Genomic DNA, 56367 nt, shown 5'->3' on the forward strand with positions numbered 1-56367 from the left:
GTTTGCCGCTCATTTGCGACTTCCTTATGTTAACATCTTCATTTTTCAATGTCAACTAAGTTTTTTAATTTCTTTTTTTCGCTTTCTGCTCTTTCGCATCAGCGACGGTTATTAATTTACCATAGATTTAATCCCATAGTCAACACCTTTTAATAAAAAATTCTTTTTCTTACATAACGGGTGCATTCTTCTGCATTTGCTACTCTTCGAAACAAACAAAAAATAATTTTATATCGTTCTTCCATTGTCTTTTTTACAACATCATGTATTCGCTCATCTGCAAAATCAAATAAAAGTTCATCTAACTCTCTCTTCAATACATATTCTATTTCTTTCTGTTCTTCTTTTGTAATCATAATCCCAAGCAAACTATCACCTCAACAATTACTCATATTTCTATATAACTGCAAATTGATAAACCGACATAAGCCATTTCCTTTTAGACAGGAGAGGGCATCCGATTATAAACAGAAGCGGTCAGATCCTTTTTCTGCCTCACGCTGAGTAAAAACAAAGAGAAAAAACAAATGGGATTTCTTTTTATTTTCATGGCAGCGACTTATATATTTAAAAATCCGAATTGAGTGTATGTATACGAAGTAACGTGATATATTCATCAACTCTAAGGACGAATGCATCACCACTAAAATTAAAAACCACACTATATCGTCCATTATATCCATTTCCTACGATATTAATCGTTCAGTTCTCTTTTCAACTTTTTGAGCATATAAGTAACTGAAAAGGATTGGACAAAGGGGCGGAGTATTATGTTTTTCTTTTTTATAACAAGTAAACGTAAATTTAAGCACATTAGTTTAATTATTGTACTATCCTTATTTACAGCATGGCTTCTCTTTTTAAAGACATATTCTCATCAATCTGCTTTTTCAACTGCAACTGGTCCAAAAGTCATTTACAAAGGCGATACCGCAAAAAAACAAGTTGCGTTAACATTCGATATTAGTTGGGGAGATAAAAAGGCGCTTCCAATTCTGGACACTTTAAAAGAAAGAGAAATTAAAAATGCGACTTTCTTCCTCTCTGCAGCATGGGCAGAGAGACACCCTGACATTGTGGAACGGATTATACAGGATGGCCACGAAATTGGCAGTATGGGATATAACTATACCTCCTATACTTCTTTGGAAGCGAACGAAATGCGCAGGGATCTTTTACGTTCGCAAGATGTATTTACAAAGCTTGGCATAAAACAAGTCAAGCTATTGCGCCCTCCTAGCGGGGAATTTAATAAAACTGTCCTTAAAGTAGCAGAATCTCTTGGATATACTGTTGTACACTGGAGTAATAATTCAAACGACTGGAAAAATCCTGGTGTAAATAAAATTGTATCAACCGTTGCTAACAATTTACGAGGGGGAGACATTGTTTTATTACACGCTTCCGATTCGGCACTTCAAACAAATAAATCTTTACCGCTGCTCCTGCAGAAATTAAAAAGTGATGGCTATGAGCAAGTATCGGTATCACAACTTATTTCTAACACTAATGCAAAAAGTAATGATATAAAGTGAAACTTTAATCAATGGGGAATTCTTCATTCCCCACCTATCTTCCGCATTTCTCTCTGAACCTTGGGGTGAGATATTACCTCAAACCAATAGCGGGTAAACATCAATCCATACTAAAAAGGGTACAACACCTCATACAAAAGGCGTTGTACCCTTTTTCACTCTCATATCCTTAACTAGCTGACTTACTCCTCCTTTGTTTCCCTATTAAACGATGTAATATAAGTAACTGATATGCATTACATAAAAGAAGCGGGATAACCATTAAATATAACCAATCGGTATCATTAATTCGGAGCGCTGGTACCCATTCAAGAATTGTTACGACGACCATAAAGAACAAAGCAGGTATAAATGCTTTCTTATTCGTCTCTTTACTCTTTATATAGGCTACAATTACTCCAAATAAAAATAATATTCCAGCCACAAGAATATTATTTCCAAACGAAACTTCTCCATTTGCAACGAGTACCGATCTTAAATAAACAAAATCAAACAGTACAAATGCAATGAAAAAGAGCTGAACTGCGTTCCAAAGAGAAGATGACCGAAACATTCCTAGTCCAAAACGATGAACTGTTAAATACGCAAAAAAGCCCATTTGACTAATTACACTAAAAATAAATCCAACTCCAAGTAACCAAAAAGAAATCATTAAAATCTCTTTTCCGTCAAAATTTTGAAAAAATTTAGCGTACTTGTCCCATCCTAGAATAAAACCAATAAGGATTGTACTCATTCCCCCAAGCAGCAACGTCGTTAAAAATAGTCGTACCCATTTTCGGCTATTCACAACCCATCCCCCATTATTGATATATTTCTACTTAAATTGTATCAATGACAATTTCAAAAAGCTAGCCATGAACATGTATAAATTCCTCTAAGATATTTATATTAAAAAAGAGAACTGTGTTGAAAGGAGCTCCAACTAATGAAACGGATGCTGCTCATTTTAGTTTCTTCACTTCTTTTCATTATCCTTACCGCATGTGCGCAAGGAAAAGAAGCGAAATCTGAATTAGATTACGATCAAACAAAAAAAATGATTGTTGATATTTTAAAAACGGATCAAGGGAAAAAAGCAATCCAAGATGTATTAACAGATGAGAAAGTGAAACAAGCACTTATATTAGATGAAGCCGTAGTCAAAAAAACGATTGAAGATGCAATGGTATCTGAAAAGGGGCAGCAGCTTTGGGAAAAACTATTTAAGGACCCTGAGTTTTCAACGAAATTTGCTAAAGGTATCGAAAAAGAACAAACAGCCTTAATGAAGACCCTATTAAAAGATCCTGAATACCAAGCAGGCGTTATAGAAATTATGAAAAATCCCGAAGTGGAAAAAATGATGCTACAAACAATGAAAAGCAAAGAGTATCGTCAATATTTGCAACAAGTATTAACAGAGACTGCCGAAAGCCCACTCTTCCAAACTAAGATGATTGATATCATTAGTAAAGGTATTGAAAAAGCTGAAAAAGGTGGCGGAGAAGGCGGATCACAAGACGAAAAACAAGAACAAAAATAAAACCAACCTCTACACATACGAATTTCCCCACCTCTACATATATAAGGCGGGGAAATTTTCTACTCGTAGAAGTTTATTTTTGTTTAACTGATGTTCTATCAATAACTTGCTCAGCTATCGTCCGGTAGATGACACCTGTTTTATGTGTATCCTCGTATACTGATGGTGCAAAATCCTCTTTATTCCAATCTGGTTGCTGAAGCGGAATTCGCCCTAATACATCTGTTTGTAATTCTGCAGCTAATTTATCTCCTCCGCCTTTGCCAAACACATACTCTTTCTCACCGGTTACTTTACTTTCGAAGTAAGCCATATTTTCAACAACCCCAAGAATACTATGTTCAGTACGAAGTGCCATAGCACCTGCACGAGCTGCTACAAATGCCGCTGTTGGATGAGGCGTTGTTACAATAATTTCCTTACAAGATGGCAGCATTGAATGCACATCTAGGGCCACATCCCCTGTACCTGGTGGTAAGTCTAATACTAAATAGTCTAAATCGCCCCATTCCACCTCTGTGAAAAAGTGATTTAACATTTTACCAAGCATTGGTCCTCTCCAAATAACAGGAGCATTGTCTTCTACAAAGAAGCCCATCGAAATTACTTTTACCCCTAAACGCTCTACAGGAATAATTCTATCGCCCCTTACAATTGGACGTTTTTCGATTCCCATCATATCCGGCACACTAAAGCCATATATATCAGCGTCAATAATACCAACTTTCTTTCCTAAACGAGCTAATGAAATTGCGAGGTTTACAGAAACCGTTGATTTACCAACCCCACCTTTTCCACTTGCAACTGCTAAAAAGGTTGTTTTAGAATGTGGTGATAGTAACGATTCGCTTCCTTGTCCTTGTTCTTCCTGAGGTGGCGTAAATTGAGCTAGCTCGCCCTCTGTAAATTCAGCAAAACGCAAACCAACCGTTGCCGCTCCAAGTTCTTTCACAAGCTTCACAATAGCTGACTGCAATTGCATTTGTTCAGCAGTCCCTGTTTTTACAATTGCAATTTTAACACTGACATGCTCTTTCTCAGGCTTTACAGTTATCTCTTTAATTGCATTTGTTTCTTTCAATGTTTTATGTAGAAATGGATCAGTAATCCCTTCAAGTGCTTTCACTACTTGCTCTTTCGTTACCATAATTAGCCCAGCCCCCTGTATGAAAAGTAAAGTAATGTTAAATGAATTGGGTTTGTATATTTACATTCCAAAAATAAATGCGTTTTCATTTCCAGTATAACATATTTTCCGAAAACTTCGTTAACGAGAGGAATTCAAAAAAACCCCCCTTATTCAGGAGGATTCCCTTTTTCCGTAAAATAGCGTAGTATTCCACGGTATATCGCAGCTGCCACCTTTTGCTGGTATTTCTCTGAATTCAACATATATCGTTCATTTACATTGGATAAAAAACCAGCTTCAATTAAAGCTCCAGGTGTTTTTGCATACTTAAGTAAATAAACATGAGAAATCGTTTTAGCCGAGCGGTTTGTATTTTCTAAACTCGTTCGTAATTCCGCCTGTATAAACTTCGCTGCTCGTTCATTTTCAATTAAAGAGCGATAGTAAAATGTTTGTGCCCCTTTAGATCCACTACTCGTCAGGGCATTTAAATGAATGCTCGCAAAAAAGTCTACATCGGGCTTATTAATAATTTCTACACGTTTTTTTAAATCTTCTGCTTTACGTCTACTATATGATTTCGTGCTTTTGTCAGCTAAATCATAATCTCCCTCTCTCGTCAAAATAACTAAAGCTCCTTGCTCCTGCAAATAGTCTTGTACCATTTTTGTAATTTCAAGCGTAATATTTTTTTCCACTATGTCCTGACCACCAACCGCTCCTCCATCTGGTCCGCCATGCCCAGCGTCTAATACAATTACTTTCCCAGATAAGGGTAAGTTCCAAGCTCGCCACGACTTTGTAATTTGAAATTCTTGTTTTACCAAGAAAAACAGTACAACTGCAGCAAGCATAAAAGAGATAATTCGAATTCTCTTCATACCTTTCCTCCTCCAGCTAGTCCCTCTAATTACTTATATGGGACAAGAGGAAAGTTTATGCTTTTCTTAATGCAGCTTTAAACGATATCTTCTTTCACCCTTTTCATATCCCTCACGCCACCATGAACTAATAAATTGCGCACAGGATTCATAAAGCAATTCCTCATCGTTTGCTTCTATCTCCCGCATAGTCGTGCTTGTTAAAAATTGAAACAACATCTCCGTTAATTGCTGTTCCTCTTCTAACGCTCTATATTTCACATCAAAAAAAGATTCACCGTAATAGCCAAATTTGCTATATCTTGCTCCTAATAAGTACGATTCAATTCCCAGTTCAATACAATAGTCCTCATACTGCCTGTGCAATTCCTTCATATCGAAAGCATCACGAATATTGGACCTTAACGTTTTTAATGATAATTCGCGAAGCATCTTCCGCTCATATTTCAACTGCTTTTCTTTTTGTTTTTCTTGTAAGGTAATAATGACATTCATAGTACTTCTAAACCTCCCTAATACGTATTAGTCTAAACTTCTAAAGATGAAGCATACGTAAGAAGGCAGCACTAAAATATTCCAAGATATAATAAAAAACTGATATAAGACCTTCCTTTTTAGGTAGAAGAGAGCATCCAGCTATGCATAGAAGCGGTCAGTTCCTTTTTTTGCCCCATGCCAAGTTAAAACAAATAGATCATACGAGTACAGGTTACCTTTTATTCTTCATAGCAATAATTTATTCCGCAAACTCCCGACGAATGATAAAAGTTTTACTTTATATAGTTCCATTAAACATAATAAAAAACCCCAGCCACATGGCTGGGGTTTGAAGTTCGCAAAAATTAACGTTTTGAGAACTGAGGTGCACGACGTGCGCCTTTAAGACCGTATTTTTTACGCTCTTTCATACGTGCGTCACGAGTTAATAGACCTGCACGTTTTAATGTTAGACGGTATTCTGGGTCAGCTTTTAATAAAGCGCGAGAGATACCGTGACGAATAGCACCAGCTTGACCAGTGTATCCACCACCATTTACGTTTACAAGTACATCGTAGTTACCTAAAGTTTCTGTTGCAACTAGAGGTTGTTTCACTACTTCACGTAATGCAGCAAATGGGATATAGTTTTCAAAATCACGACCGTTAATGATAACGCGTCCTTCGCCTGGAACTAGGCGTACGCGCGCTACTGAACTCTTACGACGTCCAGTACCATAGTATTGAACCTGTGCCAAAGTAAGCCCTCCTTTAATTAATTATCCGCGAAGTTCGTAAACTTCTGGTTTTTGTGCTTGGTGTGGATGCTCTGCTCCAGCATACACATTTAATTTTTTAGACACTTGACGTCCTAAACGTCCTTTTGGAAGCATGCCTTTAATTGCAAGCTCTAACATTTGTACAGGGTAGTTTGTACGCATTTCTAGAGCTGTTCTTTGTTTAAGACCACCTGGGTGGTTAGTGTGACGGTAGTAAATTTTATCGTTTAATTTATTACCTGTTAAATGAATTTTCTCAGCGTTAATAATAATTACATGATCACCCGTGTCAACGTGTGGTGTAAATGTTGGTTTGTTTTTACCACGTAAAATGGATGCTACTTCACTAGCAAGGCGACCTAAAGTTTGACCTTCAGCGTCAACCACATACCATTTACGCTCAACTTCGTTAGCTTTTGCCATAAAAGTCGTACGCATGTGTTTCCCTCCTCGTTATCTTTTCCATAGAAAAAATCTATTGTTTATCTTAAACACGATTTCCTTCCGGGGCTAATCGTGGTTTTAGAAACAATACCATATGTTATGATATCCTTTTGAGTTTCTAATGTCAAGCAAATGTTACACCAGGATTAGTTGTTATAGTTTACCTGCCATAAATAAAGCCCATGACCTGGCACCATCTTCCCAGCAAAACGACGATCTTGTTTTTTTAAAATCTCTGGAATGCTGTTAGGATCAAGCTTTCCTTGTCCTACGCTAAGTAACGTACCGACAATAATTCGCACCATATTATATAAAAATCCATTGCCTACAAAACGAAAAATTAATTCATCATCTTGTTCAATTAAATCTATTTCATAAATTGTTCGCACTTTATCTTTTTTGTCAGTTTTTGCCGAACAAAATGAAGTAAAATCATGCGTCCCAATAAAATAAGGAATTGCCTTCCGAATAGATTCTATCTCTAGTGGATATGGATACTGATATACATAATTTCTACGGAATACATCAGCTGTTTTAGATAATAATACTCGGTAACGATACTCTTTTCTTTCCACACCATATCGTGCGTGAAAATCTTCTGTTTTTTTCTCTACTTGCAGGACTACAATATCATCTGGCAACATTGTATTTAAAGCATTCATCCATTGCCATTCTTCAAGGGACAATAATGTATCAAAATGAATCACTTGTCCTCTTGCATGAACAGTAGAATCTGTCCGTCCCGATGCTTGGACACGAACATTCTCTCCTTTATGCAATTTTTGCAGTGCTTTCTCTATTTCTTGTTGCACAGTACGATGCTGCGGTTGAATTTGATAACCACAAAAATTGATGCCATCATATGCAACTGTACATTTTATTCTTTCCATTTCTCTATTCTCCATTACGATCGCACCCATGCTAAAACACACGCTAGACAAAGTAAACTCACTATTGTTAACGTATCACTTGTTTTCCAGCGTAGTTGCCTGAATTTAGTACGTCCTTCACCGCTTTGATACCCACGTGCTTCCATTGCAATTGCTAAATCCTCAGCACGCTTAAAAGCACTAATAAAAAGCGGTACAAGCAAAGAAATAACCGCCTTTAATCGATCTTTTATCGGCCCGCCAGCAAAATCAATACCACGGGATGCTTGTGCTTTCATAATTTTGCTCGTCTCATCCATTAATGTAGGGATAAAACGAAGGGAAATAGACATCATTAATGCGATTTCATGTACAGGAACCTTTATACGCTTTAAAGGCTTTAATAACGTCTCCATACCATCAGTAATTTCAATTGGTGTTGTTGTTAACGTTAATAATGTCGTCATTAAAATAATGACAAAGAAGCGTATAGAAATATATATCCCTTGCTCTAATCCTTTTTCATGTATTGAAAACCAACCAAGCTGAAATAGTATATCCCCTTCTTTATTTGTAAAAATATGCAGAAAAAATGTAAAAAGAAAAATCCATAAGATTGGTTTTAAGCCCGAAAGTACATAACGAATCGGCACTTTTGCAAAAAATAAAGCAATGAGTGCATATAAAAATAAAAATCCATATGAAATCGCATTATTTGCTAAAAAGACCACAAATACATATAAAAAGACAATCAACAGCTTCGTACGTGGATCAAGTTGATGAATGAGCGACCTACCTGGAATATATCTCCCAATAATCAACTGCTGCATGATTTATGACCACCTTTTCGTAACACCTGTACAACTTCATGAGTAAGATCCTCTAAAGATAAGGTAGCCTTTGGAATGGAAATACCAAACTTCTCTTCAATTGCACGTTTATACTTTAAAGACATTGGAAGATCGACACCGATTTGTTCTAATTCATCTGCATGTAAAAATACTTCCTCTGCTGTTCCTTGCAAAAAGACCGTTCCTTTATGCATAACCACAATTTGATCTGCATACTTGGCGGCATCCTCCATATTATGGGTAACTAAGATTACTGTCAATCCCTGTTCCTTATGAAGCTTATAAAACATCTCCATAAGCTCTTGCTGTCCCTTAGGATCAAGCCCTGCTGTCGGTTCATCTAATACGAGAACCTCAGGTTCCATTGCAAGTACGCCTGCTATTGCAACACGTCTCATCTGTCCGCCACTTAACTCAAATGGAGAACGCGCTAATAGCTCTGGATCCAATCCCACAAGCTCTATTGCATCCCTTGCCTTTTGTCTTGCCTCTTCTTCCGATACCCCGAAATTTGAGGGTCCAAAGCAAATATCTTTCTCAACGGTTTCTTCAAATAACTGATGCTCTGGAAACTGAAAGACAACCCCTACTTTTTTTCGCAGTGGCTTTAATTTCTTTTCTTTCTTTTGGGAGGAAATCAAATGTTCCCCGATTTGAACCGTACCATTTGTCGGCTGCAATAAACCATTTAAATGTTGAATCATCGTTGATTTGCCCGAACCAGTATGGCCGATAATGGCATAATATCCCCCACTTGGAAACGACACGTTTACATCATAAAGCGCGCGTCTTTCAAATGGAGTTTTATATTGATAACGATGCTCTACTGTTTGGAATGTAATCTCCAAAGTTCGTTCACCAAGCTTTCCATTGTAAGATGCGTATTTTGAAGTGGGATTTCATTTCTTTTTAATAATTCTGCTATTTTCACTGAAAATGGTACATCTAATCCGATTTCCATCAACATATGAGAGGACTTAAAAATTTGCTCAGGTGTACCCGCCTCTAATATTTCTCCTTGATTCAAAATAATAACGCGGTCTGATTGCGCAGCTTCTTCCAAGTCGTGCGTAATCGATAACACAGTAATGCCTTTTGTATCCACAAGCTTCCGAACTGTTTCAATTACTTCACTTCGTCCCTGTGGATCTAACATCGATGTTGCTTCATCCAATATTAAAATAGACGGTTGCAAAGCTAACACACCTGCAATCGCAACACGTTGCTTTTGTCCACCAGATAATGAATGAGGTTCCTCATTAAGAAACTCTTCCATTCGGACCATCTTAAGCGCTTGATTCAGCCGTTCTACCATCTGTTCCCGAGGCATCCCGATATTCTCAAGACCAAATACAACGTCATCTTGCACTGTTGTCCCAACAAATTGATTATCCGGATTTTGAAATACCATACCAATTTGTTTTCGAATATCCCATACCGTTTCCTCAGATAACACCATTGTATCATTTACAACGATTGTTCCTGATTCCGGTAGAAATAAACCACTTAATAACTTTGCAAGCGTAGACTTTCCTGAACCGTTTTGCCCAATTACAGAAACCCATTCTCCCTCATACAAAGAGAATGAAACATCTTTTAATGCATAAGAAGTTGCCCCGGGATATTGAAATGATATATTTTGTGTGCGAAGTCTCTCTTTTTTCAATGCAAGGCACCCTCTCTCGTTACTTTACCAAGTTAGCCCATTTTCTATATTTAAAAAAAAAGGGCCATGACCAGTTACTTGAAAAGAACTGTCCTGCCCTTTTAATTATCATTATACTAACTCGATAATTACCATTGGTGCTGCGTCTCCGCGACGTGGACCAATTTTTGCAATACGAGTGTATCCGCCTTGACGCTCAGCATAGCGTGGAGCTACATCAGCGAATAATTTTTGAAGTGCATCTTGACCAGTCTCAGCATTAGCAACTTCATTGCGGATGAAAGATGCAGCTTGACGGCGAGCATGAAGATCTCCGCGTTTACCTAAAGTGATCATTTTTTCCACTACAGAACGAAGTTCTTTTGCACGAGTTTCTGTCGTTTGGATGCGCTCGTTGATAATTAAATCAGTAGCTAAGTCACGTAACATAGCTTTACGTTGCGCACTTGTACGGCCTAATTTTCTGTATGCCATTCGTAGTTCCCTCCTTTGTTGATGAGATTAAATCCTCAGTCGTCTTTACGTAAGCCTAAACCTAATTCCTCAAGCTTATGCTTAACTTCTTCTAAAGATTTACGTCCTAAGTTACGAACTTTCATCATATCTTCTTCTGTTTTGTTCGCAAGCTCTTGTACAGTATTAATTCCTGCACGTTTTAAGCAATTATAAGAACGAACAGAAAGATCAAGTTCTTCAATAGTCATTTCTAGAACTTTTTCTTTTTGATCTTCTTCCTTCTCGACCATAATCTCAGCATTTTGTGCTTCGTCAGTTAAACCAACGAAGATGTTTAAATGCTCAGTTAAGATTTTGGCACCTAAAGAGATAGCTTCTTTTGGCCCGATGCTTCCATCCGTCCATACATCAAGCGTAAGCTTATCATAATTTGCCACTTGTCCGACACGTGTCTTTTCCACTTGGTAAGTCACACGTGATACTGGAGTATAAATAGAATCAATAGGAATAACTCCTATTGGTTGATCTTCGCTTTTATTTGCATCAGCTGGCGTATACCCACGGCCACGCTTTGCAGTTAAACGCACGCGGAAATGCGCATCTTTTGCTAACGTCGCAATGTATAAATCCGGATTTAAGATTTCAACATCACTATCGTGAGTAATATCAGCAGCTGTGACAATACCTTCGCCCTGTACATCGATTTCCAACGTCTTCTCTTCTTCAGAGTAGATTTTAAGAGCTAACTTTTTCAAGTTTAAGATGATCGTTGTTACGTCTTCTACTACGCCCTCAACTGTTGAAAATTCGTGTAATACGCCATCGATTTGGATAGCAGTTACAGCGGCACCAGGGAGTGAGGATAAAAGAATACGACGTAGGGAGTTACCCAAAGTAGTACCATATCCACGCTCAAGCGGTTCAATCACGAATTTGCCATACTTAGCATCTTCGTTAAGTTCAACCGTTTCGATTTTCGGTTTTTCGATTTCAATCATTAACTAAACCCTCCTTCAAAACGTCGAAACCCCGGCTAAACAAAGGAAAAACCTCTGTCTAACCGAAAGTCCCCCTTAGGCAGTTCCCGATTGTGCACAACAAGCGATGTTTCTGTACGAAATTTCTCGATAATGCATCATATCCATTATAGACAAAAGGGAAAATTCTATACAGAAAAATTAAACACGACGACGTTTTGGCGGACGACATCCATTATGAGGAACTGGAGTAACATCTCTGATTGCTGTTACTTCTAGACCTGCAGCTTGAAGAGCACGAATTGCAGCTTCACGACCAGCACCAGGACCTTTTACAGTAACCTCTAAAGTTTTTAAACCGTGTTCCATTGCAACTTTAGCAGCAGTTTCAGCAGCCATTTGCGCAGCGAATGGAGTAGATTTACGAGATCCACGGAAACCAAGTGCACCAGCACTAGACCAAGAAAGCGCGTTACCGTGAGTATCTGTAAGTGTTACGATTGTGTTGTTGAAAGTAGAACGAATATGAGCTACACCAGCTTCAATATTCTTTTTCACACGTTTTTTACGAGTGTTTGTTTTACGTGCCATTGTTAGTTCAACCTCCTTTACTTATTATTTCTTTTTATTTGCTACTGTACGACGTGGACCTTTACGTGTACGAGCATTGTTTTTAGAGTTTTGACCACGAACTGGTAAGCCACGACGGTGACGAAGACCACGGTAAGAACCGATCTCCATTAGACGTTTAATGTTAAGAGATACTTCACGACGAAGGTCTCCCTCAACTTTAATACGATCGATGATATCACGGATACGTCCTAATTCGTCTTCCGTTAAATCACGAACTCGTGTTTCTTCAGAAACACCAGCTTCAGCAAGAATTTTTTCAGCAGTTGTGCGACCAATGCCGAATACGTAAGTTAAAGAAATAACAACGCGCTTGTCACGAGGAATATCTACACCTGCGATACGTGCCATTCCGAATGCACCTCCTTCTGATTAACCTTGTTTTTGTTTATGTTTAGGGTTTTCACAAATAACCATTACTTTTCCACGTCTACGAATAACTTTACATTTTTCGCAGATTGGTTTAACTGACGGTCTTACTTTCATGTCTCGAACCTCCTTAAAGATTACGGAGTGCTATATTATTTAAAACGGTACGTAATACGACCACGATTTAAATCGTACGGAGATAATTCTACCGTAACTTTGTCTCCTGGTAAAATACGAATGAAGTTCATACGGATTTTACCAGAAACGTGAGCCAATACGACATGCCCATTCTCTAATTCTACTTTGAACATAGCATTTGGCAACGTTTCAAGAACGGTACCTTCGACTTCAATTACATCATCTTTAGCCATTCAATAGTTCTCCCTTCTTCAGTAACATTTTACACTGCTCTGAAATCCCGGAGAGCCAGCTACTTATAAAGTGGTAAGGATTTCGTATCCTGCTTCTGTAAGAGCAATCGTGTGCTCGAAGTGGGCACACCATTTACCATCTACCGTTACCACTGTCCAGTCATCAGATAGTGTTTTTACATATCGTCTTCCTTGGTTCACCATCGGCTCAACACAGATGACCATTCCCGGCTTTAATCTAGGACCTTTATTTGGTGGACCATAGTGCGGAATTTGAGGGTCTTCATGTAAGTCTTGCCCGATTCCGTGACCAACATACTCCCTAACGATCGAGAATCCATTATCTTCAGCATACGTTTGAACCGCATGTGAGATATTCGATAATCTTTCGCCTGGTTTTATTTGTTCTAGACCAAGATACAACGATTTTTCTGTGACATCAAGTAGCTTTTGAACAGATTCAGAAATGTTTCCTACTGGATACGTCCATGCAGAATCTCCATGGTACCCATTGTATTTCGCACCAATATCGATACTGATGATATCGCCTTCTTGGAGCTTGCGCTTTCCTGGAATCCCATGTACAAGCTCTTCATTTACAGAAGCACAGATGCTTCCCGGAAATCCGTTGTATCCTTTAAAAGATGGCGTAGCACCATATTTTCGAATCGTCTTTTCCGCTATTTGATCGAGCTCTTTCGTTGTAATTCCTGGAGTAATATGCTTTTTCAACTCTTGATGAGTTAAAGCAACGATCTTGCCCGCTTCTCGCATGATCTCTATCTCGCGAGGAGTTTTGCAAATGATCATTACGCTAAGCCTCCGATGAGAACATCGATATCAGCAAATACTTTATTGATATCTTGCTCACCATTAATGCTTTGTAAGTAACCAAGCTCTTCATAGAAATCAAGCAAAGGTTTTGTTTGCTTAATATTTACATCTAAACGATTCGCTACAGTTTCTTCATTGTCATCAGAGCGTTGATATAATTCGCCACCACATTTATCGCACACATCAGCTTTTGCTGGCGGATTGAATTCTAAGTGGTAAGTCGCACCGCACTCTTTACAAATGCGACGGCCTGTAAGACGTTTTAATAGCAATCCTGAATCCACATTAATGTTTAAAACATAGTCGATTTTTTTGCCAAGATCTTTCATTATCTCTTCAAGAGCAGATGCTTGTGCAACTGTTCGTGGAAAACCGTCTAATAAGAAGCCTTTTACACAGTCTTCTTGGCTTAAACGTTCACGAACGATTCCGATTGTAACTTCATCTGGAACAAGGGCACCTTTATCAATGAAAGATTTCGCTTGTAAACCAAGTTCTGTTTCAGCCTTCATAGCTGCACGGAACATATCTCCTGTTGAGATGTGAGGGATGTTATACTTGGCAACAATCTGTTCGGCTTGTGTACCTTTACCAGCACCAGGAAGCCCCATTAAAATTAAGTTCATCTTTGTTCCCCCTCAGTACATGAGCATGTAGGGAAGACACATCTTCCCACTTACTCACTGCTTGATAAACCCTTTGTAATGGCGTTTTACCAGTTGGCTTTCTAGCTGCTTCATTGTTTCTAAAGCAACGCCGACAACGATTAACATACTCGTTCCACCAATCTGTGCAGATGGAGGAAGATTCCCCAGCTTCGTAAAGATAACTGGAAGAATTGCAATCGCTGCTAGGAAAATAGATCCTACAAAGGTCAAACGATACAAGATTTTTGTTAGATATTGTTCTGTATTCTTACCCGGACGAATACCTGGAACATACCCACCTTGCTTGTTTAAGTTCTCTGACATTTGCTCTGGATTAACCTGAACAAATGCATAGAAATATGTGAAGGCTACAATGAGCGCTACATATATTATCATTCCCACTGGATGAGAATAGTTAAAGTTTGCAATGATCCACTGCGATACATCGTGTTTCGGGAAGAACTGTGCAATAGTTGGAGGTGTAATTAAGAATGAAACAGCAAAAATTACTGGAATAACACCCGCACTATTTACCTTAAGCGGTAAATGTGTGTTTTGTGCTCCAGTATAACTACCATTTCCTCCTGTTACACGCTTCGCATATTGAATTGGGATCTTTCTAACAGCTTGTTGAATGAAGATAACTCCAACAACAACTGCTAGCACAGCTAGTAAAATCAATACAACTTTAACGATACTCATGAACAGTTGATCTCCGATATTTTGAAACTGTTGTTGATACACTTGAGATATTACACTTGGGATCGCTGCAGCAATACCAGCAAAGATAAGAATGGAAATACCATTACCTACACCTTTAGCTGTAATCTGTTCACCTAACCACATTAAAAATGCAGTACCAGCAGTCAGTACCGTAGCAATGTATAAATAAGTGCTCCAACCTGGATTCAAAATTAACTGCCCACCTACCATACCGTTAAAACCGATTGACATACCAAACCCCTGAATAAACGCAAGAACAATTGTAAAGTAACGCGTGAATTGCGTTAATTTACGACGGCCCATTTCGCCTTGCTTCGACCATTCCGAAAATTTAGGAACAACATCCATCTGCAATAATTGCACGATGATGGATGCTGTAATATACGGCATGATTCCCATCGCAAAGATGGAGAAGTTTTTCAACGCGCCACCGCCAAATGTATTTAGGATTCCTAATGCATTTAACTGATCTTGTGCTTTCAGTACGTCTCCATTTGTAAATGGCACTGGGATAAACGTGCCAATCCTGAATACGATTAACATCGCTAAAGTGAATAATATTTTACGTCTTATCTCAGCAACGCGCATAAAGTTGGAGATTGTACGAAACATTAGATCACCTCAACTGTTCCGCCAGCTGCTTCAATTGCTTCTTTAGCACTTGAAGAGAACTTGTGCGCTTTAACAGTTAGTTTTTTCTCAACTGCTCCGCTTGCAAGAACTTTAACACCATCGTTTAATTTGCTGATAACGCCAGTTTCCAGCAATAATTCAGGTGTTACTTCTGTACCATCTTCAAAACGGTTTAACGTCGCTAAGTTTACAATAGCAAACTCTTTGCGGTTAATGTTTGTGAAGCCGCGTTTTGGTAAACGACGGAATAATGGAGTTTGACCACCTTCGAAGCCAAGACGAACACCACCGCCAGAACGCGCGTTTTGTCCTTTATGACCTTTACCAGCAGTTTTACCGTTACCAGAACCGATACCGCGACCGACACGGTTACGTACTTTACGAGAACCTTCTGCAGGTTTTAATTCATGAAGTTTCATTCCCAGGCACCTCCTTATATTAATGAGTTATCCTTAAGCTTCTTTTACAGTTACAAGGTGAGAAACTTTGTTGATCATACCAAGAATAGCAGGAGTTTCTTCCTTAACTACAGTTGAATTCAACTTTTTAAGACCTAAAGCTTCTACAGTCGCACGTTGATCTTGTGGACGACCAATTACACTACGAGTGAGGGTAATTTCTAACTTTTTCGCCATTTGTTTTCCCTCCTTCTTAACCTAGTAGCTCTTCTACAGATTTACCGCGTAATTTTGCAACATCTTCAGCACGCTTAAGTTCGCTTAATCCGTTCACAGTAGCGCGAATCATGTTAATTGGTGTGTTAGAACCAAGAGATTTCGAAAGAATATCTTGTACACCAGCTAATTCAAGAACCGCACGAACTGGTCCACCAGCGATTACTCCAGTACCTTCAGCAGCAGGTTTTAAGAATACTTCACCAGCACCGAAATGTCCGATGATTTCGTGTGGAATTGATGTACCAACTAATGGTACTTCGATTAAGTTTTTCTTAGCATCTTCGATAGCTTTGCGAATAGCATCTGGTACCTCTTGAGCTTTACCAGTACCGAATCCAACATGACCGTTTTTATCGCCAACTACAACTAGTGCAGCAAAGCGGAAACGACGACCACCCTTAACAACTTTCGCAACACGGTTTATCGTAACTACACGTTCTTCAAGTTCTAATTTACTTGGGTCAATGCGACGCATCAATTTTCCCTCCTTTGACCATTAAAATTGTAATCCAGCCTCACGAGCAGCTTCAGCTAGAGCTTTAACACGGCCATGGTATAAGTAACCACCGCGATCAAATACTACTTCTTTAACACCCTTCTCTACAGCACGCTTAGCAACTAATTCGCCAACTTTCGTAGCAGCTTCAGTGTTGCCTGTACCGTTAAGAGCAAGGTCTTTATCAAGAGTAGATGCACTTACTAATGTTACACCATTCACATCATCAATAACTTGAGCGTAAATGTGTTGATTAGAACGGAACACGTTTAAACGTGGACGCTCTGCAGTACCAGTAAGTTTTGCACGTACACGTGCATGTCTTTTCTTACGAGTCGCATTTTTATCAGCTTTAGTGATCATTCTTGTCACTCCTTTCTTTCACCTAACGGGCTTACTTAGCAGTTTTACCTTCTTTACGACGTACAACTTCACCTTCGTAACGAATTCCTTTACCTTTGTAAGGTTCTGGAGCACGTACAGCACGAACGTTAGCAGCGAATTCGCCAACACGTTGCTTGTCGATACCTTTAATCACGATCTTAGTTGGAGCAGGAACTTCAACTTCAAGACCCGCTTCAGGAGTCATTTCAACTGGGTGAGAGTAACCTACGTTTAATACAAGTTTGTCACCTTGCTTTTGAGCACGGTAACCAACCCCGATTAATTCAAGTCCGCGAGCGAAACCTGTAGTTACACCTTCAACCATGTTACCTAGTAAAGCACGAGTTGTACCGTGTAATGCACGGTGTTCCTTCTGTTCAGATGGACGCTCTACTGTTAGGATGTTTTCTTCAATTTTGATAGACATATCAGCATTGAATGTACGAGTTAATTCACCTTTAGGTCCTTTTACTGTTACAGTATTGTTTTCTGCTACTGTGATAGTAACACCTGCAGGGATTTCAAGAATCTTTTTACCAATACGAGACATGTTGTCACACCTCCGTTCGTTTAAATATTAATTACCAAACGTATGCTACTACTTCTCCACCAGTTTGTAATTGACGAGCGTCTTTGTCCGTCATTACTCCCTTAGATGTAGAAACAAGAGCGATACCTAATCCGTTAAGTACACGTGGTACTTCGTCAGCTTTAGCGTAAACGCGTAAGCCAGGCTTACTGATACGTTTTAATCCAGTGATTACACGTTCATTGTTTGCACCATATTTCAGGAAAATACGAAGGATACCTTGTTTGTTATCCTCGATGTATTCTACATCACGAATGAAACCTTCACGTTTTAAAAGTTCAGCGATCTCTTTTTTGATTTTAGAAGCAGGAACCTCTAATTTCTCATGACGTACCATGTTCGCATTACGGATGCGAGTAAGCATATCTGCAATTGGATCTGTCATCACCATGTGTTTTACCTCCTTCCCATTTGTGGGTTTTACCAACTAGCTTTTTTAACACCAGGAATTTGACCTTTATATGCAAGTTCACGGAAACAAATACGGCAAAGTTTAAATTTGCGGTATACAGAATGCGGACGACCGCAGCGCTCGCAACGTGTATACTCTTGTACTTTAAACTTAGGAGTACGCTTTTGTTTCGCAATCATAGATTTTTTAGCCACGTTTTCGCCTCCTCTACTTAGCGTTGGCTTCCATTATTTTTGGAATGGCATACCGAATTGTGTTAAAAGTTCACGAGCTTCTTCATCAGTGTTCGCTGTAGTAACGATTACGATGTCCATACCGCGGACTTTGCTTACTTTATCATAATCGATCTCAGGGAAGATAAGTTGCTCTTTAACACCTAATGTATAGTTACCACGACCATCGAAAGATTTCTTAGATACACCACGGAAATCACGTACACGTGGTAAAGAAACAGATACTAATTTGTCGAAGAACTCATACATTTGCTCACCGCGTAAAGTAACTTTCGCTCCGATTGGCATACCTTCACGTAGACGGAAACCAGCGATAGATTTTTTAGCACGAGTGATAACAGGCTTTTGACCTGCGATTTGAGTTAATTCTTCTACAGCATTGTCTAATGCTTTAGAGTTTGCTACCGCATCACCAACACCAGTGTTGATAACGATCTTTTCGATCTTCGGTACTTGCATTACAGATTTATAGTTAAACTTGCTCATTAGAGCAGGAGTAATTTCCTTTTGGAACTTCTCTTTAAGGCGATTCAATGAAGTGACCTCCTTTCTTAAGAAAATTATTTATCTAATAATTCACCAGATTTTTTTGCAATACGAACTTTTTTACCATCTTCCACTTTGAAGCCTACGCGAGTAGGTTCACCAGTTTTCGGATCTAATGGCATAACATTAGAAACGTGGATAGGTGCTTCTTTCGTGATAATTCCACCTTGTGGATTTAATTGAGATGGCTTAGAGTGCTTCTTAACGATGTTAACACCCTCAACGATAACACGGTTTTGTTTTGGGAAAGCAACTAGGATAACACCTTGTTTTCCTTTGTCTTTACCAGTAATTACCTGTACTTTATCACCTTTTTTTACATGCATCTTAATTCTGCACCTCCTTAGCAAGGCAATACCTTAAATTATAGAACTTCTGGAGCTAAAGAAACGATCTTCATGAAGTTGCTATCACGTAGTTCACGAGCTACTGGTCCGAAGATACGAGTACCGCGTGGGCTCTTGTCATCTTTAATGATAACAGCTGCGTTTTCATCAAAACGGATATAAGAACCATCTGGACGACGAGCACCGCTCTTCGTACGTACTACTACTGCTTTAACAACGTCACCTTTTTTAACAACGCCACCTGGTGTTGCTTGTTTTACCGTAGCAACGATAATATCACCGATGTTAGCATATTTACGACCAGAGCCGCCTAATACCTTAATTGTTAAAAGTTCACGTGCACCAGAGTTGTCAGCAACTTTCAAACGAGATTCTTGTTGGATCATGTTATGAAACCTCCCTTCGGACTTAAAATTCCGATTCGTCTATTTAGATAATAACCGCTTCTTCAACGATTTCAACTAAACGGAAACGCTTAGTAGCAGAAAGCGGGCGAGTTTCCATGATTTTTACGATATCGCCAACTTTTGCTTGGTTTTGCTCATCATGCGCTTTGTACTTCTTAGAATACTTAACGCGCTTTCCGTACAAGGAATGAGTTTTGTAAGTTTCAACTAAAACTGTAATCGTTTTGTCCATTTTGTCAGATACAACACGACCAGTATAAACTTTGCGTTGGTTACGTTCGCTCACTTTGCAAACCTCCCCTCAATTTATCGATTAATTCCGATCTCTCTTTCACGAACTACAGTTTTCATACGAGCGATCGCTTTACGCACTTCACGGATGCGTGTTGGATTCTCTAATTGTCCTGTAGCAAGCTGGAAGCGAAGGTTAAACAACTCTTCCTTTAACGCTTTAACTTTTGTTTCGATTTCGGCAGTGGTTAATTCACGAATATCATTAGTTTTCATTAGATTCACCACCATTTTCTTCACGTTTTACGAATTTACATTTCACAGGTAACTTGTGAGCTGCAAGACGTAATGCTTCGCGTGCTACCTCTTCAGATACACCCGCGATTTCAAACATAACTTTCCCAGGTTTTACTACTGCTACCCAGCCTTCTGGTGCCCCTTTACCGGAACCCATACGTACTTCTAGAGGTTTTGCAGTGTAAGGTTTAGAAGGGAAAATTTTAATCCAAACTTTACCGCCACGTTTCATGTAACGAGTCATTGCACGACGAGCTGCTTCGATTTGACGGTTAGTGATCCATGAAGCTGCTTGAGCTTGAAGACCAAATTCACCAAATGCTACTTCAGCGCCACCTTTTGCACGACCACGCATTTTACCACGATGCTCTCTACGATATTTTACGCGTTTAGGCATTAACATATTATTTTCCTCCTTCCTCAGAAGCTTTCTTTTTTGTAGGAAGGACTTCTCCACGGTAGATCCATACTTTTACGCCTAATTTACCGTATGTTGTATCAGCTTCAGCTGTTGCATAGTCAATATCAGCGCGAAGTGTATGAAGTGGAACAGTTCCTTCACTGTAAGATTCTGCACGAGCGATATCTGCTCCGCCAAGACGACCAGAAACCTGTGTTTTAATACCTTTAGCACCTGCGCGCATAGCACGTTGAATAACTTGCTTTTGTGCACGACGGAAAGATACACGGTTTTCTAATTGACGAGCGATATTTTCCGCTACTAATTTAGCGTCAAGATCAGCTCTCTTAACTTCTAAGATGTTGATGTGTACACGCTTGCCTGTTAATTGGTTAAGAGCTTTACGAAGTGCTTCAACTTCTGTACCACCTTTACCAATTACCATACCAGGTTTTGCAGTGTGAATTGTAACATTTACACGATTTGCCGCACGCTCGATTTCTACTTTAGAAACAGAAGAATCTTTTAAGCGAGCTGCGATGTATTCACGAATTTTGATGTCTTCATGAAGAAGTGTAGCGTAATCTTTCTCAGCGAACCAGCGAGATTCCCAATCACGAATAACACCGACACGAAGACCGACTGGATTAACCTTTTGACCCATCGATTATCCCTCCTTCTTTTCTGATACCACAACTGTGATGTGGCTTGTGCGCTTGTTAATTTGGCTTGCACGACCCATTGCACGTGGACGGAAACGTTTTAACGTTGGACCTTCGTCAACGAAAACTTTCTCAACAACTAAGTTGTTTACATCCATTTCGTAGTTATGCTCTGCGTTTGCGATTGCAGATTTTAAAACTTTCTCTACAACTGGAGAAGCAGTTTTTGGTGTGTGGTTAAGGATAGCAATCGCTTCACCCACTTGCTTACCTCGGATTAAGTCTACTACTAGGCGAACTTTACGAGGAGCAATACGAACTGTTCTCGCTACTGCTTTAGCTTGCATTGAAGTGCCTCCTCTCATTATCTTCTAGTTTTCTTATCGTCAGCATCATGACCTTTATACGTACGAGTTGGTGCGAATTCACCTAACTTGTGGCCAACCATATCTTCAGTGATGTATACAGGTACGTGTTTACGTCCGTCATATACAGCAATAGTATGACCGATGAACTGAGGGAAGATTGTTGAACGGCGAGACCAAGTTTTAACAACTTGTTTTTGCTCAGATGCAACTAATTTTTCCATTTTACTCATTAAATGCTCATCGACAAATGGTCCTTTTTTTAAGCTACGAGCCATTTTGGTGCCTCCCTTCGTGATTGGCGTACGGTTCTAGAAATGAACCGTACTACAATCCCATTATTTTTTACGACGACGAACGATGAATTTATCAGACGCTTTGTTTTTCTTACGAGTCTTGAATCCAAGAGTTGGTTTACCCCATGGAGACATTGGCGACTTACGTCCGATTGGTGAACGACCTTCACCACCACCGTGTGGGTGATCAACTGGGTTCATTACAGAACCACGAACTGTTGGGCGTTTACCTAACCAACGAGAACGACCTGCTTTACCGATTTTGATAAGTTCGTGTGATTCGTTACCAACTTGACCTACAGTAGCACGACAAGCAGATAATACTAAGCGAACTTCACCAGAAGTTAAACGTACAAGTACGTATTTACCTTCTTTACCAAGTACTTGAGCAGATGTACCAGCAGAACGAACTAATTGTCCACCACGACCTGGTTTAAGTTCGATGTTATGAACAACAGTACCTACTGGAATGTTGATTAATGGTAATGCGTTACCGATTTTAATGTCAGCATCAGCGCCAGACATAATTTCCATGCCTACTTCTAAGTTTTTAGGAGCAAGAATGTAACGTTTTTCACCGTCAACGTAGTTAATTAATGCGATATTCGCAGAGCGGTTTGGATCGTATTCGATCGTAGCAACGCGTCCTGGAATTCCATCTTTGTTACGTTTAAAGTCGATGATACGGTATTGACGCTTGTGTCCGCCACCTTGGTGACGTACAGTGATTTTACCTTGGTTATTACGACCAGCCTTCTTGCTTAAAGGTGCAAGTAAAGACTTTTCCGGTCTGTCAGTCGTAATTTCAGCGAAATCATTCGTAGTCATGTTACGACGACCATTAGTAGTTGGATTATACTTTTTAATTGCCATCTCAATTTCCCTCCTTCTTTAGTAAGAATTAAACACCTTGGAAGATTTCGATTTCTTTGCTGTCAGCAGTTAGCTTAACGATCGCTTTACGACGACGGCTAGTAAAACCAGCGTGACGACCAACGCGTTTTGCTTTCGGCTTGTAGTTCATGATGTTTACTTTCTCTACTTTAACATCAAAGATCGCTTCTACAGCATCTTTAACTTCTGTTTTATTAGATTTAACGTCCACATCGAACGTGTATTTTTTTTCAGCCATCATTTCCATAGAACGTTCAGTGATAACTGGGCGCTTAATGATATCACGAGGATCTCTCATTATGCAAGCACCTCCTCTACTTTTTCCACTGCCGCTTTTGTCATGATTAGCTTATCATGATGAAGCACGTCTAAAACGTTTACGCCATCAGCAGTGATTACTGTTACTCCAGGAATGTTGCGAGCAGATAACTCTACAGACTCGTTTGCATCAGCAGTTACGATAAGAGCTTTCTTCTCAACAGCTAATCCTTTAAGTACTGCTACCATGTCTTTTGTTTTTGGTGCATTTAACACTAGGTCTTCAAGAACTACAACGTTGTTCTCAACTACTTTAGTAGCTAATGCAGATTTAATAGCTAAGCGACGAACTTTTTTAGGAAGTTTGTAAGCATAGCTTCTTGGTGTAGGTCCGAATACCGTACCACCACCACGCCATTGAGGAGAGCGGATAGAACCTTGACGAGCACGTCCAGTTCCTTTTTGACGCCATGGTTTACGACCACCACCGCGCACTTCAGAGCGAGTTTTTACTTTATGTGTACCTTGACGTAAAGATGCACGTTGCATCATTACAGCTTCAAAAAGTACAGCTTCATTAGGTTCGATACCGAAAACAGCTTCAGCTAATTCGATTTCACCAACCTGTGAACCAGTTTGATTATATACAGTAACTTTTGGCATTGGAATTCCTCCTTCCTATTGTGAATTATTTGCTAGCCTTCACAGCGCCTTGAACAACTACAAGAGATTTCTTAGCACCTGGAACGTTACCTTTTACTAACAATAAGTTGCGCTCAGCGTCAACTTGAACGATTTCTAAGTTTTGAACCGTAACTTGGTCTCCACCCATACGTCCAGCAAGCTTTTTGCCTTTGAATACACGGTTCGGAGCAACTGGGCCCATTGAACCAGGACGACGGTGATAACGAGAACCATGAGACATAGGTCCGCGAGATTGTCCGTGGCGTTTAATAGCACCTTGGAAACCTTTACCTTTAGAAATTCCTGTTACGTCTACGATTTCACCTGCAGTGAAAACTTCAACTTTTACCTCTTGACCAACCTCTAATCCGTCCACGTCTGCATCGCGGATTTCGCGAATGAAGCGCTTAGGAGCAGTAGTTGCTTTAGCAACGTGACCTTGTTCAGGTTTGTTAGCTAATTTTTCACGTTTGTCGTCGAATCCTAACTGAATTGCATTGTAGCCATCAGTTTCAATTGTTTTCTTTTGAAGAACAACGTTTGGAGTCGCAGCGATTACTGTTACAGGGATTAGCTCACCGTTTTCAGCAAATACTTGAGTCATACCGATCTTTCTTCCTAAGATTCCTTTGGTCATGAGTTACACCTCCTACATTTTTTAAGTTATATGAATTATAGTTTGATTTCGATATCTACACCAGATGGTAAATCTAAACGCATTAATGAGTCTACTGTTTGTGGAGTAGGGCTCACGATGTCGATTAGACGTTTGTGCGTGCGCATTTCGAATTGCTCACGAGAATCTTTGTACTTATGAACAGCACGAAGAATTGTGTAAACAGTTTTTTCAGTTGGTAATGGGATCGGACCAGAAACTGTTGCCCCAGAACGCTTAGCTGTTTCTACAATTTTCTCAGCTGACTGATCAAGAATACGGTGATCGTAAGCTTTTAAACGGATACGAATTTTTTCTTTTGCCATTATTTTCCCTCCTTCGTTCGCCTATTTCTAAAATAGACCTTCTCCATGGAAATTTCCCCACACCATGCCATGGCAAAGCGGCCGGGTGTGTCAGCAACCTTCCACTTCATCGCAGTCAAAGACCAACATTGTCTATTATACAATGTTATTCGTCTAGATGCAAGCATCTTTTTGTTTGCATCTGCTTTTCTCTACTTTTGCTATTATACATGGCACTTTAAAGAATTTCAAGTTTTCATCTGCGCTAATTCATTTTACAGTTTCTGGGTGTTTTACTGTGCAGATTTATATACTATAGAAGAAACTCGTTTAAAACTAGAAAATACTACTTTTCATAAACAAAAAAACTCAAGGGAAAATCCCTTGAGTTTTTTAAATCTATTTAAAGATTACTCAACGATTGTAGCAACTACACCGTAACCTACAGTACGTCCACCTTCACGAATAGAGAACTTAGTTCCTTCTTCGATCGCGATTGGAGCGATAAGCTCGATAGTCATTTCAATGTTGTCACCAGGCATTACCATTTCAGTACCTTCTGGTAATTGGATGATTCCAGTTACGTCAGTTGTACGGAAATAGAATTGTGGGCGGTAGTTAGCGAAGAATGGAGTGTGACGTCCACCTTCTTCTTTAGATAGAACGAAAACTTCAGCTTTGAATTTAGCGTGAGCTTTTACAGAGCCAGTTTTAGCAAGAACTTGTCCACGTTGGATGTCTTCACGAGCAACCCCACGAAGTAGAGCACCGATGTTGTCTCCAGCTTCAGCTTGGTCAAGAAGTTTACGGAACATTTCTACACCAGTTACAGTTGTAGAAGCAGCTTCTTCAGCAAGACCGATGATTTCTACTACGTCACCAACTTTAACTACACCGCGCTCTACGCGACCAGTAGCAACTGTACCACGACCTGTGATAGAGAATACATCCTCTACAGGCATTAAGAATGGTTTGTCAGTTTCACGTTCTGGAGTTGGAATGTAAGCATCAACTTCAGCCATTAATTCAACGATTTTAGCTTCCCACTCAGCATCTCCTTGAAGAGCTTTAAGAGCAGAACCTTTGATTACAGGGATATCATCGCCTGGGAATCCGTATTCAGATAATAGATCACGAACTTCCATTTCTACTAATTCTAATAATTCTTCGTCGTCTACCATGTCGCATTTGTTTAAGAATACAACGATGTAAGGTACACCTACTTGACGAGAAAGAAGGATGTGCTCACGAGTTTGAGGCATTGGGCCATCAGCAGCAGATACTACTAAGATACCGCCGTCCATTTGAGCAGCACCAGTGATCATGTTTTTAACATAGTCAGCGTGACCTGGGCAGTCAACGTGTGCATAGTGACGAGTTTCAGTTTCGTACTCAACGTGTGCAGTTGAGATTGTGATACCGCGCTCTCTTTCTTCTGGAGCAGCATCGATTTGATCGTATCCGCGTGCTTCAGCACCACCAGCTTTTGCAAGAACTGTAGTGATCGCAGCAGTTAATGTAGTTTTACCATGGTCAACGTGGCCGATAGTACCGATGTTAACATGGGGTTTAGAACGTTCGAATTTAGCTTTAGCCATTCTAAATTCCTCCTTAGTTTATATAGGTTATTTTATATTTAGACTAGAAAGTGAAACTTACGTCCCACTTTCTAAGCTTACATAAGTAGTTATACTTGAACAATTGATAAAAATCAATTATTCACCTTTATTTTTTTTGATAATTTCTTCTGAAACAGATTTTGGTACTTCTTCATAGTGGTCAAATACCATAGAGAATGTACCGCGACCTTGAGTGTTAGAACGTAATGACGTTGCATAACCGAACATTTCAGAAAGTGGAACCATAGCGCGAACAACTTGAGCGTTACCGCGAGCTTCCATACCTTCTACACGTCCACGACGAGATGTTACGTCACCCATAATGTCACCCATGTACTCTTCAGGAATTACAACTTCAACTTTCATCATTGGCTCAAGAATTACTGGGTTACACTTAGAAACCGCAGCTTTAAGCGCCATAGATGCAGCGATTTTGAACGCCATCTCAGAGGAGTCAACATCATGGTAAGATCCGTCAACTAATGCAGCTTTAATGTCTACTACAGGATATCCTGCTAGTACACCATTTTTAAGTGCATCTTCAAGACCTGCTCCAACAGCTGGGATGTATTCACGAGGAACTACACCACCGACGATCTTGTTTTCGAATTCGAATCCTTTACCTTCTTCGTTAGGCTCGAACTCAATCCATACGTGACCGAATTGTCCACGACCACCAGATTGACGTGCGAACTTACCTTCAACTTTCGCTGCAGCGCGGAAAGTCTCACGGTATGCTACCTGAGGAGCACCAACGTTTGCTTCTACTTTGAATTCACGGCGCATACGGTCAACGATGATATCAAGGTGAAGTTCACCCATACCAGCGATGATTGTTTGGCCAGTTTCTTGGTCAGTGTGAGCACGGAATGTTGGATCTTCTTCAGAAAGCTTAGATAATGCTGTACCCATTTTATCTTGGTCAGCTTTAGATTTTGGTTCGATAGCTACAGAGATAACTGGCTCTGGGAATTCCATAGACTCAAGGATAACAAGAGATTTCTCGTCACAAAGAGTATCACCAGTAGTAGTATCTTTTAGACCTACAGCAGCAGCGATGTCACCAGCGTAAACTGTTGAAATCTCTTCACGGCTGTTAGCGTGCATTTGTAGGATACGACCTACACGCTCACGCTTACCTTTAGTTGAGTTTTTCACGTATGATCCAGAGTTTAACACACCAGAGTACACACGGAAGAACGTTAACTTACCAACATAAGGGTCAGTCATGATTTTGAATGCTAGAGCTGAGAAAGGCTCTTCATCGCTAGACTTACGTTCTACTTCTTCATCTGTATCCGGAAGAGTACCTTTAATAGCTGGTACATCTAATGGAGATGGTAGGTAGTCGATAACTGCATCTAACAGAATTTGAACACCTTTGTTTTTGAATGCAGAACCACAGATTACTGGGAAGAATTCAACAGAAGTTGTAGCCTTACGGATACCAGCTTTAAGCTCTTCTACAGTGATTTCTTCACCTTCTAGGTACTTCATCATCATTTCTTCATCAAGCTCAGCTACCGCTTCGATAAGTTTTCCACGGTATTCTTCAGCTAGCTCTTTATGCTCTTCAGGAATCTCGACACGTTGAATGTCTGTTCCTAAATCGTTACCGTACATGTAAGCACACTCTTCAACAAGGTCAATGATACCATTGAACTCATCTTCAGCACCGATTGGTAACTGAATTGGATGTGCGTTTGCTTGTAAACGATCGTGGATTGTTCCTACAGAGTATAAGAAGTCTGCACCGATTTTATCCATTTTGTTAACGAATACGATACGAGGTACGCCGTAAGTAGTAGCCTGACGCCAAACAGTTTCTGTTTGTGGTTCTACACCAGATTGTGCATCAAGTACTGCTACTGCGCCATCAAGTACGCGTAAAGAACGTTCTACTTCTACTGTGAAGTCTACGTGTCCTGGAGTGTCAATGATGTTTACACGGTGACCTTTCCATTGAGCTGTAGTTGCAGCAGAAGTAATTGTGATACCACGCTCTTGCTCTTGCTCCATCCAGTCCATCTGAGATGCACCTTCGTGAGTTTCACCGATTTTATGAATACGTCCTGTGTAGTACAAGATACGCTCAGTTGCTGTTGTTTTACCAGCATCGATGTGAGCCATGATACCAATATTACGAGTGTTTTCTAAAGAGAACTCTCTTCCCATTTGGTGTCTTGCTCCTTCCATATATGGATTGGATTTTTTATTTTAAGTAGCAAAAAAGCCACTTTATTTTGTTACATACGGCAGTGTGTCCAGTACCCTCATTATGTAAAACGAGCGCCCATTGAAAGGGAGAGGCATTCTCCCTCTCCACACTTCCATAAGCGACAAATAAAGCGGTTTATGCTTACATTTATTTTACGTTGAATCCTACCAACGGTAATGAGCAAATGCTTTGTTAGCTTCTGCCATTTTATGAGTGTCTTCACGTTTCTTAACAGATGCACCAGCGTTGTTAGCTGCATCTAAGATTTCGTTAGCAAGACGCTCTTCCATAGTTTTTTCACCACGAAGGCGAGCGTAGTTTACTAACCAACGAAGACCTAAAGTTGTACGGCGTTCTGGTCGAACCTCAACTGGAACTTGGTAGTTAGCACCACCAACACGACGAGCGCGTACTTCAAGAACAGGCATGATGTTCTTAAGAGCTTGCTCGAATACTTCCATTGGTTCTTTACCAGTACGTTCGCTAACGATATCGAACGCATTATAAAGAATTGTTTGAGATTTACCTTTTTTACCGTCAACCATCATTTTGTTGATTAGGCGCGTTACTAGTTTCGAATTATACATTGGATCTGGTAACACGTCACGTTTCGCAACAGGTCCTTTACGAGGCATATTGAGTTCCTCCTTTCATTGTAAGTTTATTATTTTTTAGCAGGTTTTGGTCTCTTAGTACCATATTTAGAACGTCCTTGCATACGTTTGTCAACACCAGCTGTGTCAAGCGCACCACGAACGATGTGGTAACGTACCCCCGGTAAATCCTTTACACGACCACCGCGAATTAATACTACGCTATGCTCTTGTAGGTTATGACCGATACCTGGGATGTAAGCAGTAACCTCGATACCATTTGTTAAACGTACACGAGCGTATTTACGTAACGCTGAGTTCGGTTTCTTTGGAGTCATTGTACCAACACGAGTACATACACCACGTTTTTGAGGTGCAGAGATATCAGTTGATTTTTTCTTTAAAGAGTTAAAACCTTTGTTTAACGCAGGTGATTTAGATTTCCATACTTTATCAGTACGACCATTTCTCACTAATTGGTTAATAGTAGGCATTTGATTTATCCTCCCTTCGCATGTTTGTATGACCACATATCCAGGTGGTTCATTATTAGTTGAAAACAAAGTTTTTGCAAGGAAGAGCAAATGCTCCCTCCTCACAAAAACAGTTTTAACTTATTATTCCTATTGCTGAAGCTCCCACTTGAATCCCCGAAGCTTTCCCAAGCTTACGAACTGATTCAACTTTGGTTATGGGCACGTTATGTTGCAACGCAGTGCGAGTAATAACATGGGTTAACCGCATGTCAGCATCCTCTGCAATAACAACTTCTTTAACTGTACCATTTTTGATTGCTTCCAATGTTCGTTTATGACCAACGACTACATTTTCAGCATTTGATACTTTTTGATAAGACATATACATATCCTCCAAAGCATCGTTCAGGAGCAACCTTGCTTATAGTAACATTTTGACTCATACAATGTCAACTAGGATTATCTGTTTTTATACAAAATTTACGACGGAAAATTTTACTGTTCCACGTAAACTTCATCGTTTTCCACATTCATGTCATCTTGTGTTGTTTTAACAAGATCAACTTTACGGTAACGATTCATACCAGTTCCAGCTGGAACAAGTTTACCGATAATAACATTCTCTTTCAATCCTAGAAGCTCATCGCGCTTGCCTTTAATTGCTGCATCTGTTAGAACACGAGTTGTTTCTTGGAACGACGCTGCAGATAAGAATGAATCTGTTTCCAGTGAAGCTTTTGTAATACCAAGAAGTACTGGTCTTGCTGTTGCAGGTTGTTTACCTTTAAGTAAAACTTTTGCATTCGCATCAGTAAACTGATGGATATCCAGTAATGTTCCTGGTAACACATCTGTTTCACCAGCATCAATTACACGAACTTTACGAAGCATTTGGCGAACCATTACCTCTACGTGCTTGTCACCAATTTCTACCCCTTGCATACGGTATACTTTTTGAACTTCGCGTAGTAAGTATTCTTGAACTGCCGTAATGTCCGTTACTTTTAGTAATTCTTTCGGATCAATAGAACCTTCTGTTAACTCTTTTCCGTGAGCAATTGGCTGTCCTGGAGCTACTTTCAGACGAGCACCATAAGGAATTGCATACGTACGAGTTTCAACCTCGCCCTGTACAACTACCTCTTGACGATCTTTAACATCGTTGATCGCCGCGATAACACCATCGATTTCACTGATAACTGCCTGACCCTTTGGATTACGAGCTTCAAAGATCTCTTGGATACGAGGTAAACCTTGCGTAATATCGTCTCCGGCAACCCCACCTGTATGGAACGTACGCATCGTTAACTGTGTACCTGGCTCACCGATAGATTGAGCTGCGATAATACCTACCGCTTCTCCTACTTCTACGTCTGTACCAGTAGCTAAGTTGCGACCGTAACATTTCTTACATACACCGTGGCGAGTGTTACATGTGAACGCTGAACGGATGTGTACTGTTTCTACACCTGAATTTTCAACGATATGAGCAATATCTTCTGTAATTAATTCATTTTCACGAACTAATACTTCACCTGTTTCAGGATGTTTTACAGTTTTTCTTGCAAAACGTCCTACAAGACGATCATATAATGACTCGATTACTTCATTACCCTCTTTAATCGCGCCAATTAGTAAACCACGATCTGTTCCACAATCGTCTTCACGAACGATAACATCTTGTGCAACGTCTACAAGACGACGTGTTAAGTAACCAGAATCGGCAGTCTTAAGTGCTGTATCGGCAAGACCTTTACGCGCACCATGCGTAGAGATGAAGTACTCAAGTACTGTTAAACCTTCACGGAAACTTGACTTGATTGGAAGTTCAATGATACGACCAGATGGGTTGGCCATCAGACCACGCATACCAGCAAGCTGAGTGAAGTTCGATGCGTTACCACGGGCACCAGAGTCACTCATCATGAAGATTGGGTTGCGTTTATTCAAGGATTTCATCAATTTTCCTTGGATAACATCTTTTGCATTACTCCAAATAGAGATAACGCGATCGTAACGTTCTTCTTCCGTGATTAAACCGCGACGGAATTGTTTAATTACTTTATCTACTTTTGCCTGTGCTTCGTGGAGAATTTCATCTTTTTCACCTAATACAAGAATATCCGCTACCCCAACTGTAATACCAGCTTTTGTAGAGTATTTAAATCCTAAGTTCTTCATACGGTCAAGCATGCGAGACGTTTCTGTAATCTGGAAACGTTTAAACACTTCCGCAATGATGTTACCAAGGATTTTCTTGCTAAATGGTGCCACTTCTTCGCGACTAGCAATAATTTCTTTAATGTTCGCACCTTTTTCAACGAAGTATTTCGCTGGTGTTTCTTTTTCAAGGTTTGAATTTGTTGGTTCGTTAATATAAGGGAACGACTTCGGTAAGATTTCGTTAAATATTAATTTACCAACTGTTGTTAATAGAAGCTTGCCTTTTTGCTCTTCAGTAAATGTTTCATTGTTGTTCACTGAGTTTGCAGCAACAGCGACACGGGTATGAAGATGTACATATCCATTTTGATACGCAAGCAATGCTTCATTTGCATCTTTGAACACCATACCTTCACCAATTGCACCCTCGCGCTCAAGCGTTAAGTAATAGTTACCTAATACCATATCCTGAGACGGTGTAACAACTGGTTTTCCATCTTTCGGGTTCAAGATGTTTTGTGCTGCTAACATAAGAAGACGAGCTTCTGCTTGTGCTTCTGATGATAGCGGAACGTGAACCGCCATTTGGTCACCATCAAAGTCCGCGTTGTATGCAGTACATACAAGTGGATGAAGACGGATTGCGCGTCCTTCTACTAATGTAGGTTCGAACGCTTGGATACCAAGACGGTGAAGCGTTGGGGCACGGTTTAAAAGTACTGGGTGTTCTTTAATTACAGATTCTAAAACATCCCAAACTTCAGGTTGTACACGCTCGATTTTACGTTTCGCACTTTTAATGTTATGTGCTAATCCTTTTTCCACTAAATCTTTCATAACGAAAGGCTTGAACAATTCAAGTGCCATCTCTTTTGGTAATCCACATTGGTACATTTTTAAGTTCGGTCCTACAACGATAACGGAACGACCAGAGTAGTCAACACGTTTACCTAATAAGTTTTGACGGAAACGTCCTTGTTTACCTTTTAGCATGTGAGATAGTGATTTTAATGGACGGTTACCTGGTCCAGTAACTGGACGGCCACGACGACCATTATCGATTAATGCGTCTACAGCTTCTTGTAACATACGTTTTTCGTTTTGAACGATGATGCTTGGTGCACCTAAGTCCAATAGACGTTTTAAACGGTTATTACGGTTAATTACACGACGGTATAAGTCGTTTAAGTCAGAAGTCGCAAAACGTCCACCATCTAACTGTACCATTGGGCGTAGTTCTGGTGGGATAACTGGAAGAACATCTAAGATCATCCAAGATGGCTCATTTCCAGAGTTACGGAATGCTTCTAGTACCTCTAGACGTTTAATAGCACGAGTACGACGTTGTCCTTGTGCTGTTTTTAATTCTTCTTTTAAGAAGTCTACTTCTTTATCTAAATCGATGTCTTGTAATAGCTTCTTAATCGCTTCTGCGCCCATAGCAGCTTGGAATGTGCTGCCATATCGGTCACGATATGCACGGTATTCTTTTTCAGAAAGCAATTGCTTCTTATCAAGTGGTGTATCTCCACTTTCTGTTACAACATAAGAAGCGAAATAAATTACTTCTTCAAGCGCGCGAGGGGACATGTCTAAGACAAGTCCCATGCGGCTCGGGATACCTTTGAAATACCAAATATGAGATACAGGAGCAGCTAATTCGATATGACCCATACGTTCACGACGTACTTTCGCACGCGTTACTTCAACGCCACATCGATCACAAACTACACCTTTATAACGTACACGTTTATATTTTCCGCAATGACATTCCCAGTCCTTTTGTGGTCCGAAAATACGCTCACAGAACAAGCCATCTTTTTCAGGCTTTAACGTACGATAGTTAATTGTTTCTGGTTTCTTAACTTCACCGTATGACCAAGAACGAATCTTGTCAGGCGAAGCAAGTCCAATCTTCATATATTCAAAGTTATTAACATCTATCAAGGGGCCTACCTCCCTTTTAGTCTACAGGTTATCCCAATTATTCCTTAGTTGTCTCAACTTCGACACTTAATTTGTCTGCTGATTGATGATCATCATCATCTTCCGTATCACGCATTTCAATTTCTGTATCGTCGCTAGACATCATTTTAACGTCCATACCTAAGCTTTGTAGTTCTTTAATCAATACTTTAAATGACTCTGGAACACCTGGTTCTGGAACATTTTCGCCTTTAACAATCGCTTCGTATGTCTTAACGCGGCCGACAACATCATCAGACTTCACAGTTAAGATTTCTTGAAGAGTATAAGCAGCACCATAAGCTTCAAGTGCCCAAACCTCCATCTCACCGAAACGTTGTCCACCGAATTGTGCTTTACCTCCAAGAGGTTGTTGCGTTACAAGTGAGTATGGTCCAGTAGAACGAGCATGAAGTTTATCGTCAACCATGTGCGCAAGTTTGATCATATACATGACACCAACAGATACGCGGTTGTCGAATGGCTCACCAGTACGTCCATCATATAGGATCGTTTTCGCGTCATTCGCCATACCAGCTTCCTCGATTGTACCCCATACATCTTCCTCGCGAGCACCATCGAATACTGGTGTTGCAACGTGGATACCAAGGTATCTTGCTGCCATACCAAGATGAAGCTCTAATACCTGACCGATATTCATACGAGATGGTACCCCTAATGGGTTTAACATGATATCGATTGGCGTACCGTCTGGTAAGTACGGCATATCTTCTTCCGGTAAAATACGGGAGATAACACCTTTGTTACCGTGACGACCGGCCATCTTGTCACCTTCAGAAATTTTACGCTTTTGAACGATATATGCACGTACAAGTTGATTTACACCTGGTGGCAACTCGTCGCCATCTTCACGGTTAAACACTTTTACGTCTAAGATAATACCGCCACCACCGTGTGGTACACGTAGTGATGTATCACGTACTTCACGTGCTTTTTCTCCAAAGATAGCGTGTAATAGACGTTCTTCAGCTGTTAATTCTGTTACACCTTTAGGTGTTACTTTACCAACAAGTAAGTCTCCATCTTTTACTTCAGCACCAACGCGAATGATACCGCGCTCGTCAAGGTTGCGTAATGCATCTTCCCCAACGTTTGGAATGTCACGTGTAATTTCTTCTGGTCCAAGCTTCGTATCACGAGCTTCTGACTCATATTCTTCAATATGAATAGAAGTGTACACATCATCTTTTACAAGGCGCTCACTCATGATGATCGCATCCTCGTAGTTATAACCGTCCCATGTCATGAAGCCAACAAGCACGTTACGTCCAAGTGCTAGTTCACCTAATTCCATAGAAGGACCATCCGCAAGGATTTCACCTTTTACAACTTGATCTCCAACACTTACGATTGGACGTTGGTTGTAACAAGTTCCTTGGTTAGAACGAATGAATTTCAACATTTTGTAGCGATCTAAATCGCCTTTTACTTTTTGACCGTCAACTTCTACATAACGGCGTACCCAAACTTCACGTGCTTCTACGCGTTCAACAACACCAGGGTGTTTACAGATTACTGCAGCACCTGAGTCTTTTGCTGATACGTACTCCATACCTGTACCTACAATTGGAGATTCTGGATTCATTAACGGAACCGCCTGACGTTGCATGTTCGCACCCATAAGTGCACGGTTGGAGTCATCGTTTTCTAAGAACGGAATACAAGCTGTCGCTGCCGACACTACTTGTTTTGGAGATACATCCATGTAGTCGATGCGTTCTCTATTTGTGACAATGTTCTCACCACGGAAACGAGCTACGATATCTTCATCAAGGAATTCCCCTTCTTCAGATAATTTCATATTCGCTTGGGCTACAACATAATTATCTTCTTCATCTGCTGTTAAGTAATCAACATGCCCTGTTACACGACCAGTTTCTGGATCAACACGACGGTATGGTGTTTCAATGAAACCAAACTCATTTACTTTCGCGAACGAAGATAGTGAGTTGATCAAACCGATGTTTGGTCCCTCTGGTGTTTCAATCGGACACATACGACCGTAGTGAGAGTAGTGAACGTCACGCACTTCAAAGCCTGCGCGCTCACGCGTTAAACCACCAGGTCCTAATGCAGATAGTCTTCGTTTGTGCGTTAACTCTGCTAATGGGTTTGTTTGGTCCATGAACTGAGATAACTGAGAACTTCCGAAGAACTCTTTAATAGATGCAATAACCGGACGAATGTTAATTAACGCTTGCGGTGTAATTGCATTTGTATCTTGAATCGACATTCTCTCACGAACAACACGTTCCATACGAGAAAGACCGATACGGAATTGGTTTTGTAATAACTCTCCTACAGAGCGCAGACGACGATTTCCTAAATGGTCAATATCATCTGTATCCCCTACTTTGTATAGTAAGTTAAAGAAGTAGCTAATAGAAGCAAGGATATCACCTGGCGTGATGTGTTTTACGTCACGAGTGATGTTTGCATTCCCAATTACATTGATAGAACGTTCACCGTCTGACTCTGGAGCATAAATCTTAATAGATTGCAGCTCAACATCGCCTTCTACCACTCCACCCATTGGTTTCGCTGTCTTGAATCCAATGTTTTTCTCTAAGTAAGGTAAAATGCGATCTAGTGTACGACGGTCTAAGACTGTTCCTTCTGCCGCTAAAATCTCTCCAGTTTCTGGATCTACTAACGTTTCAGCTAAGCGTTGGTTAAACAATCTGTTTTTAATGTGTAATTTTTTGTTGATCTTGTAGCGACCTACATTTGCTAAATCGTAGCGCTTTGGATCAAAGAAGCGAGAAACAAGCAAGCTTTTCGCGTTTTCCACTGTTGGTGGTTCACCTGGGCGTAGACGCTCATAAATTTCAAGCAATGCTTTTTCTGTGCTATCTGTGTTGTCTTTTTCTAGCGTATTGCTTAAGTATTCGTTATCACCTAAAAGCTCGGTGATTTCTTGATCAGAGCCAAACCCTAATGCGCGTAACAAAACAGTTACAGGAAGTTTACGAGTACGGTCAATACGTACATATACAACATCCTTAGCATCTGTTTCATACTCTAACCAAGCTCCGCGGTTTGGAATTACAGTAGCAGTAAAACCACGTTTTCCGTTTTTATCCACTTTGCCACTATAGTATACGCTTGGAGAGCGGACTAACTGGGAAACGATAACACGTTCTGCACCGTTAATTACGAATGTTCCTGTCTCTGTCATGAGTGGGAAATCTCCCATGAACACATCCTGTTCTTTTACTTCACCAGTTTCCTTATTGATTAGACGAACTTTCACACGAAGTGGTGCTGCATACGTCACATCACGCTCTTTACATTCTTCTACAGAGTATTTAGGTTCACCTAAGCTGTAGTCGATAAATTCAAGCGATAGATTTCCCGTAAAGTCTTCAATCGGAGAAATGTCTTGGAACATTTCTCGCAAACCCTCATCAAGAAACCACTGATAAGAAGAGGTTTGAATTTCGATAAGATTTGGTAACTCTAATACTTCACTAATACGGGCATAACTTCTTCGTTGGCGGTGGCGTCCGTATTGAACTAGTTGACCTGTCAACTGCTTCACCCCTCAAATCATGAGTATTATAAATGCACAAAAAAATTTGTGCAAAATCACAAATAAATACAGCTAACGCTAGTAGCGTAGCTTTTCCTCTCAAAGATAGATACGTTGAGTCTTTCTACCTGCTCAAAAAAGAAAAATGGCTTCTATAAGAAAACCATCATTCTGTTTCATAATCTGCTGATTTTACTATCTTTTCCAAGAGAAACAAAAATATACATCTTTCTCAACGCAGAAAATCATATATTGGCATTGTATAATGTTAACATAGCCAAAAATAACCGTCAACGTTTTTTTGATTTTATGATATAATATCCTTTTTTCTTTTCTACAACCTCAACTTCAGAAAATGATTCTTCTAGTTTTTTAAGCGCAGATGGTGCACCTTGTTTCTTTTGAATAACAATCCAAAGCTCCCCACCTGGCACTAGATGATCCACAGCTTTTTCTAAAATTTCATGCACAATATGTTTACCAGCGCGAATTGGAGGATTAGATAGAATAGCAGCATACTTGCCATCTACATTTTCATAGACGCTACTTTGAAAAATGCGGACATTATCAATTTTGTTATTAGCAGCATTTTCTTTTGCAAGTCCAAGCGCCCTTTCGTTCACATCCACCATGTGAACACTACGCTCTTGAAACTCTTTTGCCAACGACAAACCGATTGGACCGTATCCACATCCCACGTCTAATACATCACCTTTAATATCTGGCATTTGAAACGCTTCAATTAAAAGACGAGAACCAAAGTCCACCTCGTTTTTCGAAAACACCCCATGGTCAGATAAAAAAGCAAATTGAGATCCTCGCAATGTATATTCCCATCGTTTACGATCACTTTTACTCGAAGGGTCATTAGAAAAATAATGGTCTGCCATATGGCCACCTCTTTTCTTTACAGTTAAAAAAAAAGCCCGCATAAGAGCGAGCTTTTTTAGAGCTTCAAAAGTTAATTACTTAACTTCTACAGCAGCGCCAACTTCTTCAAGTTTAGCTTTCATTTCTTCAGCTTCTTCTTTAGAAGCGCCTTCTTTGATTGCTTTTGGAGTGTTGTCAACTAGTTCTTTAGCTTCTTTTAAGCCAAGGCCAGTGATTTCACGAACAACTTTGATAACTTTGATTTTTTGTGCTCCAGCACTTTCAAGTACTACGTCAAATTCAGTTTTCTCAGCAGCAGCTTCACCAGCGCCACCAACAACAGCTACAGGAGCAGCAGCAGTTACGCCGAATTCTTCCTCGATAGCTTTTACTAAGTCGTTAAGTTCTAATACAGTCATAGATTTAACTGCTTCAATGATTTGTTCTTTAGTCATTGTAAATATCCTCCCTTAAATAGGTTTGTATTGTTTTATCGATAACACGTAATTATCTTTTAAAAAATTAAGCGCCTTGCTCTTCCTTTTGATCTGCAACTGCTTTAGTAGCAAGTGCAAGGTTACGGATTGGAGCTTGAAGAACGCTAAGAAGCATAGAAAGTAAGCCTTCACGTGATGGAAGAGTAGCGATAGCTTTAACCTCATCAAGTGTTACAAGTTTACCTTCGATTACGCCCGCTTTAATTTCTAAAGCTTCATGATCTTTAGCGAAGTCGTTTAATACTTTCGCAGGAGCAACTACATCCTCGTTACTGAACGCGATTGCGTTTGGTCCTGTTAAGAATTCGTTTAACTCAGCCATTTCAACAGATTCTGCAGCACGACGAGTTAAAGAGTTTTTGTAAACTTTGAACTCAACGCCAGCTTCACGTAAGTTTTTACGTAATTCAGTTGCTTCAGATACTGTTAAACCACGGTAGTCAACAACGATTGTAGATTTACTTTCGCGAAGTTTTTCAGCGATTTCAGTTACAACTTGTTGTTTAGTTTCGATTGCTTTGCTCATGTTATTACACCTCCTGTAGATTATATAGAAGATGTACCGAAAGTGCACTAAAAAACCTCCATGCCCAGTTGTAGACATGGAGGCATATAGTCACAGAAAAAAATTCCGCTTCGTATATTAACACCTAGGTAGGAAATTAAGTCAAATTGGCCCCTACTGTCTACGGTACACTATTTAAATTCACAACATAAATGATTATATTAAAACTTCTTTATGAAGTCAACTTCCAATTTTTACGCGATTGTAGAAACGTCTACACGTACGCCAGGTCCCATTGTAGAAGCAACAGTTACGTTCTTCATGTAAGTACCTTTTGCAGCAGCTGGTTTAACTTTTAATAGCGTGTCAGCAATTGTTTTGAAGTTTTCTACTAGTTTAGCATCTTCGAAAGATACTTTACCGATTGGAACGTGGATGTTACCAGCTTTATCAACGCGGTATTCAACTTTACCAGCTTTGATTTCGTTAACAGCTTTTGTTACATCGAAAGTAACCGTTCCAGTTTTAGGGTTTGGCATTAAACCTTTAGGTCCTAATACGCGACCAAGTTTACCAACTTCACCCATCATGTCAGGAGTTGCTACTACTACATCGAAATCGAACCAACCTTGTTGGATTTTACCGATGTAATCAGCATCGCCTACGAAGTCAGCGCCAGCAGCTTCAGCTTCTTTTGCTTTTTCGCCTTTAGCGAATACTAATACACGTTGTACTTTACCAGTACCGTGTGGAAGAACAACTGCACCACGAATTTGTTGGTCAGCTTTCTTAGGGTCAACACCTAAACGGAATGCAGCTTCTACAGTTGCATCAAATTTAGCTGTGTTTGTTTTCTTTACTAATTCTACTGCTTCTGTTGCAGAGTAAGCAGTTGCACGATCAACAAGCTTTGCAGCTTCTACGTACTTTTTACCTCTTTTAGCCATGTTTATTTCCTCCTTGAATGTGGTTTTAGCGGAATAACCTCCCACGTTTACGCCTTCATTCCGGGAAATCCCGAGGATGTGCGCCCATCCATTTATTTAAAAACGATACTCATTTACGATAATAAAGGTTGCGAATTGGAATTCCAGACCCGCAACCTTTTTTACAAAAAAACAAATCGAATTAGTCTTCGATAACGATACCCATACTGCGCGCAGTACCTTCAACCATACGCATTGCAGCTTCTACGCTAGCAGCGTTTAGGTCAGGCATTTTAGTTTCAGCGATTTCGCGTACTTTATCACGCTTAACAGTTGCCACTTTATTACGGTTTGGTTCACCAGAACCAGACTCGATACCAGCTACTTTCTTAAGAAGAACAGCAGCAGGAGGAGTTTTAGTAATGAAAGTGAATGAACGGTCTTCGAATACCGTAATTTCAACAGGAATGATAAGACCAGCTTGATCTGCTGTACGAGCGTTGAACTCTTTACAGAAGCCCATGATGTTAACACCCGCTTGTCCTAATGCTGGACCAACTGGTGGAGCTGGGTTAGCTTTACCTGCAGGAATTTGAAGTTTTACCATTTTAATTACCTTTTTAGCCACGAGACACACCTCCTTAAGTCCGTGATGTGGTCAATTGGGCAGTGATTTGCCCTCCCACTTCATAATTTTATCTGTAACGATAAAATCTTTTTTCAAAAAACGTCTCCGTTACCGAAGACGTACTGACTTAAAAGATATTATCACTTTTTACAATTCATTTCAAGTTTCATTTTATAATTTTTCAATTTGGTGGAAATCCAGCTCGACCGGTGTTTCACGACCAAACATATCTACAAGCACTCTTATCTTTTGTTTTTCCATGTCAATCTCTTCGATTGCACCTGTATAGTTCGCGAATGGCCCTTCATTTACACGTACTGTTTCATGAAGTTCAAAGTCAAAATCAACCACTTCATTGTCCATTCCCATATGTTTCATAATGGTAACAACTTCCTCCTCTAATAAAGGAGATGGTTTTGATCCTGATCCAGAAGATCCAACAAAACCTGTTACGCCCGGTGTATTACGAACAACATACCAAGAATCATCAGTCATAATTAGTTCCACTAATACATAACCTGGGAATACTTTTCTTTTTGTTAATTTTTCTTTTCCGTTTTTCATTTCTACTTCTACTTCTTCCGGAACAACAACACGGAAAATTTTATCTTGCATTCCCATTGATTCTACACGTTTCTCTAGGTTTGCTTTTACTTTATTTTCATATCCAGAATAAGTATGGACAACATACCAACTTTTTTCCATTCATTTAGGACGAGCGTCCTTCCCTCCCTGACGTACATTTTTTTGTGCAAATGAAAAAACCCGTTCATCGGGCTTTTACACAGTTCGTATAAATAACATTATATCATGGATAAGTGCTTCTTATTCAAGAATTAACCAAGAATTAACCGAATTAAAGAAGAAATACCCATGTCAACTACCGCGAAGAAAACTGCAAAAAACACAACTGTCGCAATAACAGTAGCTGTCGAACGGAGTAATTCATCTTTCTTAGGCCAACTTACTTTTTTCATTTCGCGACCTACATCGCCGAAAAAGTTCGTCAAACGCATTTACGGGACCTCCAGTGTATTGTTTCGATTATTTATTTTGTTTCCTTATGAACTGTATGCATATTGCATGTTTTACAAAATTTCTTTATCTCAAGTCGCTCTACTGAGCTCGTATCTTTCATTGTGGAGTAGTTTCGATTCTTACACTCTTCACATGAGAGTACAACTTTTTTTCTCATTTGTTACACCAACCTTGTAACATTATGTCCCTAAAAATGTATCATACAATAAAAGACAATGTCAATGACATGCCACTTACTACATTACAAAAAGAAAGCAGGAGAATCATTTTCTCCCCTGCGACATATACTATGAGTTTAAAGTTGTATTTTCTCTCATTTCCATATATCGTTCTAGCTTCCTTTTTACACGCTGCAAGGCATTATCAATAGACTTTACATGCCTGTTTAACTGCTCTGAGATCTCTTGATAAGAACGGCCATCTAAATATAAAGAAAGGACTTTTCTTTCTAAATCGCTTAATAATTCAGATATTTTTAGTTCTATGTCGCTATATTCTTCCTGACTAATAATCATCTCTTCAGGATCAGTCACCTTTGCTTCCGAAATAACATCTAATAGCGTACGATCAGATTCCTCATCGTAAATCGGTTTGTCTAAAGAAACATACGAATTTAAAGGAATATGTTTTTGTCTCGTTGCTGTCTTAATAGCAGTAATAATTTGACGAGTAATACATAATTCAGCGAATGCTTTAAAAGAAGATAGCTTGTCCTCTTTATAATCACGAATGGCTTTAAATAATCCAATCATACCTTCTTGAACAATATCTTCCCGATCGGCACCTACTAAAAAATACGATCTTGATTTTGCGCGAACAAAGTTCTTGTACTTGTGAATTAAATATTCAAGAGCATCAATATTACCTTTTCGAACTAACTCAACTATTGCCTCATCCTCTAAATCGCGAAACGTAACGTTGTTGGTACTTACGAAGCCTGTTTCCACTTTGATCCCTCCGACCGCTATTTATTTAGAAATATTATACAGTAAGCGCCTGAAGAGCGTCAATGCTTCAACGCTCTCCTCGCCTTAATTTTTCTAATTTTTCTGTAATATCTTTACTAAATATCGTTCGCATAGCTGGTTGCTTCTCTTTTACCTCTTGCGTTTGATGGCGCACTTGTTGTTCCATGGCCTGCACTTCTATTTCTAGTTCACGGGCTGACTTCCTAAGCGCTCCTTGTGCGAAAATAACCCACTGTTCCGTATAATCAGAAGTCGCAACATAGATTTGTGTATTAATATTACGAAGTTCAATCGCGAGCTGTTCAATTTTTTCATCCGCGGTTTGATTCTTTCTTGTGAAAATAACTTCAACACGTGATTGCTTCATTTTCTTTTCAATACCTTGAACTGTATAAGCATCAAATACAATCATTACTCTTGTTCCTGTGTACCCTTGATAATCCGCCATTTTATCAATTAGCGCGTCCCTTGATGCCTGTAAATCTACATCCCTTAATTTTTTCAAGTCTCTCCAAGCCCCAATAATGTTATAACCATCAACGATTAAGATATCATTCATTTTCACTCACCAATTTGGTGACGTTTACGATATACCTCATACATTAACAGACTTGCAGCTACTGAAGCATTTAAGGATGTAACTTTACCAACCATCGGCAAGTTGATTAAGAAATCACATTTTTCACCAATAATACGGCTCATACCTTTTCCTTCACTACCGATTACTAATCCAATCGGCATATTACCATCTAAATTACGATAATCCGTTTTCCCTCTTGCATCTGTACCCGCAATCCAAAGACCTCGCTCTTTTAAATCATCAATTGTTCGAGATAAGTTTGTCACACGAGCAACAGGAATATATTCAATTGCTCCTGTTGAAGCTTTTGCAACTGATGCTGTAAGCCCAACAGCTCTTCTTTTCGGAATAATAATCCCATGTGCGCCTGTTGCATCTGCCGTACGCATAATAGAACCTAAGTTATGCGGGTCTTCAATTTCATCTAGAATTAAGAAGAACGGATCTTCATTACGTTTAGCAGCTGCTTCAAATAAATCCTCTAATTCTGCATATTGATAGGCCGCTACCTGTGCAATGACCCCTTGGTGATTTCCTTCAACAAGTTGGTCTAATTTTTTCTTTGGTGCATGTTGTAAAATAATTTTATTTTCTTTCGCTAACGCTAATACAATTTGCACTTGTCCTTTAGCTGCACCTTCTGCAATCCAGATTTTATTAATATCTCTTCCTGATCGTAACGCTTCAATTACAGGGTTACGTCCGATAATATATTCACTACTCATATTGATGCGCCCCCTTCCTTCGCTTCTAAAACATCAATTGCTTTATATACAAGTTCCTCTAATCTGTCGCTATTGTTCAATAAATAATGATAACCAAGCAATGCCTCAAAAGCAGTACTATAGCGATATGTTTGCACATCCGTATTTTTAGGAACAGAACCCGAATTCGCATTACGTCCTCTTCTTAAGACCGCTTCTTCTTCCTCTGTCAAAAATGCTGTTTCTAGTAAATGATAAACAACTTTCGCTTGTGCTTTCGCCGAAACAAAGCTTGTCCCTAAACGATGTAATTGGTTAGGACGAACCGTTCCTTTTTGAAGAAGGTGATAGCGGATATATTGTTCATATACCGCATCACCCATATATGCTAACGCTAAGCTGTTTAATTGCTTTGCATCAATCATGCTTATCCTCTTTTCCATCTTGTACCTTGGGCGGTATCTTCTAAAATAATATTACGCTCTTTTAAATCATCACGAATTTGATCAGACAATGCAAAGTCGCGGTTTTTACGAGCCTCAATACGTTTTTGAATTAATGCCTCAATCTCTTCGTCAAGCAACTCTTCTTTTGTTAACTCTAATCCCAAAATACCAAATAACGTTTCAAACTGTTTTACATACGCCTCAATTACAGCTTTTGATGTATGTTCTTCCAATAGATATTGATTTGCATGGTTTGCTAAATTATATAACTCAGTTATTGCATTTGCTGTATTGAAATCATCGTTCATCGCTTCTTCAAATGCTAACTGGAATTTCTCTATTTCAGCTAACCATTTTTCATTATGGTCTGTTAAATCTGTGCTACTTTCCATCCGGTGCTTTAAGTTACCATACGCTGTTTTAATGCGCTCTAATCCATTATTCGTACTCTGTAATAACTCTTCACTAAAGTTGATTGGATGACGATAATGTACAGATAACATAAAGAAACGAATTAACTGCGGGTCATATTGCTTAATAATGTCATGAACTAAAATGAAGTTCCCTAATGATTTAGACATTTTCTCATTGTTAATATTAATATATCCATTATGCATCCAGTAACGTGCAAATGTTTTTCCAGTTAATGCTTCTGATTGTGCAATCTCATTTTCATGGTGAGGGAATGCTAAATCTTGCCCACCAGCATGAATATCAATTGTATCACCTAAATATTTACGCGCCATTGCAGAGCATTCAATGTGCCATCCTGGACGACCTTTGCCCCAAGGGCTCTCCCAGAAGATTTCTCCTTCTTTCGCTGCCTTCCATAAGGCAAAATCAAGCGGATCTTGTTTCTTTTCCCCAACTTCAATACGTGCACCATGGCGCAGGTCTGCAATTGGCTGATGTGATAATTTACCGTAACCTTCAAATTCCTTTGTTTTGTAATAAACATCGCCTTCAGACTCATATGCATATCCTTTTTTCACAAGTTCCTCAATAAACTCAATAATGATATCCATATTTTCTGTTACACGAGGATGAACCGTAGCGTGCTTGCAACCTAATGCAGTTACATCTTCAAAGTACGCTTCAACAAAACGATCTGCAATTGTTGGAACATCTTCTCCTAATTCATTTGCTGCTTTAATTAACTTATCATCTACATCCGTAAAATTGGAAACATACTGCACTTCATACCCTTTATACTCTAGGTAGCGACGTACTGTATCAAATACCATAGGCGGTCTTGCGTTTCCGATATGAATATAGTTGTATACTGTCGGTCCGCATACATACATCTTCACTTTATTTTCTTCTAAAGGAACAAACTCCTCTTTCTCACGTGTTAACGTATTATAAATGTGAATAGTCATTTTCATCCTTCCTTTCCACTTTTACTCCCAGTTGCTTTTTTAATTTTTCAAGTTCAGCTTCCATTACTTTTAATTTATCAAAAATTGGATCTGGCAGATCTGAATGGTTCAATTCCTGACCTATCTTTACTCCATTTTGAATTACGACTCGACCAGGTATACCTACAACTGTCGAATGCGCAGGAACTTCTTTCAATACAACAGATCCTGCACCAATTTTAGAATTCTCCCCAACTGTAATGGATCCGAGTACTTTTGCACCAGTCGCAATAAGTACGTTATCTTGGATTGTTGGATGCCTTTTTCCTTTTTCTTTCCCTGTACCACCTAATGTAACTCCTTGATAAATTGTTACATTGTCTCCGATTTCACATGTCTCCCCAATAACAACCCCCATACCATGGTCAATAAAAAAACGACGACCAATTGTGGCTCCCGGATGAATCTCAATACCGGTAAAGAAACGACTAACTTGTGAAATCCAACGTGCAATAAAGAAAAAATTCCGTTTATAAAAGGCATGTGCAATTCGGTGTGCCCAAACCGCATGTAATCCAGAGTAAGTTAAAATGACCTCGAAATAACTTCGCGCCGCTGGATCTTGTTCAAAAACGACTTCAATATCTTCTCGAAGCCTCTTAAACATTGATGTCCCCTCCCCTTTATGGGCTACTTTTCTGAGTGAACCGATTTACCTCGCTATTCGCGGACAATCCTACTTCCACCTCAACATTTAACAACAACAAAAAAGTTAAGTTAGAGATAGACCATCCGTAAAGGTCCGATTAGTGAACGTTCATAATTAGTGAGAAATGAAGAAAATAACCACCAATTAAAATCTTACTTGTTACCTAGTCTTTATCCATCTGTACAAAAACTTATACCCTCACCTTATTTACATGGTATAAAAAAAGACGCCTCTGTCAAATTGACAGAGACGCCTTATAAGCGCGGTTCCACTCTGTTTAGGCCTAAATACAGCCTCAAACTCATCATGATAACGGTTTATACCGCTTCTGCTTACTTTGCGTCTTATGACGTTTCCCGAAACTCTTCGTTGTTCAGCAGAAGACTCGAAGGGGCATTTCAAAAACCCGCTTATAAACCACTTCCAGCCAAAAGGTGGTTCTCTCTGTAAAAAGCCTGATTTTTTACTTCTCCTTCTCGTCGCTTTCCTTTATTAGATTTTAAAGTATTCTTATTATATTTCTAAATTCGCTAAATGTTAACCAATTACTTTACGAATACGATTTAAAACTTTTTCTTTTCCAAGAAGTGCAATTGCATTTGGCAGTTCTGGTCCATGTGTTTGGCCAGTAGTTGCCACACGAATTGGCATAAATAAGTTTTTCCCTTTATGACCCGTTTCTTTTTGAACAGCTTTAATTGCTTTCTTAATTGCTGCTGGTTCCACTTCTTCTAAAGCTTCTAATCCTGCTGCAAATGCGCGAAGTACTTCAGGTACTTGTTCACCTTTCAATACTTCTTGTCCCTCTTCTTCATAATCTACATGATCTTTAAAGAACATGTCAGAAAGCTCTACAATTTCAGCTCCAAAGCTCATTTGTTCATGGTATAAAGCAATTACATCACGAACCCAAGCTTGTTCTTGTTCACTTAAGTTTTCACTTACACGACCAGCTTTCACTAAATGCGGTAAGCTTAATGCAACAACAGCATCTAGATCTTGCTTTTTCATATATTGGTTGTTCATCCATTTAAGTTTTTGAGAATCGAATAATGCAGGTGATTTTGATAAACGAGCTGCATCAAACATTTCAATAAATTCATCTTTAGAGAAGATTTCTTCTTCACCAACTGGTGACCAACCTAGTAATGCGATAAAGTTAAAGATTGCTTCTGGAAGATATCCAAGCTCTTTATATTGCTCAATAAATTGAATAATAGATTCATCGCGTTTACTTAATTTTTTACGACTCTCATTTACGATTAATGTCATATGACCAAACTGCGGGATATCCCATCCAAATGCTTCATAAATCATCATTTGTTTCGGCGTGTTAGAAATATGATCATCACCACGAAGAACATGTGTAATCTCCATTAAATGATCGTCTACTGCTACCGCAAAGTTATAAGTTGGAATACCATCTTTTTTCACAATAACAAAATCACCAAAGTCATTTGAGTGGAAAGCAACTTCATCTTTTACGATATCCTTAAATGTGTAGTCGCGGTCAGCTGGTACACGGAAACGAATACTTGGAATGCGGCCTTCTGCTTCAAATTGCTTGATTTGTTCTTCCGTTAAATCGCGGTGATTACCAGCATAACGAGGTGTTTCACCACGAGCGATTTGTCCTTCACGCTCTGCTTCTAACTCTTCTTCTGTCATATAACATTTATAAGCTAAACCACGCTCTAGTAAATCTTCATATAACTTTTTATAAATATCTAAACGTTCTGTTTGACGATATGGTCCATATTCGCCACCAACATCAACACCTTCATCCCAGTCCATGCCGAGCCATTTCAAGTATTTTAATTGGCTTTCTTCACCACCAGCAACGTTACGTTTTACATCAGTATCTTCAATACGAATAATAAACTTACCATCTTGATGACGAGCAAATAAATAATTAAATAATGCCGTACGCGCATTTCCGATATGTAAGTGTCCTGTTGGACTTGGCGCATAGCGCACTCTCACTTGCTTTTCCATAATTGGTACACCTTCCATTCTTAATGTCAACACATTCTATAATTGTACACCAAAAAAATATGATTATCCATCTTGCGAATCAAAAACAACTATTTTTTCTGTAATAATACAACGGCTTGAGAAGCAATCCCTTCTTCTCTCCCTGTAAATCCTAATTTTTCAGTGGTTGTCGCCTTCACATTCACATTGTCTATAGAAGTTTCTAATAGTTCACTAATACGCTTACGCATACTTTCAATATGTGGGGCCATTTTTGGTTTCTGCGCAATAATTGTACAATCTAAATTACCTAATTCATATCCTTGGTTACGCACAAACTCCCAAACTTTTTGCAATAACACAGCTGAATCTGCATCTTTAAAGGCAGGATCTGTATCTGGAAAATGTTTTCCGATGTCGCCTGCAGCAATCGCTCCTAAACATGCATCAGCAATTGTATGTAAAAGTACATCTGCATCTGAGTGACCTAATAAACCTTTCTCATATGGAATCGTAATTCCACCGATAATTAACGGTCTACCTTCTGCAAATTCGTGTACATCAAAACCTTGTCCAATTCGAAACATTTTATATCCTCCTTAAGCTAAACTACTGCGACTCATGACCTTATGTCGATGAATCTATTAAGAAAAGCTCGGTAATTACCGAGCTTTTCTTAATATTATACCATCACTATTGTTCCTTCTGAACACGCAGGAAACTTTCAGCAATTAATAGATCTTCTGGTGTTGTCACTTTAATATTGTAATAACTACCCTCTACTACGCCTACTTCTTTTCCTATACGTTCTACAAGACTTGCGTCATCTGTACCGAGGAAGCACCCTTGCTTCGCACTCCTATGCGCCTCTAGTAAAAGAGGAACCGAAAACCCTTGTGGTGTTTGTACCGCTCTTAATTGAGAGCGTTCAACTGTTTCAACAACCGTATTCTGTTCTACTTTTTTTACCGTATCTTTAACAGGTACTGCACAAATAGAAGCACCCTTCTGCTTCGCTGTAGTTAATACGGCACGAATCATTTTATTCGTTACAAATGGACGTGCCCCATCGTGTACAAGAACGTAATCAACATCCTTCACATGTTGAACAGCGTTATACACGCTATCTTGTCTTTCAGCTCCGCCCTGAATAAACTGCACATCCTTCAGAATATGATACTTCCGTATTAACTCTTCAAAATAAGGGCGTTCTTCTTTATTAATTGCCATAACAATATTTTTACATGCTTTATCTTTTTCAAAGGCGCGTAATGTATGCACAATAATAGGAACTTCATTAATAAGCAAAAATAATTTATTTTTACCAGCACCCATTCGCTTCCCTTGGCCTGCAGCCGGAATAATTAATGTATACATGCTAATAATCCTCTACTTATAATGCTTTTTCTAATAACTTACGCTTTGCAAAAATCATGCGACCAGCAGATGTCTGTAGTACACTCGTAACGAGTACATCAAGTTGTGAACCAACATATTCTCTACCGTCTTCTACTACAATCATCGTACCATCATCTAAATAAGCAACACCTTGATTTTGTTCTTTTCCATCCTTGACAACATAAACACTTAGTTCTTCACCAGGGAGCACAACCGGTTTAATCGCATTTGCTAAATCATTGATGTTCAGAACCGTTACTCCTTGTAGTTCAGAAACCTTATTTAAGTTAAAATCATTCGTGACAACAGTACCACCAGTTATCTTTGCTAATTTCACAAGCTTGCTGTCCACTTCTTGAATGTCTTCGAAATCGCCTTCATAAATCTCTACCGGAATTGGCATCTCTTTTTGAATACGGTTTAAAATATCTAATCCTCTACGTCCTCTATTACGCTTTAATGCATCCGAAGAATCAGCAATATGCTGCAACTCTTCTAATACAAACTGAGGAATCACAATTGTTCCTTCTAGAAACTTTGTTTGACAAATATCTGCAATACGTCCATCAATAATTACGCTAGTATCAAGAATTTTCCAATGCGTAGAAGATTTTTCTACTCCTGTTTCTGTTTCAACCTCTTCATTCTCACTATTGCTATTTTTCTTCTTACCGCCTCGTTGTGGTAATGTAAATAACCCTAACAATTCGTTTCTCTTTTTAAATCCTACTTGGAATCCTAAGTAACCAAGTAAAAGTGTAAAGAAGATTTGTAATACAGTGCTAATGACTGGAATTGTGAATTCACGAATTGGTATCAAAATTAAATATGCAACAATAAGACCCGAAATTAACCCTAGCGTACCAAATAAAACATCTGTTACAGGTGCCTTTACAAGGGCTTCTTCAATATGTTTAATAAGCTGAACAATATAATCTACGAGCCAAAATGTTGTTAAGAATAAAATAATTGCACCAATAATTGCACGAACATATGAACCTTCAAGTAAAGGAACCGCTCCAATGTCCAATACATTAATAACTTTCGGGATTAAATAAATCCCTAATGCTCCCCCGATTACTAAAAAGAAGAGCTGTACGATCCGTTTTAACATCCAACCACCTCCTACTCATTATTAACCATTGTTTTGCTAATCAAAACGCCGAATGCAAAAGCGGACGTGTCTCTTTTCATAAATTGTTTTATTTACCAATATATCATATCATATACCAAAAATGTGCTAGTGTCGTTATATTATGAAATCAATGTAATATTCTTAATTGTGTCTACTCATATATAAATGCTCTTGGATTCGTTTTAAACCTTCTCGTATTTTTTTCGCCCGAACTTCTCCAATTCCTTCTACATCATCTAAATCGTTAATACTCGCACGACAAACACCTTGCAATGTTTTAAATCGATTAATTAAGTTTTCAATAATAAGAGGAGGTACCCTAGAAATTTTACTTGTAATCCTATATCCTCTTGGTGTAACACTTTCCTCTAAGCTCATTTGCCCTGGGTAACCAAGCAATTTCACTAAATCACTATCTTCTAAAAGCTGTGTATTGGCAAGTTCCTGCAATTTTTTCAAAATTTGATAGTGATCCTGTGTCTTCTCTTGATAGTAATCTTTAATTAATAATGCTGCCTCTGCTTCCAAATCTGCCAATAGCTCAGTAAGTTGTAAACGAATAAGTCTACCTTCCGTTCCTAATTCATGAATATAACTTAAAATTTCATTCTTAATACGAAGGACCATCTCGACGCTATGTAAGACATGGACCACTTCAGACATCGTAACAACTTCCTCAAACTCTAGAATACCCAAATTCGTAATACCATCATTCCATACTGCCTTATATTTTTCTAAAGTTTGAATCGCTTGATTTGCCTTTGTCAAAATAACACCTATGTCTTTTAAGGTATAACGTAAACTTCCTTGATATAGCGTAATTACGTTACGTCTTTGTGAAATAGCCACAACAAGACTTCCCGTTTGCTTCGCTACACGCTCTGCTGTACGATGGCGCATTCCTGTTTCAATGGAATCAATGGATGACTCGGGAACCAATTGTGCATTTGCAATTAAAATTTTACTACCCGTCTCATTTAAAATAAGAGCTCCATCCATTTTTGCTAGTTCGTATAAACTAGCAGGAGAGAATGCGCAATTAATATGAAATCCTCCATCAACAATGCTTTTAATCTGATCGTTATATCCAAGGACAATTAAGCCACCTGTTTGCGCGCGAAGTACATTATCTATTCCTTCTCGCAAAGGTGTCCCTGGTGCAACAAGCTGTAAAATATTAATCATACTTTTGACACGTTGCTTGTTTTCTTCCATAGCCTAGCCTCCTAATGTCAAACGAAGCGCCTCTCCTAAATTAGAGACACCGACTACTTCAATCCCGTCAGGAATTGTCCAACCCCCTAAATTTTTTCGCGGGATGATGGCGCGCTGAAATCCTAATTTAGCCGCTTCTTGTACTCGTTGTTCAATTCTCGATACCCTTCTTACTTCTCCCGTTAACCCAACTTCTCCTATTACAGCATCGGTTGGTGCCGTGGACTTATCTCGAAAACTCGATGCAATACTTAAAGCAACCGCCAAATCAATTGCTGGTTCATCCAATCGTAATCCTCCAGCAACCTTTAAATAAGCATCTTGGTTTTGTAATAATAAGCCTGCTCTTTTTTCTAATACTGCCATAATAAGCGATACACGATTATGATCAATCCCTGTAGCCATCCTTCTTGGATTTCCAAAGCTAGTAGGGGAAATTAACGCTTGGATTTCTACTAAAACTGGTCTCGTTCCTTCCATAGAAGCAACAACCGTAGAACCAGCAACTCCAACAGGTCTCTCTTCTAGAAATATCTCAGAAGGATTTAATACTTCCGCAAGACCTAATTCTTTCATTTCAAATATACCCATTTCATTCGTAGAACCAAAACGATTTTTAACTGCCCGTAAAATACGGTATGTATGATGACGGTCTCCCTCAAAATAAAGAACAGCATCCACCATATGTTCTAACATACGTGGTCCTGCAATTGCGCCTTCTTTCGTTACATGTCCTACGATAAAAATTGGAATCCCTTTCGTTTTTGCAAGCTTCATCAGTTCTGCTGTACATTCACGTACTTGCGAAACACTTCCTGGAGCTGAAGTTACTTCTGGTAAATAAATTGTTTGAATGGAATCAATGACAACAAAGGAAGGATTCATTTCATCAATATGTGCCGCAATTCTCTGTAAATCTGTCTCCGAAACAACAAATAAATTGCTCCCGTTTACATGTAGACGATCTGCACGAAGTTTAATTTGTTTTGCCGATTCTTCACCAGATATATACAATACATCATACGAAGAATCTGCTAATTGCGATGATATTTGTAGTAATAATGTTGATTTTCCAATTCCAGGGTCTCCCCCAATAAGTACGAGGGATCCATCAACAATTCCTCCACCGAGTACACGATTAAATTCTTGAAATTTTGTTTCAATCCGTGCCTCTGATTTTGTTTCCACTTCTGTAAGGCGCCTTGGCTTTGTTACTTCCGTTTGAATCGCATTTGCATAATTAATGCGTCTTGATGATACAACTTGTTCCATCTCTTCAACAAGCGTATTCCATTGCCCGCATCCAGGGCACTTCCCCATATATTTTGGTGACTGATAACCACATTCTTGACATGTAAATTTCGTTTTCTTTTTAGCCATTTTATTTTTTACTTCACTTCACTTTCATATGTAAACATGTATCCTTCTTGTACAAGAAAGAGGGCTATGATTTAGCCCTCTTCGTTTGTCTATACTTATTTTACCTTTTCTGCACTGCGAATGACAAATGATTCTCCTTCAGCATCAAAGACAACTTTTTGACCTTTCTCAATTGTTCCTTTTAGAAGCTCTTCTGATAATCGATCTTCCACATGTTTTTGAATTGCTCGGCGAAGTGGACGAGCACCATACTCACGATCAAACCCTTTATCAGCAATTGCTTCAATCGCTTTGCTTGTTAACTCTAATTCAATCTCTTGTTCTTTTAATCGATTCACTAGTTGATTAACCATAAGCGTTACAATCTCTTGAATATGTTTTTTCTCAAGCATATGGAATACAATAATTTCATCAATACGGTTTAAGAATTCTGGACGAAATGCTTTTTTCAATTCATCCATTACTTTACCCTTCATATCCGAGTAATCACGGCCTTCATCTTGTACGTTAAAGCCAAGATGTTTATTGCGTTTTAGCGCTTCCGCACCAACGTTAGATGTCATGATAACAATTGTATTACGGAAATCAACTGTACGCCCTTTAGAATCTGTTAACCGTCCGTCTTCTAGTACTTGCAGTAAAATATTAAATACATCTGGATGAGCTTTTTCTACTTCATCTAATAGAACAACAGAATATGGTTTACGGCGAACCTTTTCAGTCAATTGGCCACCTTCTTCATATCCAACATATCCTGGAGGAGATCCCACTAAGCGAGAGGTAGAATGTTTCTCCATATACTCAGACATATCAATTCGAATCATCGCATCTTCATCACCGAACATAGATTCCGCTAACGCTCTTGCTAATTCTGTTTTACCTACACCAGTCGGTCCTAAGAAAATAAATGAACCAATTGGACGCTTTGGATCTTTTAAACCTGCTCGTGCACGGCGTACTGCTTTCGCTACAGCAACAACAGCTTCGTCTTGGCCAATTACTCGGTCATGTAAAATAGATTCTAGATTCAATAATTTATTTGTTTCTGTTTGTGCAAGCTTAGAAACCGGAATACGCGTCCACGTAGAAACAACATTCGCAATGTCTTCTACTGTTACTTCTGAGTTTTCTTTTCCTTGCTGCTCTTTCCACTGACGTTTTGTATCTTCTAATTTTTCACGTAAACGTTGTTCCATATCACGTAAAGAAGCTGCCTTTTCAAACTCTTGGCTCTGTACAGCTGCATCCTTTTCTTTTCTAATTTCTTCAAGCTTCACTTCAAGTTCTTTTAAATTTGGTGGTGTTGTATAAGAACGTAAGCGCACTTTTGAAGCAGCTTCATCAATCAAGTCAATTGCTTTATCAGGTAAGAAACGGTCTGTAATATAACGATCCGAAAGTTTTACAGCTGCATCAATTGCATCATCTGTAATAGAAACACGGTGATGTGCTTCATAACGATCACGTAGTCCTTTTAAAATTTGAATCGATTCTTCTAAGCTCGGTTCGTCAACGTGAATTGGTTGGAAACGTCTTTCTAATGCTGCATCTTTTTCAATGTATTTACGATACTCATCTAATGTTGTTGCTCCAATACATTGTAATTCACCACGCGCTAATGACGGTTTCAAAATATTAGATGCGTCAATCGCACCTTCTGCACCACCTGCACCAATTAATGTATGAAGTTCATCGATAAACAAGATAATATTGCCCGCTTGTCGAATTTCATCCATTACTTTCTTTAAGCGATCTTCAAATTCACCACGATACTTTGTACCAGCAACAACTGTACCCATATCTAATGTCATAACACGCTTATCCCGTAATGTTTCTGGAACTTCATTATTTACAATTTGCTGTGCTAAGCCCTCAGCAATTGCTGTTTTACCTACTCCAGGTTCTCCAATTAATACTGGGTTATTCTTAGTTCTGCGGCTCAACACTTCAATAACACGTTGAATCTCTTTACTACGGCCAATAACAGGATCTAAACGTCCTTCACGTGCAACAACTGTCAAATCTCGCGCTAAACTATCAAGTGTTGGTGTATTTGCATTGGCTGATGCACCACCTTGATGGCCTGATGTAGCTTCATTACTTCCAAGGAGCTGCAATACTTGTTGTCTTGCTTTATTTAAACTTACACCTAAATTATTTAAAACACGCGCCGCAACACCTTCTCCTTCACGGATTAATCCTAGTAAAATGTGTTCCGTTCCGACATAAGAATGACCAAGCTTACGAGCCTCATCCATCGATAACTCAATTACTTTTTTTGCACGTGGCGTATAATGAACAGTTTGAGACATCTCTGTTCCACGACCAATTAATCCCTCTACCTCTTTTTGTACCTTCTCTGGACTTAATCCAAGGGCAATTAGCGCTTTAGCTGCAATTCCTTCTCCTTCGCGTACAAGCCCAAGTAAAATATGTTCTGTCCCAATATTATTATGTCCAATGCGAATTGCCTCTTCTTGAGATAAAGCTAATACTTTTTGTGCTCGTTCTGTAA

71 protein-coding genes and 2 other annotated features (1 of these 73 only partly in view) are annotated in these 56367 nt (G+C 39.3%); of the genes, 2 read left to right on the forward strand and 69 right to left on the reverse strand.

Going from position 1 to position 56367, the window contains the following annotated elements:
- Positions 1-149: 149 nt before the first annotated feature.
- Entirely contained in the window at positions 150-368 is a 219-nt protein-coding gene (locus tag LOK41_RS20635) for a hypothetical protein (RefSeq protein ID WP_241818096.1), read from the reverse strand.
- 402 nt (positions 369-770) lie between these two features.
- On the opposite strand from LOK41_RS20635, the gene pdaB reads away from it, so the two are divergent.
- A complete protein-coding gene (gene pdaB / locus LOK41_RS20640) occupies positions 771-1535 on the forward strand; it encodes a polysaccharide deacetylase family sporulation protein PdaB (protein ID WP_241818097.1) in 765 nt (254 codons plus the stop codon).
- Between the two features lie 169 nt (positions 1536-1704).
- Here pdaB and LOK41_RS20645 read toward each other — a convergent pair whose 3' ends face one another.
- A complete protein-coding gene (locus LOK41_RS20645; RefSeq protein ID WP_241818098.1) occupies positions 1705-2325 on the reverse strand; it encodes a KinB-signaling pathway activation protein in 621 nt (206 codons plus the stop codon).
- 138 nt (positions 2326-2463) lie between these two features.
- On the opposite strand from LOK41_RS20645, the gene gerD reads away from it, so the two are divergent.
- Complete coding sequence (gene gerD / locus LOK41_RS20650) at positions 2464-3060, forward strand: spore germination lipoprotein GerD (protein WP_241818099.1); 597 nt, start codon at positions 2464-2466, stop codon at positions 3058-3060.
- 73 nt (positions 3061-3133) lie between these two features.
- Here gerD and LOK41_RS20655 read toward each other — a convergent pair whose 3' ends face one another.
- The 67 genes from LOK41_RS20655 to clpC all read right to left on the reverse strand — a co-directional run.
- Positions 3134-4207, reverse strand: coding sequence for an Mrp/NBP35 family ATP-binding protein (locus tag LOK41_RS20655; RefSeq protein ID WP_241818100.1), 1074 nt, complete (start codon positions 4205-4207; stop codon positions 3134-3136).
- A 149-nt stretch (positions 4208-4356) separates the two neighbouring features.
- Positions 4357-5070 (reverse strand): N-acetylmuramoyl-L-alanine amidase CwlD, encoded by a 714-nt coding sequence (gene cwlD / locus LOK41_RS20660; RefSeq protein WP_174102836.1) that lies wholly within the window; start codon positions 5068-5070, stop codon positions 4357-4359.
- 66 nt (positions 5071-5136) lie between these two features.
- Positions 5137-5565 (reverse strand): DUF2521 family protein, encoded by a 429-nt coding sequence (locus LOK41_RS20665; RefSeq protein WP_241818101.1) that lies wholly within the window; start codon positions 5563-5565, stop codon positions 5137-5139.
- A gap of 347 nt (positions 5566-5912) precedes the next feature.
- The gene (gene rpsI / locus LOK41_RS20670) at positions 5913-6305 is read right to left on the reverse strand and encodes a 30S ribosomal protein S9 (RefSeq protein ID WP_000079986.1); all 393 of its coding nucleotides are present in this window, start codon (positions 6303-6305) and stop codon (positions 5913-5915) included.
- Positions 6306-6326: 21 nt separating this feature from the next.
- On the reverse strand, positions 6327-6764 hold the full coding sequence (gene rplM / locus LOK41_RS20675) for a 50S ribosomal protein L13 (protein ID WP_001260793.1): 438 nt from the start codon (positions 6762-6764) through the stop codon (positions 6327-6329).
- Positions 6765-6916: 152 nt separating this feature from the next.
- On the reverse strand, positions 6917-7660 hold the full coding sequence (gene truA, locus LOK41_RS20680) for a tRNA pseudouridine(38-40) synthase TruA (protein ID WP_347269347.1): 744 nt from the start codon (positions 7658-7660) through the stop codon (positions 6917-6919).
- A gap of 14 nt (positions 7661-7674) precedes the next feature.
- A complete protein-coding gene (locus tag LOK41_RS20685) occupies positions 7675-8469 on the reverse strand; it encodes an energy-coupling factor transporter transmembrane component T family protein (RefSeq protein ID WP_241818103.1) in 795 nt (264 codons plus the stop codon).
- On the reverse strand, positions 8457-9338 hold the full coding sequence (locus LOK41_RS20690; RefSeq protein WP_174102832.1) for an energy-coupling factor ABC transporter ATP-binding protein: 882 nt from the start codon (positions 9336-9338) through the stop codon (positions 8457-8459). Before LOK41_RS20690 ends, LOK41_RS20685 begins: the two co-directional genes overlap by 13 nt.
- Entirely contained in the window at positions 9314-10156 is an 843-nt protein-coding gene (locus LOK41_RS20695) for an energy-coupling factor ABC transporter ATP-binding protein (protein WP_241818104.1), read from the reverse strand. Before LOK41_RS20695 ends, LOK41_RS20690 begins: the two co-directional genes overlap by 25 nt.
- A 111-nt stretch (positions 10157-10267) precedes the next feature.
- On the reverse strand, positions 10268-10630 hold the full coding sequence (rplQ, locus tag LOK41_RS20700; RefSeq protein WP_000331491.1) for a 50S ribosomal protein L17: 363 nt from the start codon (positions 10628-10630) through the stop codon (positions 10268-10270).
- A gap of 35 nt (positions 10631-10665) precedes the next feature.
- The gene (locus LOK41_RS20705; protein WP_000569645.1) at positions 10666-11610 is read right to left on the reverse strand and encodes a DNA-directed RNA polymerase subunit alpha; all 945 of its coding nucleotides are present in this window, start codon (positions 11608-11610) and stop codon (positions 10666-10668) included.
- Positions 11611-11790: 180 nt separating this feature from the next.
- On the reverse strand, positions 11791-12180 hold the full coding sequence (rpsK, locus tag LOK41_RS20710) for a 30S ribosomal protein S11 (protein WP_000101801.1): 390 nt from the start codon (positions 12178-12180) through the stop codon (positions 11791-11793).
- Positions 12181-12204: 24 nt separating this feature from the next.
- Positions 12205-12570, reverse strand: coding sequence for a 30S ribosomal protein S13 (rpsM, locus tag LOK41_RS20715; protein ID WP_000090789.1), 366 nt, complete (start codon positions 12568-12570; stop codon positions 12205-12207).
- Positions 12571-12591: 21 nt separating this feature from the next.
- Positions 12592-12705 (reverse strand): 50S ribosomal protein L36, encoded by a 114-nt coding sequence (rpmJ, locus tag LOK41_RS20720; RefSeq protein ID WP_000868344.1) that lies wholly within the window; start codon positions 12703-12705, stop codon positions 12592-12594.
- Between the two features lie 35 nt (positions 12706-12740).
- Positions 12741-12959 carry a translation initiation factor IF-1 gene (infA, locus tag LOK41_RS20725; protein ID WP_001029884.1) on the reverse strand — a complete coding sequence of 73 codons (219 nt, stop codon included), beginning with the start codon at positions 12957-12959 and terminating at the stop codon, positions 12741-12743.
- Positions 12960-13022: 63 nt separating this feature from the next.
- Positions 13023-13769: a type I methionyl aminopeptidase gene (gene map / locus LOK41_RS20730; RefSeq protein ID WP_174102830.1), complete on the reverse strand. Its 747-nt coding sequence runs from the start codon at positions 13767-13769 to the stop codon at positions 13023-13025.
- The gene (locus LOK41_RS20735; protein ID WP_017150140.1) at positions 13769-14419 is read right to left on the reverse strand and encodes an adenylate kinase; all 651 of its coding nucleotides are present in this window, start codon (positions 14417-14419) and stop codon (positions 13769-13771) included. Before LOK41_RS20735 ends, map begins: the two co-directional genes overlap by 1 nt.
- A gap of 54 nt (positions 14420-14473) precedes the next feature.
- Positions 14474-15775 (reverse strand): preprotein translocase subunit SecY, encoded by a 1302-nt coding sequence (gene secY / locus LOK41_RS20740; RefSeq protein ID WP_241818105.1) that lies wholly within the window; start codon positions 15773-15775, stop codon positions 14474-14476.
- Entirely contained in the window at positions 15775-16215 is a 441-nt protein-coding gene (rplO, locus tag LOK41_RS20745; protein ID WP_017150138.1) for a 50S ribosomal protein L15, read from the reverse strand. The genes secY and rplO overlap by 1 nt, the downstream gene beginning before the upstream one ends.
- Positions 16216-16248: 33 nt before the next feature.
- Positions 16249-16431: a 50S ribosomal protein L30 gene (gene rpmD / locus LOK41_RS20750; RefSeq protein WP_001085234.1), complete on the reverse strand. Its 183-nt coding sequence runs from the start codon at positions 16429-16431 to the stop codon at positions 16249-16251.
- Between the two features lie 16 nt (positions 16432-16447).
- Positions 16448-16948 (reverse strand): 30S ribosomal protein S5, encoded by a 501-nt coding sequence (gene rpsE, locus LOK41_RS20755; protein ID WP_017150137.1) that lies wholly within the window; start codon positions 16946-16948, stop codon positions 16448-16450.
- A gap of 21 nt (positions 16949-16969) precedes the next feature.
- Positions 16970-17332 (reverse strand): 50S ribosomal protein L18, encoded by a 363-nt coding sequence (gene rplR, locus LOK41_RS20760; protein ID WP_017150136.1) that lies wholly within the window; start codon positions 17330-17332, stop codon positions 16970-16972.
- A gap of 31 nt (positions 17333-17363) precedes the next feature.
- Complete coding sequence (gene rplF, locus LOK41_RS20765; protein WP_174102828.1) at positions 17364-17903, reverse strand: 50S ribosomal protein L6; 540 nt, start codon at positions 17901-17903, stop codon at positions 17364-17366.
- Between the two features lie 31 nt (positions 17904-17934).
- Positions 17935-18333 (reverse strand): 30S ribosomal protein S8, encoded by a 399-nt coding sequence (rpsH, locus tag LOK41_RS20770; RefSeq protein ID WP_000245511.1) that lies wholly within the window; start codon positions 18331-18333, stop codon positions 17935-17937.
- Positions 18334-18362: 29 nt separating this feature from the next.
- On the reverse strand, positions 18363-18548 hold the full coding sequence (gene rpsN / locus LOK41_RS20775) for a 30S ribosomal protein S14 (RefSeq protein ID WP_001085700.1): 186 nt from the start codon (positions 18546-18548) through the stop codon (positions 18363-18365).
- A 33-nt stretch (positions 18549-18581) separates the two neighbouring features.
- A complete protein-coding gene (gene rplE / locus LOK41_RS20780; protein WP_017150134.1) occupies positions 18582-19121 on the reverse strand; it encodes a 50S ribosomal protein L5 in 540 nt (179 codons plus the stop codon).
- Positions 19122-19147: 26 nt separating this feature from the next.
- Entirely contained in the window at positions 19148-19459 is a 312-nt protein-coding gene (gene rplX, locus LOK41_RS20785; protein WP_174102827.1) for a 50S ribosomal protein L24, read from the reverse strand.
- Positions 19460-19497: 38 nt separating this feature from the next.
- Positions 19498-19866 carry a 50S ribosomal protein L14 gene (rplN, locus tag LOK41_RS20790; protein ID WP_011983254.1) on the reverse strand — a complete coding sequence of 123 codons (369 nt, stop codon included), beginning with the start codon at positions 19864-19866 and terminating at the stop codon, positions 19498-19500.
- Between the two features lie 43 nt (positions 19867-19909).
- Positions 19910-20173: a 30S ribosomal protein S17 gene (gene rpsQ / locus LOK41_RS20795; protein ID WP_011983253.1), complete on the reverse strand. Its 264-nt coding sequence runs from the start codon at positions 20171-20173 to the stop codon at positions 19910-19912.
- A 20-nt stretch (positions 20174-20193) separates the two neighbouring features.
- Positions 20194-20394 carry a 50S ribosomal protein L29 gene (gene rpmC, locus LOK41_RS20800; protein WP_000855718.1) on the reverse strand — a complete coding sequence of 67 codons (201 nt, stop codon included), beginning with the start codon at positions 20392-20394 and terminating at the stop codon, positions 20194-20196.
- The gene (gene rplP, locus LOK41_RS20805; RefSeq protein ID WP_000928968.1) at positions 20384-20818 is read right to left on the reverse strand and encodes a 50S ribosomal protein L16; all 435 of its coding nucleotides are present in this window, start codon (positions 20816-20818) and stop codon (positions 20384-20386) included. The genes rpmC and rplP overlap by 11 nt, the downstream gene beginning before the upstream one ends.
- A 1-nt stretch (position 20819) precedes the next feature.
- Positions 20820-21479, reverse strand: coding sequence for a 30S ribosomal protein S3 (rpsC, locus tag LOK41_RS20810; protein WP_017150132.1), 660 nt, complete (start codon positions 21477-21479; stop codon positions 20820-20822).
- Positions 21480-21482: 3 nt separating this feature from the next.
- Complete coding sequence (rplV, locus tag LOK41_RS20815; RefSeq protein ID WP_011983250.1) at positions 21483-21824, reverse strand: 50S ribosomal protein L22; 342 nt, start codon at positions 21822-21824, stop codon at positions 21483-21485.
- Positions 21825-21841: 17 nt separating this feature from the next.
- On the reverse strand, positions 21842-22120 hold the full coding sequence (rpsS, locus tag LOK41_RS20820; protein ID WP_174102826.1) for a 30S ribosomal protein S19: 279 nt from the start codon (positions 22118-22120) through the stop codon (positions 21842-21844).
- Between the two features lie 60 nt (positions 22121-22180).
- Positions 22181-23011: a 50S ribosomal protein L2 gene (gene rplB / locus LOK41_RS20825; protein ID WP_026593168.1), complete on the reverse strand. Its 831-nt coding sequence runs from the start codon at positions 23009-23011 to the stop codon at positions 22181-22183.
- Positions 23012-23039: 28 nt separating this feature from the next.
- Complete coding sequence (gene rplW, locus LOK41_RS20830) at positions 23040-23330, reverse strand: 50S ribosomal protein L23 (RefSeq protein WP_174102825.1); 291 nt, start codon at positions 23328-23330, stop codon at positions 23040-23042.
- Positions 23330-23953: a 50S ribosomal protein L4 gene (gene rplD / locus LOK41_RS20835; RefSeq protein WP_174102824.1), complete on the reverse strand. Its 624-nt coding sequence runs from the start codon at positions 23951-23953 to the stop codon at positions 23330-23332. The genes rplW and rplD overlap by 1 nt, the downstream gene beginning before the upstream one ends.
- A gap of 25 nt (positions 23954-23978) precedes the next feature.
- Positions 23979-24611 (reverse strand): 50S ribosomal protein L3, encoded by a 633-nt coding sequence (gene rplC / locus LOK41_RS20840; protein ID WP_241818106.1) that lies wholly within the window; start codon positions 24609-24611, stop codon positions 23979-23981.
- Between the two features lie 35 nt (positions 24612-24646).
- Positions 24647-24955, reverse strand: coding sequence for a 30S ribosomal protein S10 (gene rpsJ, locus LOK41_RS20845; RefSeq protein WP_001040596.1), 309 nt, complete (start codon positions 24953-24955; stop codon positions 24647-24649).
- A 389-nt stretch (positions 24956-25344) separates the two neighbouring features.
- Positions 25345-26532 (reverse strand): elongation factor Tu, encoded by a 1188-nt coding sequence (gene tuf / locus LOK41_RS20850; protein WP_174102822.1) that lies wholly within the window; start codon positions 26530-26532, stop codon positions 25345-25347.
- Positions 26533-26649: 117 nt separating this feature from the next.
- A complete protein-coding gene (gene fusA / locus LOK41_RS20855) occupies positions 26650-28728 on the reverse strand; it encodes an elongation factor G (RefSeq protein WP_241818118.1) in 2079 nt (692 codons plus the stop codon).
- 207 nt (positions 28729-28935) lie between these two features.
- Positions 28936-29406, reverse strand: a complete 471-nt coding sequence (gene rpsG, locus LOK41_RS20860) for a 30S ribosomal protein S7 (protein WP_001137493.1) — start codon at positions 29404-29406, stop codon at positions 28936-28938.
- 29 nt (positions 29407-29435) lie between these two features.
- The gene (rpsL, locus tag LOK41_RS20865; RefSeq protein ID WP_001142341.1) at positions 29436-29858 is read right to left on the reverse strand and encodes a 30S ribosomal protein S12; all 423 of its coding nucleotides are present in this window, start codon (positions 29856-29858) and stop codon (positions 29436-29438) included.
- A 115-nt stretch (positions 29859-29973) separates the two neighbouring features.
- Positions 29974-30222 carry a ribosomal L7Ae/L30e/S12e/Gadd45 family protein gene (locus tag LOK41_RS20870; RefSeq protein ID WP_098338757.1) on the reverse strand — a complete coding sequence of 83 codons (249 nt, stop codon included), beginning with the start codon at positions 30220-30222 and terminating at the stop codon, positions 29974-29976.
- Positions 30223-30335: 113 nt separating this feature from the next.
- Entirely contained in the window at positions 30336-33950 is a 3615-nt protein-coding gene (rpoC, locus tag LOK41_RS20875) for a DNA-directed RNA polymerase subunit beta' (RefSeq protein WP_174102818.1), read from the reverse strand.
- A 37-nt stretch (positions 33951-33987) separates the two neighbouring features.
- On the reverse strand, positions 33988-37521 hold the full coding sequence (rpoB, locus tag LOK41_RS20880) for a DNA-directed RNA polymerase subunit beta (RefSeq protein WP_174102817.1): 3534 nt from the start codon (positions 37519-37521) through the stop codon (positions 33988-33990).
- Positions 37522-37811: 290 nt separating this feature from the next.
- The gene (locus LOK41_RS20885) at positions 37812-38411 is read right to left on the reverse strand and encodes a class I SAM-dependent methyltransferase (protein WP_241818107.1); all 600 of its coding nucleotides are present in this window, start codon (positions 38409-38411) and stop codon (positions 37812-37814) included.
- Between the two features lie 75 nt (positions 38412-38486).
- A complete protein-coding gene (gene rplL, locus LOK41_RS20890; protein WP_006093113.1) occupies positions 38487-38846 on the reverse strand; it encodes a 50S ribosomal protein L7/L12 in 360 nt (119 codons plus the stop codon).
- 67 nt (positions 38847-38913) lie between these two features.
- Positions 38914-39414 (reverse strand): 50S ribosomal protein L10, encoded by a 501-nt coding sequence (gene rplJ, locus LOK41_RS20895; RefSeq protein WP_097898942.1) that lies wholly within the window; start codon positions 39412-39414, stop codon positions 38914-38916.
- A 40-nt stretch (positions 39415-39454) separates the two neighbouring features.
- Positions 39455-39598 (reverse strand) — a sequence feature (ribosomal protein L10 leader region).
- A gap of 49 nt (positions 39599-39647) precedes the next feature.
- Positions 39648-40340 carry a 50S ribosomal protein L1 gene (gene rplA, locus LOK41_RS20900; protein WP_241818108.1) on the reverse strand — a complete coding sequence of 231 codons (693 nt, stop codon included), beginning with the start codon at positions 40338-40340 and terminating at the stop codon, positions 39648-39650.
- A gap of 181 nt (positions 40341-40521) precedes the next feature.
- Positions 40522-40947, reverse strand: a complete 426-nt coding sequence (gene rplK / locus LOK41_RS20905) for a 50S ribosomal protein L11 (RefSeq protein ID WP_001085872.1) — start codon at positions 40945-40947, stop codon at positions 40522-40524.
- Between the two features lie 171 nt (positions 40948-41118).
- Positions 41119-41652 carry a transcription termination/antitermination protein NusG gene (gene nusG, locus LOK41_RS20910; protein WP_174102814.1) on the reverse strand — a complete coding sequence of 178 codons (534 nt, stop codon included), beginning with the start codon at positions 41650-41652 and terminating at the stop codon, positions 41119-41121.
- Between the two features lie 131 nt (positions 41653-41783).
- Entirely contained in the window at positions 41784-41963 is a 180-nt protein-coding gene (gene secE / locus LOK41_RS20915; RefSeq protein WP_003194325.1) for a preprotein translocase subunit SecE, read from the reverse strand.
- A gap of 32 nt (positions 41964-41995) precedes the next feature.
- On the reverse strand, positions 41996-42142 hold the full coding sequence (rpmG, locus tag LOK41_RS20920; RefSeq protein ID WP_002055487.1) for a 50S ribosomal protein L33: 147 nt from the start codon (positions 42140-42142) through the stop codon (positions 41996-41998).
- A gap of 130 nt (positions 42143-42272) precedes the next feature.
- On the reverse strand, positions 42273-42932 hold the full coding sequence (locus LOK41_RS20925; RefSeq protein ID WP_241818109.1) for an RNA polymerase factor sigma-70: 660 nt from the start codon (positions 42930-42932) through the stop codon (positions 42273-42275).
- 67 nt (positions 42933-42999) lie between these two features.
- Complete coding sequence (locus LOK41_RS20930; protein WP_017150116.1) at positions 43000-43512, reverse strand: NYN domain-containing protein; 513 nt, start codon at positions 43510-43512, stop codon at positions 43000-43002.
- 2 nt (positions 43513-43514) lie between these two features.
- Positions 43515-44258 carry a 23S rRNA (guanosine(2251)-2'-O)-methyltransferase RlmB gene (gene rlmB, locus LOK41_RS20935; RefSeq protein WP_026593154.1) on the reverse strand — a complete coding sequence of 248 codons (744 nt, stop codon included), beginning with the start codon at positions 44256-44258 and terminating at the stop codon, positions 43515-43517.
- Positions 44255-44662, reverse strand: a complete 408-nt coding sequence (locus tag LOK41_RS20940) for a Mini-ribonuclease 3 (protein ID WP_174102813.1) — start codon at positions 44660-44662, stop codon at positions 44255-44257. Before LOK41_RS20940 ends, rlmB begins: the two co-directional genes overlap by 4 nt.
- Positions 44663-44664: 2 nt before the next feature.
- Positions 44665-46062, reverse strand: coding sequence for a cysteine--tRNA ligase (cysS, locus tag LOK41_RS20945; RefSeq protein ID WP_241818110.1), 1398 nt, complete (start codon positions 46060-46062; stop codon positions 44665-44667).
- Positions 46043-46708, reverse strand: a complete 666-nt coding sequence (gene cysE / locus LOK41_RS20950) for a serine O-acetyltransferase (protein ID WP_241818111.1) — start codon at positions 46706-46708, stop codon at positions 46043-46045. The genes cysS and cysE overlap by 20 nt, the downstream gene beginning before the upstream one ends.
- Before the next feature lie 284 nt (positions 46709-46992).
- Positions 46993-47239: a binding site (T-box leader), on the reverse strand.
- A 48-nt stretch (positions 47240-47287) separates the two neighbouring features.
- Positions 47288-48745 (reverse strand): glutamate--tRNA ligase, encoded by a 1458-nt coding sequence (gltX, locus tag LOK41_RS20955; RefSeq protein ID WP_241818119.1) that lies wholly within the window; start codon positions 48743-48745, stop codon positions 47288-47290.
- A gap of 89 nt (positions 48746-48834) precedes the next feature.
- Positions 48835-49311, reverse strand: a complete 477-nt coding sequence (ispF, locus tag LOK41_RS20960; protein WP_174102809.1) for a 2-C-methyl-D-erythritol 2,4-cyclodiphosphate synthase — start codon at positions 49309-49311, stop codon at positions 48835-48837.
- Between the two features lie 106 nt (positions 49312-49417).
- Complete coding sequence (gene ispD / locus LOK41_RS20965; RefSeq protein WP_241818112.1) at positions 49418-50101, reverse strand: 2-C-methyl-D-erythritol 4-phosphate cytidylyltransferase; 684 nt, start codon at positions 50099-50101, stop codon at positions 49418-49420.
- A 16-nt stretch (positions 50102-50117) separates the two neighbouring features.
- Positions 50118-51236, reverse strand: coding sequence for a PIN/TRAM domain-containing protein (locus LOK41_RS20970; RefSeq protein ID WP_241818113.1), 1119 nt, complete (start codon positions 51234-51236; stop codon positions 50118-50120).
- Positions 51237-51398: 162 nt separating this feature from the next.
- Complete coding sequence (gene disA / locus LOK41_RS20975) at positions 51399-52472, reverse strand: DNA integrity scanning diadenylate cyclase DisA (protein WP_174102806.1); 1074 nt, start codon at positions 52470-52472, stop codon at positions 51399-51401.
- A gap of 3 nt (positions 52473-52475) precedes the next feature.
- Entirely contained in the window at positions 52476-53852 is a 1377-nt protein-coding gene (gene radA / locus LOK41_RS20980; RefSeq protein ID WP_241818114.1) for a DNA repair protein RadA, read from the reverse strand.
- Between the two features lie 95 nt (positions 53853-53947).
- Positions 53948-56367: the 3' portion of an ATP-dependent protease ATP-binding subunit ClpC gene (gene clpC, locus LOK41_RS20985; RefSeq protein ID WP_241818115.1), read on the reverse strand. Its footprint extends 16 nt past the window's final position; the window shows 2420 of its 2436 coding nt (coding positions 17-2436); its start codon lies beyond the right edge, outside the window; it ends in the stop codon at positions 53948-53950.

The organism is Bacillus sp. TL12 (assembly GCF_022625245.1).
In the GTDB taxonomy this organism is placed as follows: Bacteria; Bacillota; Bacilli; order Bacillales; family Bacillaceae_G; genus Bacillus_A.

Bases quoted from the DNA above. Each gene is read 5' to 3' on its own strand.
- pdaB (WP_241818097.1), top strand. From the start codon at position 771: ATGTTTTTCTTTTTTATAACAAGTAAACGTAAATTTAAGCACATTAGT.
- gerD (WP_241818099.1), top strand. From the start codon at position 2,464: ATGAAACGGATGCTGCTCATTTTAGTTTCTTCACTTCTTTTCATTATC.
- LOK41_RS20655 (WP_241818100.1), bottom strand. From the start codon at position 4,207: ATGGTAACGAAAGAGCAAGTAGTGAAAGCACTTGAAGGGATTACTGAT.
- cwlD (WP_174102836.1), bottom strand. From the start codon at position 5,070: ATGAAGAGAATTCGAATTATCTCTTTTATGCTTGCTGCAGTTGTACTG.
- LOK41_RS20665 (WP_241818101.1), bottom strand. From the start codon at position 5,565: ATGAATGTCATTATTACCTTACAAGAAAAACAAAAAGAAAAGCAGTTG.
- rplM (WP_001260793.1), bottom strand. From the start codon at position 6,764: ATGCGTACGACTTTTATGGCAAAAGCTAACGAAGTTGAGCGTAAATGG.
- truA (WP_347269347.1), bottom strand. From the start codon at position 7,660: ATGGAAAGAATAAAATGTACAGTTGCATATGATGGCATCAATTTTTGT.
- LOK41_RS20685 (WP_241818103.1), bottom strand. From the start codon at position 8,469: ATGCAGCAGTTGATTATTGGGAGATATATTCCAGGTAGGTCGCTCATT.
- rplQ (WP_000331491.1), bottom strand. From the start codon at position 10,630: ATGGCATACAGAAAATTAGGCCGTACAAGTGCGCAACGTAAAGCTATG.
- LOK41_RS20705 (WP_000569645.1), bottom strand. From the start codon at position 11,610: ATGATTGAAATCGAAAAACCGAAAATCGAAACGGTTGAACTTAACGAA.
- rpsK (WP_000101801.1), bottom strand. From the start codon at position 12,180: ATGGCACGTAAAACAAACACTCGTAAAAAACGTGTGAAAAAGAATATT.
- rpsM (WP_000090789.1), bottom strand. From the start codon at position 12,570: ATGGCACGTATCGCAGGTGTAGATATTCCTCGTGACAAGCGCGTTGTT.
- rpmJ (WP_000868344.1), bottom strand. From the start codon at position 12,705: ATGAAAGTAAGACCGTCAGTTAAACCAATCTGCGAAAAATGTAAAGTT.
- infA (WP_001029884.1), bottom strand. From the start codon at position 12,959: ATGGCTAAAGATGATGTAATTGAAGTCGAAGGTACCGTTCTTGAAACG.
- map (WP_174102830.1), bottom strand. From the start codon at position 13,769: ATGATCATTTGCAAAACTCCTCGCGAGATAGAGATCATGCGAGAAGCG.
- LOK41_RS20735 (WP_017150140.1), bottom strand. From the start codon at position 14,419: ATGAACTTAATTTTAATGGGGCTTCCTGGTGCTGGTAAAGGTACACAA.
- secY (WP_241818105.1), bottom strand. From the start codon at position 15,775: ATGTTTCGTACAATCTCCAACTTTATGCGCGTTGCTGAGATAAGACGT.
- rplO (WP_017150138.1), bottom strand. From the start codon at position 16,215: ATGAAACTTCATGAATTAAAACCTGCAGAAGGTTCTCGTAAAGTACGT.
- rpmD (WP_001085234.1), bottom strand. From the start codon at position 16,431: ATGGCGAAAAAGTTAGAAATTACCCTCACTCGTAGTGTAATTGGTCGT.
- rpsE (WP_017150137.1), bottom strand. From the start codon at position 16,948: ATGCGTCGCATTGACCCAAGTAAATTAGAACTTGAAGAACGTGTAGTT.
- rplR (WP_017150136.1), bottom strand. From the start codon at position 17,332: ATGATCACTAAAGCTGATAAAAATGCGACTCGTAAGAAAAGACATGCA.
- rplF (WP_174102828.1), bottom strand. From the start codon at position 17,903: ATGTCTCGTATTGGTAAAAAGATTCTTGAAATCCCTGCAGGTGTTACT.
- rpsH (WP_000245511.1), bottom strand. From the start codon at position 18,333: ATGGTGATGACAGATCCAATTGCAGATATGCTTACTCGCATCCGTAAT.
- rplX (WP_174102827.1), bottom strand. From the start codon at position 19,459: ATGCATGTAAAAAAAGGTGATAAAGTACAGGTAATTACTGGTAAAGAC.
- rplN (WP_011983254.1), bottom strand. From the start codon at position 19,866: ATGATCCAACAAGAATCTCGTTTGAAAGTTGCTGACAACTCTGGTGCA.
- rpmC (WP_000855718.1), bottom strand. From the start codon at position 20,394: ATGAAAACTAATGATATTCGTGAATTAACCACTGCCGAAATCGAAACA.
- rplP (WP_000928968.1), bottom strand. From the start codon at position 20,818: ATGTTAATGCCTAAACGCGTAAAATATCGTAGAGAGCATCGTGGTAAA.
- rpsC (WP_017150132.1), bottom strand. From the start codon at position 21,479: ATGGGTCAAAAGGTTAATCCAGTCGGTCTTCGTGTCGGTGTTATTCGT.
- rplV (WP_011983250.1), bottom strand. From the start codon at position 21,824: ATGCAAGCTAAAGCAGTAGCGAGAACAGTTCGTATTGCTCCTCGTAAA.
- rpsS (WP_174102826.1), bottom strand. From the start codon at position 22,120: ATGGCTCGTAGCTTAAAAAAAGGACCATTTGTCGATGAGCATTTAATG.
- rplB (WP_026593168.1), bottom strand. From the start codon at position 23,011: ATGGCAATTAAAAAGTATAATCCAACTACTAATGGTCGTCGTAACATG.
- rplW (WP_174102825.1), bottom strand. From the start codon at position 23,330: ATGAGAGATCCTCGTGATATCATTAAGCGCCCAGTTATCACTGAACGT.
- rplD (WP_174102824.1), bottom strand. From the start codon at position 23,953: ATGCCAAAAGTTACTGTATATAATCAAACTGGTTCACAGGTTGGTGAA.
- rplC (WP_241818106.1), bottom strand. From the start codon at position 24,611: ATGACCAAAGGAATCTTAGGAAGAAAGATCGGTATGACTCAAGTATTT.
- rpsJ (WP_001040596.1), bottom strand. From the start codon at position 24,955: ATGGCAAAAGAAAAAATTCGTATCCGTTTAAAAGCTTACGATCACCGT.
- tuf (WP_174102822.1), bottom strand. From the start codon at position 26,532: ATGGCTAAAGCTAAATTCGAACGTTCTAAACCCCATGTTAACATCGGT.
- fusA (WP_241818118.1), bottom strand. From the start codon at position 28,728: ATGGGAAGAGAGTTCTCTTTAGAAAACACTCGTAATATTGGTATCATG.
- rpsG (WP_001137493.1), bottom strand. From the start codon at position 29,406: ATGCCTCGTAAAGGACCTGTTGCGAAACGTGACGTGTTACCAGATCCA.
- rpsL (WP_001142341.1), bottom strand. From the start codon at position 29,858: ATGCCTACTATTAACCAATTAGTGAGAAATGGTCGTACTGATAAAGTA.
- LOK41_RS20870 (WP_098338757.1), bottom strand. From the start codon at position 30,222: ATGTCTTATCAAAAAGTATCAAATGCTGAAAATGTAGTCGTTGGTCAT.
- LOK41_RS20885 (WP_241818107.1), bottom strand. From the start codon at position 38,411: ATGGCAGACCATTATTTTTCTAATGACCCTTCGAGTAAAAGTGATCGT.
- rplL (WP_006093113.1), bottom strand. From the start codon at position 38,846: ATGACTAAAGAACAAATCATTGAAGCAGTTAAATCTATGACTGTATTA.
- rplJ (WP_097898942.1), bottom strand. From the start codon at position 39,414: ATGAGCAAAGCAATCGAAACTAAACAACAAGTTGTAACTGAAATCGCT.
- rplA (WP_241818108.1), bottom strand. From the start codon at position 40,340: ATGGCTAAAAGAGGTAAAAAGTACGTAGAAGCTGCAAAGCTTGTTGAT.
- nusG (WP_174102814.1), bottom strand. From the start codon at position 41,652: ATGGAAAAAAGTTGGTATGTTGTCCATACTTATTCTGGATATGAAAAT.
- secE (WP_003194325.1), bottom strand. From the start codon at position 41,963: ATGCGTTTGACGAACTTTTTCGGCGATGTAGGTCGCGAAATGAAAAAA.
- rpmG (WP_002055487.1), bottom strand. From the start codon at position 42,142: ATGAGAAAAAAAGTTGTACTCTCATGTGAAGAGTGTAAGAATCGAAAC.
- LOK41_RS20930 (WP_017150116.1), bottom strand. From the start codon at position 43,512: ATGAATGATATCTTAATCGTTGATGGTTATAACATTATTGGGGCTTGG.
- rlmB (WP_026593154.1), bottom strand. From the start codon at position 44,258: ATGAGTAGTGAATATATTATCGGACGTAACCCTGTAATTGAAGCGTTA.
- LOK41_RS20940 (WP_174102813.1), bottom strand. From the start codon at position 44,662: ATGATTGATGCAAAGCAATTAAACAGCTTAGCGTTAGCATATATGGGT.
- cysS (WP_241818110.1), bottom strand. From the start codon at position 46,062: ATGACTATTCACATTTATAATACGTTAACACGTGAGAAAGAGGAGTTT.
- cysE (WP_241818111.1), bottom strand. From the start codon at position 46,708: ATGTTTAAGAGGCTTCGAGAAGATATTGAAGTCGTTTTTGAACAAGAT.
- gltX (WP_241818119.1), bottom strand. From the start codon at position 48,745: ATGGAAAAGCAAGTGAGAGTGCGCTATGCGCCAAGTCCAACAGGACAC.
- ispF (WP_174102809.1), bottom strand. From the start codon at position 49,311: ATGTTTCGAATTGGACAAGGTTTTGATGTACACGAATTTGCAGAAGGT.
- ispD (WP_241818112.1), bottom strand. From the start codon at position 50,101: ATGTATACATTAATTATTCCGGCTGCAGGCCAAGGGAAGCGAATGGGT.
- LOK41_RS20970 (WP_241818113.1), bottom strand. From the start codon at position 51,236: ATGTTAAAACGGATCGTACAGCTCTTCTTTTTAGTAATCGGGGGAGCA.
- disA (WP_174102806.1), bottom strand. From the start codon at position 52,472: ATGGAAGAAAACAAGCAACGTGTCAAAAGTATGATTAATATTTTACAG.
- radA (WP_241818114.1), bottom strand. From the start codon at position 53,852: ATGGCTAAAAAGAAAACGAAATTTACATGTCAAGAATGTGGTTATCAG.